The sequence below is a fragment of the Streptomyces sp. NPDC059002 genome, assembly GCF_042740435.1.
GTDB lineage: Bacteria > Actinomycetota > Actinomycetes > Streptomycetales > Streptomycetaceae > Streptomyces.
The window spans coordinates 1-56189 of the sequence record NZ_JBHYJI010000046.1; the positions used below are offsets into that span (position 1 = coordinate 1).

General features: G+C 71.1%; 51 protein-coding genes, 1 tRNA gene and 1 pseudogene (1 of these 53 running past the window's edge). 23 read left to right on the forward strand and 30 right to left on the reverse strand.

Translation table 11 applies throughout. The features are described 5' to 3' along the window. The first annotated feature begins 91 nt into the window (after window positions 1–91). The 4 genes from ACFWZ2_RS31400 to ACFWZ2_RS31415 all read left to right on the forward strand — a co-directional run bounded on the left by ACFWZ2_RS31400 (window position 92) and on the right by ACFWZ2_RS31415 (window position 3550). Window positions 92–430: a hypothetical protein gene (locus ACFWZ2_RS31400; RefSeq protein WP_384551399.1), complete on the forward strand. Its 339-nt coding sequence runs from the start codon at window positions 92–94 to the stop codon at window positions 428–430. Window position 431: 1 nt separating this feature from the next. After that, window positions 432–1292 carry a hypothetical protein gene (locus ACFWZ2_RS31405; protein WP_384551401.1) on the forward strand — a complete coding sequence of 287 codons (861 nt, stop codon included), beginning with the start codon at window positions 432–434 and terminating at the stop codon, window positions 1290–1292. A gap of 206 nt (window positions 1293–1498) precedes the next feature. Then, window positions 1499–2503 carry a hypothetical protein gene (locus tag ACFWZ2_RS31410; RefSeq protein ID WP_384551402.1) on the forward strand — a complete coding sequence of 335 codons (1005 nt, stop codon included), beginning with the start codon at window positions 1499–1501 and terminating at the stop codon, window positions 2501–2503. A gap of 108 nt (window positions 2504–2611) precedes the next feature. Further along, window positions 2612–3550: an FKBP-type peptidyl-prolyl cis-trans isomerase gene (locus ACFWZ2_RS31415; protein WP_384551404.1), complete on the forward strand. Its 939-nt coding sequence runs from the start codon at window positions 2612–2614 to the stop codon at window positions 3548–3550. Window positions 3551–3680: 130 nt separating this feature from the next. On the opposite strand, the gene ACFWZ2_RS31420 is transcribed toward ACFWZ2_RS31415, so the two are convergent. Next, entirely contained in the window at window positions 3681–5846 is a 2166-nt protein-coding gene (locus tag ACFWZ2_RS31420) for a hypothetical protein (RefSeq protein ID WP_384551406.1), read from the reverse strand. Window positions 5847–6022: 176 nt separating this feature from the next. Further along, window positions 6023–6826 (reverse strand): carbon-nitrogen family hydrolase, encoded by an 804-nt coding sequence (locus ACFWZ2_RS31425; protein ID WP_384551407.1) that lies wholly within the window; start codon window positions 6824–6826, stop codon window positions 6023–6025. 135 nt (window positions 6827–6961) lie between these two features. Here ACFWZ2_RS31425 and ACFWZ2_RS31430 point away from each other — a divergent pair, with 135 nt between their 5' ends. Next, window positions 6962–7786: a maleylpyruvate isomerase family mycothiol-dependent enzyme gene (locus ACFWZ2_RS31430; protein ID WP_384551409.1), complete on the forward strand. Its 825-nt coding sequence runs from the start codon at window positions 6962–6964 to the stop codon at window positions 7784–7786. 19 nt (window positions 7787–7805) lie between these two features. Here the strand turns inward: ACFWZ2_RS31430 and ACFWZ2_RS31435 are convergent, their stop codons facing one another. After that, entirely contained in the window at window positions 7806–9146 is a 1341-nt protein-coding gene (locus ACFWZ2_RS31435; RefSeq protein ID WP_384551410.1) for a nitrate/nitrite transporter, read from the reverse strand. Beyond that, on the reverse strand, window positions 9143–9817 hold the full coding sequence (locus ACFWZ2_RS31440; RefSeq protein WP_384551412.1) for a GntR family transcriptional regulator: 675 nt from the start codon (window positions 9815–9817) through the stop codon (window positions 9143–9145). The genes ACFWZ2_RS31435 and ACFWZ2_RS31440 overlap by 4 nt, the downstream gene beginning before the upstream one ends. A gap of 147 nt (window positions 9818–9964) precedes the next feature. On the opposite strand from ACFWZ2_RS31440, the gene ACFWZ2_RS31445 reads away from it, so the two are divergent. Beyond that, window positions 9965–10855: a D-alanyl-D-alanine carboxypeptidase family protein gene (locus tag ACFWZ2_RS31445; RefSeq protein ID WP_384551414.1), complete on the forward strand. Its 891-nt coding sequence runs from the start codon at window positions 9965–9967 to the stop codon at window positions 10853–10855. A 60-nt stretch (window positions 10856–10915) separates the two neighbouring features. Here the strand turns inward: ACFWZ2_RS31445 and ACFWZ2_RS31450 are convergent, their stop codons facing one another. Genes ACFWZ2_RS31450 through pdhA (ACFWZ2_RS31460) form a run of 3 tightly spaced genes read right to left on the reverse strand, consistent with a single transcriptional unit; the run spans window position 10916 to window position 14524 of the window. Then, window positions 10916–12352, reverse strand: a complete 1437-nt coding sequence (locus tag ACFWZ2_RS31450; protein ID WP_384551415.1) for a dihydrolipoamide acetyltransferase family protein — start codon at window positions 12350–12352, stop codon at window positions 10916–10918. 10 nt (window positions 12353–12362) lie between these two features. Further along, a complete protein-coding gene (locus ACFWZ2_RS31455) occupies window positions 12363–13343 on the reverse strand; it encodes an alpha-ketoacid dehydrogenase subunit beta (protein ID WP_384551416.1) in 981 nt (326 codons plus the stop codon). A 2-nt stretch (window positions 13344–13345) separates the two neighbouring features. Beyond that, entirely contained in the window at window positions 13346–14524 is a 1179-nt protein-coding gene (gene pdhA, locus ACFWZ2_RS31460; protein WP_384551418.1) for a pyruvate dehydrogenase (acetyl-transferring) E1 component subunit alpha, read from the reverse strand. Between the two features lie 381 nt (window positions 14525–14905). Here pdhA (ACFWZ2_RS31460) and ACFWZ2_RS31465 point away from each other — a divergent pair, with 381 nt between their 5' ends. After that, window positions 14906–15565 (forward strand): response regulator, encoded by a 660-nt coding sequence (locus ACFWZ2_RS31465; RefSeq protein ID WP_384551420.1) that lies wholly within the window; start codon window positions 14906–14908, stop codon window positions 15563–15565. A 106-nt stretch (window positions 15566–15671) separates the two neighbouring features. After that, a complete protein-coding gene (locus tag ACFWZ2_RS31470; protein WP_384551422.1) occupies window positions 15672–16097 on the forward strand; it encodes a pyridoxamine 5'-phosphate oxidase family protein in 426 nt (141 codons plus the stop codon). A gap of 33 nt (window positions 16098–16130) precedes the next feature. Here the strand turns inward: ACFWZ2_RS31470 and ACFWZ2_RS31475 are convergent, their stop codons facing one another. Next, the gene (locus ACFWZ2_RS31475) at window positions 16131–17690 is read right to left on the reverse strand and encodes a protein kinase (RefSeq protein WP_384551424.1); all 1560 of its coding nucleotides are present in this window, start codon (window positions 17688–17690) and stop codon (window positions 16131–16133) included. A gap of 307 nt (window positions 17691–17997) precedes the next feature. Here ACFWZ2_RS31475 and ACFWZ2_RS31480 point away from each other — a divergent pair, with 307 nt between their 5' ends. Then, a complete protein-coding gene (locus tag ACFWZ2_RS31480) occupies window positions 17998–19632 on the forward strand; it encodes a protein kinase (RefSeq protein WP_384551425.1) in 1635 nt (544 codons plus the stop codon). A gap of 130 nt (window positions 19633–19762) precedes the next feature. On the opposite strand, the gene ACFWZ2_RS31485 is transcribed toward ACFWZ2_RS31480, so the two are convergent. The 9 genes from ACFWZ2_RS31485 to pdhA (ACFWZ2_RS31525) all read right to left on the reverse strand — a co-directional run bounded on the left by ACFWZ2_RS31485 (window position 19763) and on the right by pdhA (ACFWZ2_RS31525) (window position 29386). After that, window positions 19763–20302 (reverse strand): bacterial proteasome activator family protein, encoded by a 540-nt coding sequence (locus ACFWZ2_RS31485; RefSeq protein ID WP_384551427.1) that lies wholly within the window; start codon window positions 20300–20302, stop codon window positions 19763–19765. Window positions 20303–20392: 90 nt separating this feature from the next. Next, on the reverse strand, window positions 20393–20824 hold the full coding sequence (locus ACFWZ2_RS31490) for a hypothetical protein (RefSeq protein WP_384551429.1): 432 nt from the start codon (window positions 20822–20824) through the stop codon (window positions 20393–20395). Between the two features lie 152 nt (window positions 20825–20976). After that, window positions 20977–21954: an NAD(P)H-quinone oxidoreductase gene (locus ACFWZ2_RS31495; RefSeq protein WP_384551431.1), complete on the reverse strand. Its 978-nt coding sequence runs from the start codon at window positions 21952–21954 to the stop codon at window positions 20977–20979. 98 nt (window positions 21955–22052) lie between these two features. Beyond that, window positions 22053–23159: a potassium channel family protein gene (locus ACFWZ2_RS31500; protein WP_384551433.1), complete on the reverse strand. Its 1107-nt coding sequence runs from the start codon at window positions 23157–23159 to the stop codon at window positions 22053–22055. Further along, window positions 23147–24538, reverse strand: coding sequence for a molybdopterin molybdotransferase MoeA (locus ACFWZ2_RS31505; protein ID WP_384551435.1), 1392 nt, complete (start codon window positions 24536–24538; stop codon window positions 23147–23149). Before ACFWZ2_RS31505 ends, ACFWZ2_RS31500 begins: the two co-directional genes overlap by 13 nt. Continuing rightward, the gene (locus ACFWZ2_RS31510; protein WP_384551437.1) at window positions 24535–25659 is read right to left on the reverse strand and encodes an NTP transferase domain-containing protein; all 1125 of its coding nucleotides are present in this window, start codon (window positions 25657–25659) and stop codon (window positions 24535–24537) included. Before ACFWZ2_RS31510 ends, ACFWZ2_RS31505 begins: the two co-directional genes overlap by 4 nt. Before the next feature lie 108 nt (window positions 25660–25767). Then, window positions 25768–27228: a dihydrolipoamide acetyltransferase family protein gene (locus tag ACFWZ2_RS31515; RefSeq protein ID WP_384551439.1), complete on the reverse strand. Its 1461-nt coding sequence runs from the start codon at window positions 27226–27228 to the stop codon at window positions 25768–25770. Next, on the reverse strand, window positions 27228–28244 hold the full coding sequence (locus ACFWZ2_RS31520; RefSeq protein WP_384551440.1) for an alpha-ketoacid dehydrogenase subunit beta: 1017 nt from the start codon (window positions 28242–28244) through the stop codon (window positions 27228–27230). Before ACFWZ2_RS31520 ends, ACFWZ2_RS31515 begins: the two co-directional genes overlap by 1 nt. Further along, window positions 28241–29386, reverse strand: coding sequence for a pyruvate dehydrogenase (acetyl-transferring) E1 component subunit alpha (pdhA, locus tag ACFWZ2_RS31525; RefSeq protein ID WP_384551442.1), 1146 nt, complete (start codon window positions 29384–29386; stop codon window positions 28241–28243). The genes ACFWZ2_RS31520 and pdhA (ACFWZ2_RS31525) overlap by 4 nt, the downstream gene beginning before the upstream one ends. A gap of 190 nt (window positions 29387–29576) precedes the next feature. Between pdhA (ACFWZ2_RS31525) and ACFWZ2_RS31530 the strand changes: the two genes are divergently transcribed. Further along, window positions 29577–30071 carry an Lrp/AsnC family transcriptional regulator gene (locus ACFWZ2_RS31530; RefSeq protein ID WP_384551444.1) on the forward strand — a complete coding sequence of 165 codons (495 nt, stop codon included), beginning with the start codon at window positions 29577–29579 and terminating at the stop codon, window positions 30069–30071. Between the two features lie 46 nt (window positions 30072–30117). Here the strand turns inward: ACFWZ2_RS31530 and ACFWZ2_RS31535 are convergent, their stop codons facing one another. Both ACFWZ2_RS31535 and ACFWZ2_RS31540 read right to left on the reverse strand, forming a co-directional pair. After that, complete coding sequence (locus tag ACFWZ2_RS31535) at window positions 30118–30711, reverse strand: TetR/AcrR family transcriptional regulator (protein WP_384551446.1); 594 nt, start codon at window positions 30709–30711, stop codon at window positions 30118–30120. Continuing rightward, window positions 30708–32219, reverse strand: coding sequence for a 3-hydroxyacyl-CoA dehydrogenase (locus ACFWZ2_RS31540; RefSeq protein WP_384551447.1), 1512 nt, complete (start codon window positions 32217–32219; stop codon window positions 30708–30710). Before ACFWZ2_RS31540 ends, ACFWZ2_RS31535 begins: the two co-directional genes overlap by 4 nt. Window positions 32220–32416: 197 nt before the next feature. Between ACFWZ2_RS31540 and paaN the strand changes: the two genes are divergently transcribed. After that, window positions 32417–34108: a phenylacetic acid degradation protein PaaN gene (gene paaN / locus ACFWZ2_RS31545; RefSeq protein WP_384551449.1), complete on the forward strand. Its 1692-nt coding sequence runs from the start codon at window positions 32417–32419 to the stop codon at window positions 34106–34108. Between the two features lie 12 nt (window positions 34109–34120). Here paaN and ACFWZ2_RS31550 read toward each other — a convergent pair whose 3' ends face one another. The 3 genes and pseudogenes from ACFWZ2_RS31550 to ACFWZ2_RS31560 form a co-directional block, all read right to left on the reverse strand. After that, complete coding sequence (locus ACFWZ2_RS31550) at window positions 34121–34900, reverse strand: TrmH family RNA methyltransferase (protein ID WP_384551451.1); 780 nt, start codon at window positions 34898–34900, stop codon at window positions 34121–34123. Further along, window positions 34897–36189: pseudogene (locus ACFWZ2_RS31555) on the reverse strand (HTTM domain-containing protein). The gene ACFWZ2_RS31550 and the pseudogene ACFWZ2_RS31555 overlap by 4 nt, the downstream one beginning before the upstream one ends. Next, on the reverse strand, window positions 36186–37139 hold the full coding sequence (locus ACFWZ2_RS31560) for a DUF5819 family protein (protein WP_384551453.1): 954 nt from the start codon (window positions 37137–37139) through the stop codon (window positions 36186–36188). Before ACFWZ2_RS31560 ends, ACFWZ2_RS31555 begins: the two are co-directional and overlap by 4 nt. Before the next feature lie 183 nt (window positions 37140–37322). On the opposite strand from ACFWZ2_RS31560, the gene paaA reads away from it, so the two are divergent. From paaA to ACFWZ2_RS31590, 6 genes are all read left to right on the forward strand, one after another. Beyond that, on the forward strand, window positions 37323–38336 hold the full coding sequence (gene paaA / locus ACFWZ2_RS31565) for a 1,2-phenylacetyl-CoA epoxidase subunit PaaA (protein WP_384551455.1): 1014 nt from the start codon (window positions 37323–37325) through the stop codon (window positions 38334–38336). Continuing rightward, entirely contained in the window at window positions 38333–38623 is a 291-nt protein-coding gene (gene paaB, locus ACFWZ2_RS31570) for a 1,2-phenylacetyl-CoA epoxidase subunit PaaB (protein ID WP_344530569.1), read from the forward strand. The genes paaA and paaB overlap by 4 nt, the downstream gene beginning before the upstream one ends. Beyond that, entirely contained in the window at window positions 38620–39366 is a 747-nt protein-coding gene (gene paaC / locus ACFWZ2_RS31575) for a 1,2-phenylacetyl-CoA epoxidase subunit PaaC (RefSeq protein ID WP_384551457.1), read from the forward strand. The genes paaB and paaC overlap by 4 nt, the downstream gene beginning before the upstream one ends. After that, window positions 39360–39860 carry a 1,2-phenylacetyl-CoA epoxidase subunit PaaD gene (gene paaD, locus ACFWZ2_RS31580; protein ID WP_384551459.1) on the forward strand — a complete coding sequence of 167 codons (501 nt, stop codon included), beginning with the start codon at window positions 39360–39362 and terminating at the stop codon, window positions 39858–39860. The genes paaC and paaD overlap by 7 nt, the downstream gene beginning before the upstream one ends. Beyond that, entirely contained in the window at window positions 39860–40927 is a 1068-nt protein-coding gene (locus ACFWZ2_RS31585; RefSeq protein WP_384551461.1) for a 2Fe-2S iron-sulfur cluster-binding protein, read from the forward strand. Before paaD ends, ACFWZ2_RS31585 begins: the two co-directional genes overlap by 1 nt. A gap of 222 nt (window positions 40928–41149) precedes the next feature. Then, window positions 41150–42283, forward strand: a complete 1134-nt coding sequence (locus ACFWZ2_RS31590; protein WP_384551463.1) for an acyl-CoA dehydrogenase family protein — start codon at window positions 41150–41152, stop codon at window positions 42281–42283. 31 nt (window positions 42284–42314) lie between these two features. Here the strand turns inward: ACFWZ2_RS31590 and ACFWZ2_RS31595 are convergent, their stop codons facing one another. The 3 genes from ACFWZ2_RS31595 to ACFWZ2_RS31605 form a co-directional block, all read right to left on the reverse strand. Beyond that, window positions 42315–42662, reverse strand: a complete 348-nt coding sequence (locus ACFWZ2_RS31595; protein ID WP_384551465.1) for a rhodanese-like domain-containing protein — start codon at window positions 42660–42662, stop codon at window positions 42315–42317. Between the two features lie 98 nt (window positions 42663–42760). Beyond that, window positions 42761–43621: a hypothetical protein gene (locus tag ACFWZ2_RS31600; RefSeq protein ID WP_384551467.1), complete on the reverse strand. Its 861-nt coding sequence runs from the start codon at window positions 43619–43621 to the stop codon at window positions 42761–42763. A gap of 177 nt (window positions 43622–43798) precedes the next feature. Further along, window positions 43799–45262, reverse strand: coding sequence for a DUF2252 domain-containing protein (locus ACFWZ2_RS31605; protein WP_384551469.1), 1464 nt, complete (start codon window positions 45260–45262; stop codon window positions 43799–43801). A 334-nt stretch (window positions 45263–45596) separates the two neighbouring features. On the opposite strand from ACFWZ2_RS31605, the gene ACFWZ2_RS31610 reads away from it, so the two are divergent. Continuing rightward, a complete protein-coding gene (locus ACFWZ2_RS31610) occupies window positions 45597–46091 on the forward strand; it encodes a transposase (protein WP_384551471.1) in 495 nt (164 codons plus the stop codon). A gap of 239 nt (window positions 46092–46330) precedes the next feature. Beyond that, window positions 46331–46462 (forward strand): hypothetical protein, encoded by a 132-nt coding sequence (locus tag ACFWZ2_RS31615; RefSeq protein ID WP_384551513.1) that lies wholly within the window; start codon window positions 46331–46333, stop codon window positions 46460–46462. 38 nt (window positions 46463–46500) lie between these two features. Here the strand turns inward: ACFWZ2_RS31615 and ACFWZ2_RS31620 are convergent, their stop codons facing one another. Continuing rightward, entirely contained in the window at window positions 46501–48099 is a 1599-nt protein-coding gene (locus ACFWZ2_RS31620) for a hypothetical protein (protein WP_384551473.1), read from the reverse strand. A 205-nt stretch (window positions 48100–48304) separates the two neighbouring features. Between ACFWZ2_RS31620 and ACFWZ2_RS31625 the strand changes: the two genes are divergently transcribed. Further along, window positions 48305–50143 (forward strand): hypothetical protein, encoded by a 1839-nt coding sequence (locus tag ACFWZ2_RS31625; RefSeq protein ID WP_384551475.1) that lies wholly within the window; start codon window positions 48305–48307, stop codon window positions 50141–50143. A 103-nt stretch (window positions 50144–50246) separates the two neighbouring features. Here the strand turns inward: ACFWZ2_RS31625 and ACFWZ2_RS31630 are convergent, their stop codons facing one another. The 4 genes from ACFWZ2_RS31630 to ACFWZ2_RS31645 form a co-directional block, all read right to left on the reverse strand. Next, window positions 50247–51266: an endonuclease/exonuclease/phosphatase family protein gene (locus tag ACFWZ2_RS31630; RefSeq protein ID WP_384551477.1), complete on the reverse strand. Its 1020-nt coding sequence runs from the start codon at window positions 51264–51266 to the stop codon at window positions 50247–50249. A gap of 8 nt (window positions 51267–51274) precedes the next feature. Beyond that, window positions 51275–52252: an endonuclease/exonuclease/phosphatase family protein gene (locus ACFWZ2_RS31635; protein ID WP_384551479.1), complete on the reverse strand. Its 978-nt coding sequence runs from the start codon at window positions 52250–52252 to the stop codon at window positions 51275–51277. 219 nt (window positions 52253–52471) lie between these two features. After that, the gene (locus ACFWZ2_RS31640) at window positions 52472–53035 is read right to left on the reverse strand and encodes a hypothetical protein (protein ID WP_384551481.1); all 564 of its coding nucleotides are present in this window, start codon (window positions 53033–53035) and stop codon (window positions 52472–52474) included. A 153-nt stretch (window positions 53036–53188) separates the two neighbouring features. Further along, window positions 53189–53275 (reverse strand) — tRNA-Leu (locus ACFWZ2_RS31645). Between the two features lie 461 nt (window positions 53276–53736). On the opposite strand from ACFWZ2_RS31645, the gene ACFWZ2_RS31650 reads away from it, so the two are divergent. The 3 genes from ACFWZ2_RS31650 to ACFWZ2_RS31660 all read left to right on the forward strand — a co-directional run. Continuing rightward, a complete protein-coding gene (locus ACFWZ2_RS31650; RefSeq protein WP_384551483.1) occupies window positions 53737–54633 on the forward strand; it encodes an FhaA domain-containing protein in 897 nt (298 codons plus the stop codon). Between the two features lie 10 nt (window positions 54634–54643). Continuing rightward, window positions 54644–55159, forward strand: coding sequence for an FHA domain-containing protein (locus ACFWZ2_RS31655; RefSeq protein WP_098243670.1), 516 nt, complete (start codon window positions 54644–54646; stop codon window positions 55157–55159). A gap of 123 nt (window positions 55160–55282) precedes the next feature. Then, window positions 55283–56189, forward strand: partial view of a Stp1/IreP family PP2C-type Ser/Thr phosphatase gene (locus ACFWZ2_RS31660; RefSeq protein WP_384551485.1) — the 5' portion only. The gene runs 626 nt beyond the window's last position; the window shows 907 of its 1533 coding nt (coding positions 1–907); it begins with the start codon at window positions 55283–55285; its stop codon lies off the right edge, out of view.

Below are 56189 nucleotides of genomic sequence, written 5' to 3' on the forward strand. Positions count from 1 at the left end.
GGCCGGCGGGCGCCGCGGGGCCCCCCCCCGGCCGGAGCCGCGCACCGACCCCACGACGTACCGCACGACCGCCCGAGAAGGGTCAACCACCATGCGGCACAACCGACTTGGGCGCCTCGCGCCCCTCGCGGCCGCCACGGGACTGAGCGCCGTTCTGCTGTTCGGCGGCGCGGCACAGGCCGCCGAGCCGCCGCCGTTCCCGCCGCCCGGCGGGATCGAGCTGAACGAGAGGGGGGAGCCCAAGGGCGAGCAGATCGACACCACGTGGGAGATCGTCAAACCGTTCAAGGCGGCCGCCGAGTGGATGGTGCACGGCGCCTTCGACATCGCGTCCGGCGTCTGGAACACCTTCTTCCCCGGCACGGCGGCCGACGCCGCCCCGACCTCCCCCTCCGGCTCCGCGCCGGCCACGCCGAAGGAGCAGCCCTGACATGCGACGTCCCCCGTCCCGCCCGCTGCGCCTCGCCCTCGCGCTGCCCGTCGCCCTGCTCTGCGCCGCGGCCCCCGCCACCGCCGGGACCGGCGCGGACCCCGATCCGCACCAGGCCGCGTCCCCGCACAACTGGGGCACCGTCATCGGCACTTCCGAGCCCGCGCAGGCGACCGCCTGGGCGATGCGGGCCCTCGGCCGGCACGGCACCGCCGACGCCCGCATCGGCGAGACCCACCACCCCACCTATCCCGGCGTGCCCGACGACTACCAGGCCGCGCTGCAGGGCCCCGTCGAACCGGGCGGCGACGTCCCGTGGTTCGACCACATCGAGGGCGTGCGCACCGCCGCCGAACCCGCCGACGGCGACCACCGCACCGTGACCGCGTCCGTCTCCGTCACGGAGATGGAGTTCGGCCTGCCGAAGTACAAGGCACCCGACAAGCCGGGCCCCGGCGCCACCCAGCGCTCCGCGTTCGGCGTGCTCCTGCACGACGTCGAGGCCCGCGCGACCAGCAAACCGGGCGCCCCGCCCGCCCTCTCCTCCTCCGTCGCCACCGGCCATCTCGCCATGGCGGGCAAGCGGATCCACTCCTTCGACGGATCGGCCGCCGCCAACACCGGCGTACGGGTGCCGAAGGACCCGAAGCTGCCGCCGCAGCTGCTCGCCACCGTCAACGAACAGATCGGCACCGACGGCCAGGGCCACCCCAACGTCACCGCGGCGGGCGGCGACATCACCGACAAGCACGCCCTCGGCGGCTATGTGAACGCCCTGCACCTCACGATTCTCGGCCCGGAACCAGTGGACCTGACGATCGGTCACGCCGCCGTGCTGCGCGCCGGTGACGGGCCCCGCTGAGCCGCACCCCGGGCCACGGCACCGCGGGCGAGCGCCCGCCGGTCACCCCCCGGATGGCCGACCCGGCATGCGGCCATAGCTCTGCGTGTCGACGCTGTAACTATCGGTGGCCGGACGCCCGTCGCCCGGCTCCCGCCGACTTCTCCCCGTACCAGACACGTCCCCCGTACCAGCTACGCGAGACACGAAGGAAAGAGAGGCTGGCCATGGCCTCATGGCGTACTTCAAAGCGGTACGCCCTGCTCACCGCAGGGCTCGCCGCGACCGCGGTGACGGCTACCGCATTCCCGGCCCAGGCGGCGCTCGCGCCGGTCGGCGTCGACGACTGGGGCACCGTCGTCGAGACCGACGACTGTCTGCAGGCGGACGCCTGGGTGGCCCGCGTCAAGGGACTCGCGAGCGTCGTCGACACGGCGCTCTTCGAGTCGCACTACCCGACCACGCCCAAGGCGCCGACCGAGCAGGCGGGCGGCAACAAGCTGATCGACCTCGCCCCCGGCGGCGTCGGCATCGGCAAGGCCTCCGCCCTGTACTCGCGGGCCATGGGCCACTCCCACCCGGCGACCACGTCGGGCGACCCCAAGGTCCCGGCGCGCGGCGAGGTGTACGCGGACGCGGGCGGCGCGGCCGTCGACGTCGGCGTCCCCTACATCCAGAACCCGGCGGGCGGCACCCAGCTCTCGCCGCTCGGCGTGCACGTCGAGGGCATCACCGTCTCCGCGTACTCGCAGCCCGGCAAGGCGGTGGAGTTCACCGGCGGCGCGGCCCGCGGCTACATCTCGGTGGCCGGTGCCCGCATCATCGACATCCCGCCGCTGTGGGCCGTGAACTTCGGCGTCCGCATCCCCGACGACTACTCCAAGCCGCCCATCGCCCTGGCCACCACCAACGAGCAGGTGACCACGGACCAGAAGGGCAACGCGACCCTGGGCCCGGACAAGCACTACAAGTTCGACCCGAAGGCGTCGAGCGGCTACGTCAACGGGATCCACGCCTCCGTCCTCGGCACCGAGGTCGCCGACGTGACGGTCGCCCACGCCGCGGTCATCAGGGACCCCGCGCGCACCGACAAGTTCGCGCCGAAGCTCCCCGCGGGCCCGGAGCGGCGGGGCGCGCGCTCGAAGTTCTGCGCGCCCTACGCGCCGCCCGCGAAGGTGCTCGGCCCGATGCGCGACTCCTACGACGCGACGGGCACCGGCTCCTGCTGGTGACCCGCTAGCGCGCTTGCCCCGAGTGGCTCCCGGCGCCGTACGCCCAGGTGGCGTACGGCGCCGCGCCGTGCCGCCCGGGCCCCGCCGACAGGCGTGACGCTGGAGCGCATGTACGTCACCGCGCTCGCCCGCACGGCCGCCATCGGCACCCTCGTCGCGCTCGCCGTCGGCTGCACCACACCGGAGCCCGAGAACATCCCCAAGGTCAGCGGGGAGTTCGGGCAGCGACCCACCGTGACCATCCCCGACCTGCCGCCGCCCGAAGAGGCGCGGATGAAGGTCCTCAAGGAGGGCGACGGGCCCGAGACCCGCAAGGGCCAGGTCGTCGTGACCGACGTCGACATGCGGCTGTGGGAGAAGAACAAGCCGCTGCTCGACACCTACCGCCTCGAACAGCCCACCACCGCCGTGCTCGACGGCGAACACGTCGCCCGCACCTGGGACCAGGCGCTGCTCGGCCGCAAGGCGGGCAGCCGGGTCCTCATGGTCGCCCCCGCCACCCACGGCTTCGGCCCGCACGGCATGGCGCCCGCACAGGTCCCGCCCGGCAACCACATGGTGCTCGTCTTCGACGTCATCGGCGGCTACGCCCCCAAGCAGCAGGTCCCCGAGGGCAGTTCGGGCCCCGCCGACGGCAAGAGCGGCGAGCCCGTGGTCCGCGTCGACCCCGGCAAGGACCCGCAGATCACCTCATGGGGAACCCCGCCCCGCAAGGCCACCGCCCGCACCCTCGTGGCCGGTGACGGCGCCGAGATCGGCGAGGGCGACACCGCCGTCGTGCAGTGGTCGGGACGCGAGTGGGGCAAGAAGAACCCGTTCGGCTCCACCTACCTGCGCAGCGGCCCCAACGGCTTCATCGTCAAGAAGGGCGCCGTGCCCCCCGGTTGGTACGAGGCCCTGAAGGGCCGCAAGGTCGGTACCAGACTCCTCCTCACGGTCCCGAAGACCCAGGACCCCTCCTTCACGATGACGAAGGGCGGCGTGGGAGTCCCCAAGGGCAAGGACGTGGCGTACGTGATCGACATCCTGGACAGCAGGGGCCGCTAGGCGCCCCTAAGGGGCGCGGGGAACTGCGCGACAAGCCACGAAGCACCCGCAGGCAAGGAGACAGCGCGAGGGCCCCGGGAGCACCGCTCCCAGGGCCCTCACCTGCTCAAGCGCTCAAGCGCTCAAGCGCCTAGCACCGCGTACGGATCCACCCACCACAACTGACGTCCTGGTTGGCGTCCGTCTTGACCACGAACGTGTCCGTGGTCGTGGACCCATTGGACCCATTCCCGTCGGAGGTCACCCCCGTGGTCCCCTCCAGCTGGCCCGACACGCCCTTGTCGACGTCCGTGACCACCTTGATCGGCGGGTACGAGTCACCGGGCTTCAGCACGTCCGCGCCGGTGCCCGGCCGCGTGCAGGTGACCTTCTGGCCGTTGACCGAGCACTTCCAGCCGTCGCCCGAAGCGGTCTTCGGGGTGACGCCCTTGGGGAAGGTGCGCTCGACGGTGACCTCACCACGCGTCGGACCGGCCGACTTGTCGTTGCTGGTCGTGATCGTGAACGTGGCCGGCTTGCCCTGGACCACGTCGCCCTGCGGCTTGGTGACCGTGCTCAGGTTCGGGTCCTTGACCGGGGCGGGCGTGACCGTCGTCGTGTCCGTGACGGGGCCGGGGTTCTTGCCGCCCGGCGTGCTCACCTCGGTCGTGCCGTCGAGGTCGCCCTTGGCACCCTCGTCGACCTTCGTGCCGATGTGGATGGTCGGGTAGCTGCGGCCGGGGTTGAGCACGTCGGTGCCGGTGCCCGGGCGCTTGCAGGTGACCGTCTGCCCGTCGATCTTGCAGTCCCAGCCGTCGCCGTTCGCGCTGACCGGGGTGATGCCCTTGGGGAAGGTACGGACGACCTTGACCTCGCCGTTGGTCGGCCCTGCGTCGGGCTTGTCCGCGACGTCGATCGTGTACCCGGCGTTCTGCCCGCCCACGACGGGACCCGTCGGCTTGGTGACGACGGTCAGGTCCGGGCCCTTGGCCGGGGTGACCGTGAACTTGCTGGTCTCCGGATCCTTCTTGGGGCCGCCCGGCGTGGTGGTCTCGGTGGTGATGGTCTTGTCGCCCTTGGCGCCGTCGTCGACCTTGGTCTTCACCGTGACCGGCGGGTACTTCTCGCCCGGCTTCAGCGCGTCGGGGCCGGAGCCCGGACGCTTGCAGGTGACCGTCTGACCCTCGACCGTGCAGTCCCAGCCGTCGCCGGACGCGGAGACCGGGGTGACGCCGTCGGGGAACGTCTGCTTGGTGACGACCTCGCCGGTGGTCGGGCCCGCCAGCTTGTCGTTGCCGGTGACCATCTCGAACTCGGCCGGTTCGCCCGCGTTGACCGGGCCCTTCGGGGTGACCGTCGTCGACAGGTTCGGGTCGAGGGACTCGACCTTTCCGTTCCACAGCTCGTGGATCTCGGTGCTGTAGCCGGTGGATCCGGCGAAGCCGATGCGGAAGGTCTCGGGGACCTTCGGCTGGCCCTTGATCTCGTCGAGGTCGACCGGCTCGATGACGTCCTTGTAGCCGCGGCCGTCGTGGAAGTCGATGGAGACGGCGAGCACGCCCGCGGTGGACAGCTCGACCTTGGCCGTGCGGACCGCGGCGCTGCGCGTCTTGGCCTCGTTCACGGCGAGCTTCCGGTTCGACTGGTACGTCGCGACCATCGGGTTGTCGACGCTGGTCGCGCCGCGCACGGTGATCGAGTTGGGCTTGCGCTCCTTGGCGCCGCCCGCTCCGTACCCCTGCTTGGTGAAGTTGCCGAAGACGTCGAGGCCGACACCGAGGTAGCCGCCCTGGATGCCGACGTAGCCGAGACCGCCGCCGTACTTGCCCGCGGCCTTCGGCAGCGGCGCCGCACCGTCGAGCAGCATCAGGGAGATGCCGTCGGCGGCGTTGCCCGTCGAGGGGTCGTACGCCGCGAAGTCGATGGTGAACTTCAGGCCGCCCTTCGAGGGCAGCGGCGTCTTGGCGACGGCGAAGCCGCTCTGGTCCTTCTTGTTCGAGGTCAGCCGCAGCGCGCCCTGCCCTGCCGCGTCACCGGTCGCGTCGGGGCATGCCTTGAGCGGGCCCTTCGCACCGGTGGCCGCGGTCAGACAGGCGTATCCCGTCGGGTCGTCCGCGGTGGCGGTGGAGCTGTGCCACTTGTTCGGGTCGACCGAAGCTCCGGTGAACGACTCACTGGCGATCTCGCCCGCAACGGCCGGCTGCGGCGCGACGAGGGACAGGCCCATGGCCACCGTGGTGGCCAGGCCGAGCGATGCCGTCAGCCGGGGCTTCAGCCGCCCCCGCCGCCGTCCGCGACTGTGTCCGATGTCTGTCATTGGGTGCCTCCTAGGGCGCACCACGCCCTGACCACAGGTCTCTGATTGATTACGTCACGTAGGCGCCTGAATGCGCACAGTGACCATCTTTTCGATCATCAGAACACCGGGGTCGGCTTGCCGCGATTGGCGAAGCCCAAGCGGGTGAGAGGCGTTGCGGCGCCGGGCCGCCCCCGTCAGCGGCGGGGCGCGGCCAGGCCCAGGAGGCGGTCCTTCAGGGCCGGGAACTGTTCCCTGGTGGCGGCCACCTTCGCCGGGTCGAGGTCCACGGTGAGCACCTCGTCGCCGTCGCCCGCCTCGGCGAGGACCTCGCCCCACGGGTCGACGACCATGCTGTGCCCGGCCTGCGGGACCCCCGCGTGCGTGCCGCCGGTGCCGCAGGCCAGCACGTACACCTGGTCCTCGACCGCCCGCGCCTTGGCGAAGAGCCGCCAGTGCTCGCGCCGCCGCGCGGGCCAGCCGGCGGGCACCACGAACATCTCGGCGCCCGCGTCGACGAGTCCGCGGAACAGCTCGGGGAAGCGCAGGTCGTAACAGGTCGCGAGGCCGAGCGTGGCGTCCGGCGTGCGCACCGTCGCCAGTTCGGAGCCCGCCGCCATCATGACGGCCTCGCCCTTGTCGAAGCCGAAGCGGTGGATCTTCCGGTAGGCGGCGGCGAGTTGGCCCTCGGGGGAGAAGACGAGCGAGGTGTTGTAGAGCGGTCCTTCCGGGTCCCGTTCGGGGATGGATCCGGCGTGCAGCCATACGCCCGCGTCGCTCGCGGCCTTCGCCATGGCTTCGTACGTCGGGCCTTCGAGCGGTTCCGCCTCGTTCGCGAACGCTTCGTACGCGAAGGCGCCCGTCGTCCACAGTTCGGGGAGCACGATGAGGCCGGAACTCTCTTGCTCCGCGACCTCGCGGACCAGCGAAGAGACGCGTGTCCGACGGGAATTGACCGATTCGCCCTCGTCTACGGCGATCTGGATGAGAGAGGCGCGCACACTACCACCGTCCTGGCATTCGAGCCGTCCACACGGCCTACGATCGTCACACGAAAGCACTGCCGGGGTGCCTGCGGGCAGCGTAACTTAACGTCTCAGACACCCACCGCCCGCGTACGACCGCCGAGGGGTCCCGTGAGTCTCCATCCCAGCCTGCAAACCTACGCCGATGCCTGGACCCACTCAGTGGAAGCGATATCCGAGCTGGTGTCACCACTCGCCGAGGGAGAGTGGAGTTGGGCCACCCCCTGCCCCGGCTGGTCGGTGCGGGACATCGTCTCCCATGTCATAGGCCTCGACTGCGAGATGCTGGGCGACCCGCGCCCGATCCACACCCTGCCCCGCGACCTGTACCACGTACAGACCGAGGGCCAGCGGTACATGGAGATGCAGGTCGACGTCCGCCGCCATCACACGGCGCCCGAGATGACCTCCGAGCTGGAGTACACGATCATCCGCCGCTCGCGGCAGCTGCGGAACGAGTCGCGCGACCCCTCGACGAAGATCCGCGGCCCCCTCGGCACCGAGCAGACCCTCGAACTGGCCACCCGCATGCGGGCGTTCGACGTCTGGGTGCATGAGCAGGACCTGCGTACGACCCTGCGCAAGCCCGGCAACCTCGACTCCCCCGGCGCCTTCGTGGCCCGCGACCTCCTGCTGCACGGGCTGCCCAAGGTCGTCGCCAAGAAGGCGGGCGCGCCCGCGAATTCGGCGGTCGTCTTCGACGTGAGCGGCCCCGTCGAGTTCCTGCGCACGGTCCGCGTGGACGCCGAGGGCCAGGCCACCGTCGACAACGCGCCCTCGCTCGGCCCGCTCGCCACCCTCGGCCTCGACTGGGAGACCTACTTCAAGCTGGCCTGCGGCCGCGTGACCTACGCGTCCGTCACCGACCGCATCAAGATCGAGGGCGACCACGACCTGGGCGAGGCGATACTGCGCAACTTCGCGGTGACGCCATAGCTCAGGACCCCGGGCCGGTTCAGGCAGGCACGTGCACGGCCTCCACGCGGCTGGCGACGAGCTGCTCCCGTTCCCTGCGCGCCACCCGCGACTTGAGCCGCAGGATCTGGCAGAGCCCCACCGCCTCCAGGACGAACACCGCGGAGAACGCCACGCGATAGTTCTCGCCGGTCGCGTCGAGCAGCACGCCGATCGCGAGCAGCGTGGTCATGGAGGCGACGAAGCCGCCCATGTTGGTGATGCCGGACGCCGTGCCCTGGCGCTCCGGCGGATTGGCGGGCCGCGCGAAGTCGAACCCGATCATGGAGGCGGGACCGCAGGCACCGAGCACCGTGCACAGGACGATGAGCAGCCACATCGGCGCGTGCTCCGCGGGATAGCCGAGCGTGGCCGCCCAGGCCGCCGCCGTCGCCCCGATGGTGCCGAGCGCCAGCGGGAGGCGCGCGGCGTGGTGGCGCGCGACGATCTGGCCGTAGAGGAGCCCGACGGCCATGTTGGAGAGCACGACGAGGGTGAGCAGTTCCCCGGCCGTCGCGCGGGAGAGCCCCTGCGCCTCGACGAGGAACGGCAGGCCCCACAGGAGCAGGAACACCATCGCGGGGAACTGCGTGGTGAAGTGCACCCACAGGCCGAGCCGGGTGCCGGGCTCCCGCCAGGACAGGGCGATCTGCTGCCGCACGAAGCCCGATCCGGTGTGCCGCACGGGCTCCGGCTCGTGCCCTTCGGGGTGGTCCTTGAGGAAGAGCGTCATCAGGATCAGTACGACGACGCCGCACAGCGAGCTGCCCGCGAACGCGGCGGTCCAGCCGACGGAGTGCAGGAGGCGGGCGAGCACGAGCGTCGAGACGAGGTTGCCCGCCATGCCCACCAGGCCCGCGAGCTGGGCGACGAGGGGGCCGCGCCGGGCCGGGAACCAGCGGGTGCCGAGCCGCAGGACGCTGATGAACGTCAGCGCGTCGCCGCAGCCGAGCAGGGCGCGGGACGCCAGCGCCATCGCATACGTGGGGGACAGCGCGAAGCCGAGCTGCCCGACCGTGAAGAGGACGACGCCCATGGTCAGCACCTTCTTGGTGCCGAGCCGGTCGACCATCAGGCCGACGGGTATCTGCATGCCCGCGTAGACGAGCAGCTGGAGGATCGAGAAGGTCGAGAGGGCGGACGCGTTGACGTGGAAGCGGTCGGCGGCGTCGAGCCCGGCGACCCCGAGGGACGTCCGGAAGATCACGGCGACGAAGTAGACGGCGACGCCGATGCCCCAGACGAGTACGGCCTTCTTGCCTCCAATGGGGTCTCCCCCAGCTCCTTTAGAGCTTGGGGAAGGATCGCCCGGCAGCGGCACGGGCGCGGCGGAGGAGCTCATCGGACCTCGCCCCGCGCGAGGTTCTGGAACCAGCCGACGTGCCGGGTGACCACGGCGACCGCCGCCTCCGCGTCGCCGGACTTCAGCGCGGTGAGGATCTCCTCGTGCTCGGCGAGCGTCTTGGCGATCCGGTCGGGGTGCGAGTGCAGCACGGCGACGCCCATCCGCAGCTGCCGGTCCCGCAGCTGGTCGTAGAGGCGCGAGAGGATCTCGTTCCCGCCGCCGCGGACGATCTCGGCGTGGAAGCGCCGGTCCGTGCCCGCCGCGGCCGCGAAGTCCCCCGCGGCGGCCTGCACCCGCTGCTGGTCGAGGAGTTCCTCCAGCCGTTCGAGCAGTCCGGCGGGCGCGGGCACCACCTTGCGCACAGAGTGCGTCTCGACGAGCAGCCGGGTCTCGACGACGTCCGCGATCTCCTGCGCGGAGACCGGCAGGACGAGGGCGCCCTTCTTCGGGTAGAGCCGGAGCAGCCCCTCCACCTCCAGCTTGAGCAGCGCCTCGCGCACGGGAGTGCGGGAGACCCCCACGGCCTCGGCGAGCTCGCCTTCCGTGAGCAGCGTGCCGCCCTCGTAACGGCGTTCAAGGACGGCTTTCTTGACGTGCGCGTAGACGCGCTCGGCGGCGGGCGGGCGCTTGGCTGCGGCGATCGCGGTGGCCGTGGCGGTGGCTGGCATGCGCACAGCATAGATACAACACGCATACACCGGAATCCCGGTCCACATTGCGGGCACTCCGGCACATCCATTCACCCCTCTCGCTCGTCTTATGGGTGAGCGGCACCTTCATGTGGCCGCATTCCAGGGGCATTTGGAGCATAGAACTTGAAAACCGGCATTAAGGACGTACGTCGCGTATCGGCCGTAGTCGTCACTGCGAGCGCGATACTGGCCGGCGGCGTCCTCACGACCCCGGCCCACGCGGCCGCACCGCCGAAGCCGTCGATCACCGCCAAGGGCGGGTTCGTGATGAACAACGGCACGGGCAAGACCCTGTACACCAAGGCCGCCGACACCCGCCGTTCCACCGGCTCCACGACGAAGATAATGACGGCGCGCGTGGTGCTCGGCCAGCGGAACCTCAACCTGGATTCCAAGGTCACGGTCCAGAAGGCCTACAGCGACTACATCGTCAGGAACACGGCGTCCTCGGCCCGCCTGATCGTCGGCGACAAGGTCACCGTCCGCCAGCTCCTCTACGGCCTGATGCTGCCGTCCGGCTGCGATGCCGCGTACGCGCTCGCGGACAAGTTCGGCAAGGGTTCCACCCGCGCGGCCCGCGTGAAGAACTTCATCGGCCAGATGAACACGACGGCCAAGAACCTGAACCTGAAGAACACCCACTTCGACTCGTTCGACGGCATCGGCAACGGCAAGAACTACTCGACGCCGCGCGACCTGACGAAGCTCGCGAGCAACTCGATGAAGTACTCCACGTTCCGTACGGTCGTGAAGACGAAGTCGACGAAGCAGAAGGTCACGACGAAGACCGGCGGCTACCGCTACATGTCGTGGACCAACACGAACGGCCTGCTCGGCTCCTACCGCGGCGCCATCGGCGTGAAGACCGGCTCGGGCCCCGAGGCGAAGTACTGCCTCGTCTTCGCGGCGACGCGCGGCGGCAAGACCGTCATCGGCACGGTCCTCACCTCCTCCTCCGCGGCCAACCGCACCACGGACGCGAAGAAGCTCATGGACTACGGCTTCAAGGTCTGAAGTCCGCACGCACACGAAGGGGGCCTGCCGCGGATCGCGGCAGGCCCCCTTCGTTACCTGCTAGGCCCAGGTGAGGAGCCTCTTCGGGCGCTCCAGGACGGCCGCCACATCGGCCAGCACCTTCGAGCCCAACTCCCCGTCGACCAGGCGGTGGTCGAAGGAGAGCGCGAGGGTGGTGACGTGGCGGGGCTTGACCTTGCCCTTGTGGACCCACGGCTGGAGCTTGATCGCACCGACCGCGAGGATCGCGGACTCGCCGGGGTTCAGGATCGGCGTGCCGGTGTCGATGCCGAAGACACCGACGTTCGTGATCGTGATCGTGCCGCCCTGCATGGCCGCGGGCGAGGTCTTGCCCGAGCGGGCGGTGGTCACCAACTCGCCGAGCGCCTCGGCGAGTTCGGGCAGCGTCTTGGCGTGCGCGTCCTTGATCTTCGGCACGATCAGACCGCGCGGAGTGGCCGCGGCGATGCCCAGGTTCACATAGTGCTTCTGGACGATCTCCTGGTTCTCCTCGTCCCAGGCCGCGTTGATGTCCGGGTTCCGCTTGATCGCCACGAGCAGGGCCTTGGAGATGAGCAGCAGCGGATTGACCCGCAGCCCCTCGAACGCCCGGTCCTGCTTCAACTCCTCGACCAGCTTCATCGTCCGCGTCACATCGATCGTCACGAACTCCGTGACATGCGGCGCCGTGAACGCGGAAGCCACCATCGCCTGCGCGGTGGCCTTGCGCACGCCCTTGACCGGGATACGGGTCTCACGGGCATCCGTACTCACCACGGCGGCGGGCGCGGGCGCCTCGGTCACCTGCGGCGCGGGCGCGGCAGCCGGAGCCGGAGCCACCGCCGCGTGCACGTCCTCCCGCGTAATGATCCCGTCCGGCCCGGACGGCGTGACCGTCGCGAGGTCGACGCCAAGATCCTTGGCCAGCTTGCGAACCGGCGGCTTGGCAAGCGGCCGCTCACCGTGACCGTTCAGGCTCTCCCGTTGTGGGCCATCGTTCCGCCTGGGGGTCCCCCCACGCCCTTCAGGCAGTGGGGGATGGATAAGGGGGGGCACAACCGCCGGTTCCGGCGACGAGACGGGAGCATCAGGAGACTCAGCCTTCCGAGCCCGACGCTTCGTCGAGGACTCAGCAACCCCGTACCCGACGAGCACAGGCTGCCGCCCCTCCGGAGCCGCAGGCTCAGCCTCCGCCTCCGCAGGAGCAGCCGGAGCCGGGGCCGGAGCCGACCCGCCCCCGGACACGTCGACAGTAATAATCACCTGCCCGACGTCAACCGTCGTCCCCTCCGGGAACCGGAGCTCACGCACAACACCATTGAACGGAATGGGCAGTTCGACAGCGGCCTTGGCCGTCTCGACCTCGCACACGACCTGCCCGTCGGTGACGGTGTCACCCACGGCGACGTACCACTTGAGGATCTCCGCCTCGGTGAGTCCCTCACCGACATCCGGCATCTTGAACTCGGCCGCAGCTGTGTCAGTCATCGTCGTCACGACCCTCTCCTCAGTACGCCAGGGCGCGGTCGACGGAGTCGAGCACCCGGTCGAGGCCCGGCAGGTACTCCTCTTCGAGGCGCGCCGGCGGATACGGCGCGTGATACCCGCCGACCCGCAGGACCGGGGCCTCCAGGTGGTAGAAGCACCGCTCGGTGATGCGCGCCGCGATCTCCGCGCCGGTGCCCAGGAAGACCGGGGCCTCGTGCACGACGACGAGGCGGCGGGTCTTCTCCACCGAGGCCTGCACCGTGTCGAAGTCGATCGGGGACATCGAGCGCAGGTCCACGACCTCCAGGGACTTGCCCTCTTCCTCGGCGGCCGCGGCGGCCTCCAGGCAGACCTTCACCATCGGGCCGTACGCGGCGAGGGTGAGGTCCGAACCGGCGCGCGCCACACGGGCCTTGTGCAGGGGGCCGGGGATGGCCTCCTTGTCGACCTCGCCCTTGTCCCAGTAACGCCGCTTCGGCTCGAAGAAGATCACCGGGTCGTCGCTCTGGATGGCCTGCTGCATCATCCAGTAGGCGTCCGCAGAGTTGGACGGCGAGACCACCTTCAGGCCCGCGACATGCGCGAACAGCGCCTCGGGCGACTCGCTGTGGTGCTCGACCGCGCCGATGCCACCGCCGTACGGAATGCGGATGACGACCGGCATCTTGATCTTGCCGAGCGCGCGGGCGTGCATCTTCGCGAGCTGCGTGACGATCTGGTCGTACGCAGGGAAGACGAAGCCGTCGAACTGGATCTCCACGACCGGTCGGTAGCCGCGCAGCGCGAGGCCGATCGCGGTGCCGACGATGCCGGACTCGGCGAGCGGGGTGTCGATGACCCGCTCCTCGCCGAAGTCCTTCTGCAGCCCGTCCGTCACACGGAAGACGCCGCCGAGCTTGCCGACGTCCTCACCCATGATCAGGACCTTGGGGTCGGTCTCCAGTGCCGTACGCAGCGATTCATTGATCGCCTTGGCGAGGGGCAGTTTCTGTACGGACATGGCTACTTGACCTCTCCGTCCGCGAACGACGCCTGGTAGGCGGCGAACTGGGCGCGCTCCTCGTCCACGAGGGCGTGCCCGTCGGCGTACACGTTCTCGAAGATCGCCATCCGATCCGGATCCGGCATCGCCCGCACCACCTCTCGCACTCGCTTGCCCAACGCTTCGCTCTCGTCCTCGAGTTCCGCGAAAAATCCCTCATCCGCGTGACCTTCGGACTCCAGGTACGTACGCAGCCGCAGGATCGGGTCCTTGGCCTCCCACGCCTCCCGCTCCTCGTCCCTGCGGTACTTGGTCGGGTCGTCGGAGGTGGTGTGCGCGCCCATGCGGTACGTGAACGCCTCGATCAGCGCCGGGCCCTCGCCCGAGCGCGCCCGCTCCAGGGCCCACCGCGTGACGGCGAGCACGGCGAGCACGTCATTGCCGTCGACCCGCACGCCGGGGAAGCCGTAACCCTGCGCACGCTGGTAGAGCGGCACCCGGGTCTGCCGCTCGGTCGGCTCGGAGATCGCCCACTGGTTGTTCTGGCAGAAGAACACGACGGGCGCGTTGTAGACCGCGGAGAAGGTGAACGATTCGGCGACGTCGCCCTGGCTGGAGGCACCGTCACCGAAGTACGCGATCACGGCGGAGTCCGCGCCGTCCTTGGCCACGCCCATCGCGTAACCGGTGGCGTGCAGCGTCTGCGAGCCGATGACGATCGTGTACAGGTGGAAGTTGTTGCTGTTCGGGTCCCAGCCGCCGTTGTTCACGCCGCGGAACATGCCGAGCAGGTTCGTCGGGTCGACCCCACGACACCAGGCGACACCGTGCTCACGGTAGGTGGGGAACACGTAGTCGTCGTCGCGGGTGGCCCGGCCCGAACCGATCTGGGCGGCCTCCTGGCCGAGCAGCGACGCCCACAGGCCCAGCTCGCCCTGGCGCTGCAGCGAGGTGGCCTCGGAGTCGAAGCGGCGGGTGAGGACCATGTCGCGGTAGAGCCCGCGCAGTTCCTCTGCGGTGATCGAGGCGACGTACCCGTCGTACGCGGCGTTCTTGACCCGCTTGCCCTCGGGGGTCAGCAGCTGTACGAGTTCGGGTTCCGTGCTCTTCTGCGGGGCGGCCTTCTTGGCGCTTGCGCGCTTGCCGCCGCTGGTACTGCTGCGGCGCGGTGTGCGCGCGGCGGTGCTCTCCACGGTCACGTGTGCTCCTCCGTCGGTCCGGCCCCCGGGGTTACCGGGTAAGCCAGTGCGGCTCGCCTGGTCCGTGCCCGCGCACGGGGTGGGTGCGACTCGGCCGGGAACAGGCGTGACAGGTGCCCCGGCGAGCGCCCTGCCCAATGCACGTTACCCAGTGCTTCCCATTTCTGTGAAACCCCATCTGACCTGCGAATTTGCTTGGATTTCCAAGTACCTGATTGCTTGGATTACCGAGTAAATCCAGAATGGGGCGAACACTTCCTGGTCAAAGCACTGATCACAGCCTGGCAGGGGGCCGGAACACCGGCACGTTATCCCGGCCACCCCGCGCACGGGAAGGGTTCCGCCCGGGCACGGAAAGAGATCGTGTGTGAGACTGGCTCCGTGCGCGAAGACGGAAAAATTACGGTATTTCTCCTCGACGACCATGAAGTGGTCCGCCGTGGAGTCCATGAGCTGCTGTCCGTGGAGTCCGACATCGAGGTCGTCGGCGAGGCGGGCACGGCGGCAGACGCCCTGGTCAGGATCCCTGCGACCCGGCCCGACGTGGCCGTGCTCGACGTGCGCCTGCCGGACGGCAGCGGTGTCGAGGTGTGCCGCGAGATCCGTTCGCAGAACGAGGACATCAAGTGCCTGATGCTCACCTCGTTCGCCGACGACGAGGCCCTCTTCGACGCGATCATGGCCGGTGCATCGGGCTATGTCCTCAAGGCCATCCGCGGCAATGAACTCCTCACCGCCGTACGGGACGTGGCCGCCGGCAAGTCCCTGCTCGACCCCGTGGCCACCGCCCGGGTCCTTGAGCGGCTGCGCGACGGCAACAACGCCAAGGGCGACGACCGCCTCGCCAACCTCACCGACCAGGAGCGGAAGATCCTCGACCTGATCGGCGAGGGCCTGACCAACCGCGTGATCGGCGAGCGCCTCCACCTGGCCGAGAAGACGATCAAGAACTACGTCTCCAGCCTGCTGTCCAAGCTGGGCATGGAGCGGCGTTCGCAGGCCGCCGCGTATGTGGCGCGCATGCAGGCGGAGAAGCACTGACGGCGGCGCCGCACCGCGGTACGACGGGGTCGAAGGACTTACGTCCCCGTCTTCTCGGGGCAGGGTCCTCTTTTCCGACACCCTGTCCATGAACCAAGGTGGTCTCATGCCCACCGACGAACAGCTCGCCTTCGAACTGCTCCGCCGCAGCGACTACGGACGGGTGGCGACCAGCATGCGCGCGCTGCCGTTCCTCGCCGCGGCCCGGCACATCGTCGTCGACGGGAAGATCCTGCTCCGCATGCACAAGGGGTACGGCTACCACCAGGCCTGCATCGGCAGTGTCGTGGCGTACGGCGCGGACAACCTCAACGCGGCGACCGCGCGCGACGGCGGCCAGTGGACCGTCCAGCTCGTGGGCGTCTGCGAGGCCGTCGAGCCGACCAATGCCGAGCTCGAACTCTTCGGCCCCAGCCCGCACTTCGCGGACGGCGAGCTCTTCGACCCGGTGTACCTGCGCATAGAGCCGCAGTTCGCCACGGTCCACACGCTGCGCGCGGGCCACGACCGGCTGCTTCAGTACACCCTCTGACCCGCGCCGCGGCGCGGGTCGGCGCGGCCGGGCTCAGGCCCCGTCGCCGCCGCCTCCGGCGCCCGGGTCCTCGCCGCCGTCCGTCGGCTCGGTCGGGTCCGTCGGATCCTCGGTGGGGTCCTCGGTCGGGTCCGTCGTCGGGTCCGTCGTCGTCGGGTCACCGGTCGGCGTCGTCGGGTCCTGGGTCGGCTCGGTGGGGCCCGTGGTCGGGTTGGTGGGCCTGGTCGGCTGCTGGGTCGGCGGGTCGTAGTCCGTCTGCCCGCCGGATCCCGCGCCGGGGTCCGTCGTCTCGCCCTCGGTTTCCTCGTCCGCGCTCTCGCTGGGCTCCTTCTCCTGCGACTGCTTCGTCGAAGGAGTGACCGGCGGATCCTTCTTGTCCTTCTTGTCGGCCGCGGTCAGCGCGAACGTCACGCCCACCGCGATCGCGATGATCGCGAGCACCGCGAAGATCCACATCTTGCCGCGGCCGCCCTTGCCGCTGCGGTGACCGCCCTCGAAGCCGCCGTCGTCGCCGCCCCGCGAGGGCAGCATCGGGCTCGGGATCTGCGCGGTCCCCGAGTCGGGGTGCGCGAGCGCGGCCGTGCCCGCGACGCCCATGGCCGGGGTGTTGCCGCCCTCGTGCATCGCGACGGGGCCGGTGTTCCAGGTGCCGGTGTGGCTGCCCTGCTCGTGCAGCATCTGCAGCCCGTACTGGACGAGTCCGCGCATCTCCTCGGCCGTCTGGAACCGGTCGTCCGGGTCCTTGGCGAGGGAGCGCATGACGAGCCCGTCCAGCTCCGGCGGCGCCGCGTCGGAGACCTCGGACGGCGGCACGGCCTGGTCCTGGACGTGCTGGTAGACCACGGAGAGCGGCGTCTCGCCGGTGAACGGCGGCCGCAGCGCGAGCAGTTCGTAGAGGAGACAGCCCGTCGCGTACAGGTCGGAGCGGTGGTCGACGGCCTTGCCGAGCGCCTGCTCGGGCGACAGGTACTGGGGCGTGCCCATGACCATGCCGGTCTGCGTCATCGTCGACTGCGCGCCGTGCAGGGCGCGCGCGATGCCGAAGTCCATCACCTTCACCGCACCGGTGTTGGTGATGATCACGTTCGCGGGCTTGATGTCACGGTGCACGATGCCGTGCTGGTGGGAGTAGGCGAGCGCTTCGAGCACCCCGGAGACGATGATCAGCGCCTGCTCGGGGCCCGGCGCCTCCGCGTTGATCAGCAGATCGCGGATCGTCCGGCCCTCGACGATCTCCATGACGATGTACGGGACGACATTCGGCCCGACGACGTCTTCACCGGAGTCGTACACGGCGACCACGGCGTGATGGTTGAGCCCCGCGACGGACTGTGCCTCACGCGTGAAGCGGGCCTTGGAGACCGGGTCCTCGGCGAGGTCGGAGCGGAGCAGCTTGACGGCGACCGTACGACCGAGACGTACGTCTTCGGCCGCGAACACCTCGGCCATGCCGCCCCTGCCGAGTCTGCGGGTCAGCCGGTAACGGCCGTCTCCGACAAGCCCGCCATTGCCCCACATCTCAGGCGCGTCTGACATACCGCCGCCAGTCGCCTCGGGGTCGGACGGGCCCTGAGCGCGCTGCGTCTGTGCCATCAGTCCTCGCCGTCGTTTCTGGTCGTGGTACTTGGTGCTGGAGTACGTCGCGGTACGGGGTACTCCGTCGGGCCACGCTACAGCCTTCAAGCCACCCCCCGATTCGAGGTGGACCGGACATCAAAGCCTTTGCCGGTGCCCATGCGCAAACTTGTAACGCTTCCGAGACGCTTCTTGCGCGTACGGTCACGGAACGGGCACCGAGCTTGACGCGTCATCGTCCTGGGGCAGACTTGGCCTGGAATAGCGGTTATCGATCACCAGCCGCGGAGCCGTCCGGCAGCCGCGCCGATGGGGGACGCACAAGATGAGCAGCCAGGACGGCGCACAGGGGCGGTACGCGGGGCGTTCGCTGGCCGGCGGCCGCTACCAACTGCGTGATCTGCTCGGCGAAGGCGGCATGGCCTCCGTGCACCTCGCGTACGACTCCGTGCTCGACCGTCAGGTCGCCATCAAGACACTGCACACCGAACTCGGCCGCGAACAGTCCTTCCGCGAGCGCTTCCGCCGCGAGGCCCAGTCGGTGGCGAAGCTCACTCACACGAACATCGTGTCGGTCTTCGACACCGGCGAGGACGATCTCGACGGCACGACGATGCCGTACATCGTCATGGAGTACGTGGAGGGCAAGCCGCTCGGCTCGGTGCTCGACGCCTCCGTCGCGCAGTACGGCGCGATGCCGACCGACCAGGCCCTCAAGATCACCGCGGACGTCCTCGCGGCCCTCGAGATCAGCCACGAGATGGGCCTGGTCCACCGCGACATCAAGCCCGGCAACGTCATGATGACCAAGCGCAACGTCGTGAAGGTCATGGACTTCGGCATCGCCCGCGCCATGCAGTCCGGGGTCACCTCGATGACCCAGACCGGCATGGTCGTCGGCACCCCGCAGTACCTCTCGCCCGAGCAGGCCCTGGGCCGCGGCGTCGACGCCCGCTCCGACCTCTACTCGGTCGGCATCATGCTCTTCCAGCTGGTCACCGGGCGGCTGCCGTTCGAGGCGGACTCGCCGCTGGCCATCGCGTACGCGCACGTCCAGGAGGAGCCCGTCGCGCCCTCCTCGATCAACCGTTCCCTGCCGCCCGCGGTCGACGCGATCGTCGCCCGCGCGCTCAAGAAGAACCCGAACGAGCGCTTCCCGACCGCCGAGTCCATGCGCGACGAGTGCCTGCGCGTGGCCCAGTCCTTCCAGGCCTCTCTTTCTCAGGCTCCCAGCATCGTCCCCGGCGCCCAGACGGCGAGCGGCGCGGGCGTCGGCTCCGCGGTCTTCCCGCCCGTCGACACCTCGCTCCCGCAGGGCGGCCAGGTCCAGACGCCGTACCAGCCGGGCTCCTACGGCCCGCCGACCCCGGCCCCGACGCCCACCCCGGGCTACGGCTACCCGCAGCAGGGCTACCAGACCCCGCCGCCCACCAACGCGTACGCACCGCAGCAGGCCGCGCAGACCCCGCCGCCGTACAACCTCGCCCCGCAGCCCGCCCCGGCGGCCGCCGCCTCGGGCCCGGGACGCTCCGGCAAGCGGAACATGCCGGTGATCGTCGGCTCGATCGTCGTCGCGCTGCTCGCCATCGGCGGCCTGGTCGTCGCCCTCCAGCTCGGCGGCGACGGCGACAAGGAAGGCTCCGACGACAAGTCGAAGCAGCCGGTCGCCGGGCACAAGGGACCCGACCGCACGAAGACGATGGAAACGACCGAGTGCACGGACCCGGAGACGGGCTACAACGACGAGAACAAGATCAAGGCCCCTGACTTCACGTTCAAGGACTGGAAGTCGGTCCTGTCCTGCCTCCAGGCGGCCGGCTGGAGCTACGACAAGCGGAAGATCGACGAGAACGCCTACGGCGAGGACACCGTGATGCGGCAGACCCCGAAGGAAGGCTCGGAGATCGACCCGAAGAACGTGGAGATCCAGTTCGACGTCTCCTCGGGCGACCCGGCATAAACCGGCATAAGGCCGAGGGGCTCGATACGCGATTCTATTCGCGTATCCAGCCCCTCGGTTTTTGCGTACTGCTCTTTATGCTTACTTCTCTTGCTGCGTACGTCCCGGCTCTTGCCGCGTACGTCCCGGCCTAGAGGTAGGGGCCTCCCGAGCGGCCCGCGATGCCGCCCTGCTCCTCCTCGTCGCCGCCCACACCGGGCGGCAGTGCCCGCCGCATCTGCTCCAGCTGCGCCCGCGCCGCCATCTGCTGCGCGAACAGCGTCGTCTGGATCCCGTGGAAGAGGCCCTCGAGCCAGCCGACCAACTGGGCCTGTGCGATGCGCAGTTCCGCATCGCTCGGCGTCGTGTCGTCCGTGAAGGGCAGGGAGAGCCGCTCCAGCTCCTCGACGAGCTCGGGGGCGAGACCGTCCTCGAGCTCCTTGACCGAGCTGGCGTGAATCTCCTTGAGGCGCACCCGGCTCGCCTCGTCGAGAGGAGCCGCCCGCACCTCCTCCAGCAGCTGCTTGATCATGCTGCCGATCCGCATGACCTTGGCCGGCTGTTCGACCATCTCCGTCACCGGGACCTCGCGGGAGTCGTCGTCTCCGCCGCCACCGAGAGCCATTCCGTCCTGGCCCACGACCAGGACCTGGGGGCTCTCCGGCGACCGTTCGTTCCTCGGCATCTCCATGCCGCCATTCTCTCGCACCCGTACATCACACATCGGTAGTGCCCCCATCCAGGGCTGATCCACCCTCTTCAGCGCCGTCCCGGCGCCTTCTCAACCGCGCCGGAGCCGCAGGCCGAGGAAGCCGATGCCCAGGCCGATGAGGACCAGACCGCCACCGAGCGGCAGCACGCGCAGCCCCGGCAGCGCGGGACCCGCGGGAGCCGGCTCGGCGGCGTCGGTCGCGGCGTCCCGCCGCGCAACGGACTGCGGCTCGGGCTCCGGATCAGGCGCCTGCTTCGCGGGCGGCGGCGTCCCCGGTTCCCGCACCCTGACGGGCGGCGCCGGATCGGGGAGCACGGACTCCGCCCGCCCCGGGCGCTCCCGCCCTTCCCCGGGCCCGCTCCCGGCGCGGGAGGTCTCGTCGACGGTGACGACGGGGCGGTGGGGGGCGGATTCGGCGGCGTACGAGGGGGTGGCGGGAACGACGACGGCGAGAGCCACCAGAAGCGCGGGCCACCACCCGGACCGAGAAACAGTCACCACGCCGCCCCCTCCCGCTGCCGGGCCGCCGAGCCCAAAGGACCACTACACCGGTGACAAGCGTCACATAACGCAACAAATCCGGCATCTTGGTTCGGCGGAACCGGCCGCACCCGGCGGCACCCGCACCGCTCGCCCCGGCGGCACCCGAACCGCTAGCGGGTCAGCAGCACCTTCCCGATGTGCCCGCTGGCCTCAAGCACCCGGTGTCCCTCCGCCGCCTCGCTCATCGGCACCCTCCGGTCCACGACCGGCCGCACATGCCCGGCCCCGATCAACGGCCAGACATGCTCGCGCACCGCCGCGACGATCGACGCCTTCTCGGCGGCCGGGCGGCCGCGCAGCGACGTCGCGGTGATGGCGGCGCGCTTGCCGAGGAGCGCCGCGATGTTCAGCTCGCCCTTGATGCCGCCCTGCATGCCGATGATCGCGAGACGCCCGTTCGTGGCGAGGGCCCGCACGTTCCGATCCAGGTACTTGGCGCCCATGTTGTCGAGGATGACGTCCGCGCCCGCGCCGTCCGTGGCCCGCGCGACCTCCTCGACGAAGTCCTGCTCGCGGTAGTTGATCAGCACGTCCGCACCGAGCTCGGCGCAGAAGTCGAGCTTCTCCTTCGTGCCCGCCGTGACGGCGACCTTGGCGCCGACCGCCTTGGCCAGCTGGATCGCCATGGTGCCGATGCCGCTCGAACCGCCGTGCACGAGCAGCGTCTCGCCCGGCCGCAGGTGGGAAATCAGGAAGACGTTGGACCACACCGTCGAGGTCACCTCGGGCAGCCCGGCCGCCGTGACGAGGTCGACGCCCTCGGGAACGGGCAGCAGCTGTCCCACCGGCACCGCGACCTTCTCGGCGTAGCCGCCGCCGGAGAGCAGCGCGCACACCTCGTCGCCGACCGCCCAGCCTGAGACCCCGTCGCCGAGTGCGACGATCCGGCCCGAGCACTCCAGACCGGGGTACGGGGACGCGCCGGGCGGCGGGCTGTAGGAACCCTGGCGCTGCAGCAGATCGGCGCGGTTCACGGCGCTGGCCGCCACCTCGACCAGTACCTCGCCCTCACCGGGCACGGGATCGGGCACTTCGGCCCATACGAGCGCTTCGGGACCACCGGGTTCAGGAATCGTGATCGCATACATGCGGCCGAGGCTACTCGGCCCCGTATGGGGCGCGAGGAACTGCGCGCCAAGCCACGACGGGCCCGCAGGATCCGCACCCCGGCGGGGCCGGACCCCACTCAGTCCGTGGGCAACGGCTTCGTATCCGGAGCGACGACACTCGCCGCCGAAGCCCGCACGATCGTGATCAACCGGTCCGTCAACTGCAGCTTCCCGACGGCCGGATCGTCGTATCCAAGGACCCGGTGTCCCCGTACGACGCTGACGACCAGGTCGTCGGTCTCCCGAACTCCCAGCCCCACCTCGGCCTTTATCACCGGCCGTTCGACGAGATCGAGCCCGCTGCCCTGCTGGATCAGGTCCTCCATGACCATGCCCGCGCTGGGGCTGAGCACGGAGAGGCCGAGCAGTCGGCCCGCCGCGCTGGCGCTGGTGATCACGGCGTCGGCGCCGGACTGCCGCAGCAGCGGCGCGTTCTCCTCCTCGCGCACCGCGGCCACGATCTTCGCCCCGCGGTTCAACTGCCGTGCGGTGAGGGCGACAAGGACCGCCGTGTCGTCGCGCTGGGTCGCGATGATGATCTGGCGGGCCCGCTGCACCTCGGCGCGGAGCAGCACGTCGCTGCGCGTGGCGTCGCCGATGACGCCCGCGAAGCCCTCCGCCGTGGCCGCGTCGACGACCTTCGCGCTGGGGTCGACCACCACGATCTGATCCGGCTTCAGGCCGGTCGCGCAGACGGTCTGGATCGCGGAGCGGCCCTTCGTGCCGAAGCCGACGACGACAGTGTGTTCACGCAAGTTGGACCTCCAGCGGGACAGACGCCATTCCTCGCGCGTGCGTTCCGTGAGTACTTCGAGGGTGGTGCCGACCAGGATGATCAGGAAGAGCACGCGCAGCGGCGTGATCAGGAGGATGTTCGTGAGCCGGGCGCTGTCGCTGTACGGGACGATGTCGCCGTAGCCGGTGGTGGAGAGCGTCACCGTGGCGTAGTACGCGGCGTCGAGGAAGTCGACCTTCTCGTTCGCGTTGTCGTGGTAGCCGCCGCGGTCGATCCAGACGATGCACGTCGTCACGGCGAGCACGAAGAGTGCCATCGCGAGCCGCCGCGTGACCTGCCGCAACGGCTTGACGACCTCCCGCTGGGGGAGCTTGATCCGGTGGGTCGTGTGGTGTTCGTCGGGGTGCCGGGCGATCGCGTCGTGGCCGGGAAGTTTCACGTGAAACACACCCCGGCGTCGGCGGGCATCAGGGCCCACGGCAGATCGAGAATCTCCAACTCCTGTTCCTGGCTCGCCCCGCCGGGCGGGACGACCGCGAGTCCGTCGGCCGCCGCGATGCCGCGCAGCATCGCGGGCCCGTTGAAGTGCAGCGGCACCGCGTACTCGGAGCGCAGCGTGACGGGCACGAGGCGGGTGTCGTGCGGATGACCGTGCACATCGTCGCGTACGGGGGCGGTGTACGCCGCTGGGTTTCCGCGCCCGGAAAGCGTACGCAACAGGGGTTCCGCCAGGGTCAGCAGCCCGGAGACGGCCGCCAGCGGATTGCCGGGCAGCCCGACGAGGTGCTGGTCGGGCCGGATGCGGGCCAGCAGCATGGGGTGCCCGGGGCGCACGGCGACGCCGTCCACCAGCAGCTCGGCGCCGATGCGGCGCAGGGTGGGGTGGACGTGGTCGACCGGCCCCGACGCGGTACCGCCGGTCGTGACGATCAGATCGGCGCCGGACCCCGTGATCGCCTCGTGCAGCGCCTCGGCGTCGTCGCCCAGGCGCCTGACCCCGGTGACCTCGGCGCCGAGCGCGCGCAGCCACGGCGGCAGCATCGGGCCGAGCGCGTCCCGGATGAGGCCCTCGCGGGGGAGTCCCTCGGTCAGCAACTCGTCGCCCAGGATGAGCACTTCGGCCCGGGGGCGGCGGACCGCGGGCAGCATGTCGTACCCGGCGGCCGCGGCCAGGCCAAGCACGGCGGGCGTCACCAGGGCGCCCGGCGGCAGGAGTTGATCGCCGGAGCGGCACTCCTGGCCGCGCGGCCGGATGTCCTGACCGGGCACGACCTCGCGCCCCGCGTGCAGCCTGCCCTTGTCGTCGATGCGGCCGTGCTCGCTGCGCAGCACCGCCGTGGCGTCCTGCGGAATGCGGGCACCGGTCGCGATGCGCACCGCCTCCCCGTCGGTGAGCGGCTCCGGCCGCCCGTGCCCGGCGAGAATCCCCTCGGCCCGTACGTCCCAGGGGCCGGGCCCCGCGACGACCCAGCCGTCCATCGCGGAGGTGTCGAAGGAGGGCAGGTCGGTCAGCGCGGTGAGCGAAGCGGCCAGAGTCAGCCCGAGCGCCTCGCCGAGGGCGACCGGGGTGGGGTCGGTCCCGGGACGGGGGGCTCGCGCGGCACGGCCGCGGGCGACGGGCCAGGGGGTGGTGTCGCGGTGCTCGCGCTTGTCCTGATCGGTACCGGTGCCGGTCGGCTGTTCGCTCCGGGGGGTGGGGGCGGGCTGCGCGGCGGCGCCGAGCGGGGGTGTCGCGCGATGGGGTGACGCGTCGGGGCCCTCCCGATGGTCGTTCACCAGAGCGAGGGCCTCGTCGAGCTCGGCGTCGGGCACGGGCCGCCCGGTCATCCGGCGTCCGGTTCGGGGGCGGGCGCAGCCCCGGTGGTAGCGCCGGAACCAGCCTCGGTCGAGGCCTCGGGAGCAGCCTCGACCGGAGCACCGGAACCACTGGAGCCACCGGCACCGGCCTCCGTGGAGGCGCCGGTATCAGCCTGCGCGGAAGCGCCCCGCTTCGCGTCCTGCTGGTCCTCGTCCGCCCAGCGGAGCGCGAGCGCCGTCGCCTTGCGGGCCGCCTCTGCCACGGCTTCGGCGCCACCGGCCGCCCGCCCCTGCGCGGCGGCCTGCGCCGCCGCGTATCCCACGAGGAAGGTGGTCAGCGGCGCCGCCGGCCTGGCCACGCCGTGCGCGGCGTCGCGGGCGAGGTCGAGCAGGGTGCCGGTATCGACGTCGAGTTCGATGCCCAGCTCGTCCTTGACTGCGGAAATCCATTCATCCAACACGTGCCCATGCTCCCTGATGCGCGCCCGAGCGGCGGCGATGTCGTCCCAGGTGTCGCAGTCGAAGGCCGCGACGGGGTCGGCGACCCGGGTGAGCGTGAGCCGCGCGGTGAGCAGCCGCAGCGGAAGCCCGGTGAGCCCGCCGCCGTTCCCCTGCGCGAGTACCGCGCCCTCGCGCCGCAGCGACGCGCTCCGGTAGGCCGCGACGAGCGGCTGGTCCCGGCCGTCGGGGTCGGTGAGGACCGCCCCGTCCGCGCCGCTCCCACGCAGGGCGGCGAGGAGGCGGCGTACGGTCCGCTCCGCCAGGAACGGCAGGTCGGCGGAGACCACCACCACCCGCTCCGCCGTGGTCAGGCGCAGCCCGGCGTCGAGCGCGGCGAGCGGCCCGCCGCCCGGCGGCTCCTCGCGCGCCCACACCACGGGGCGCGCGGTGGGCCGGGGCGCGGCCACGACGACGGTGGTCCCCGCGCCGGAACAGGCCGCAAGGACCCGGTCGATCAACGCACGGCCGCCGACGCGCACCCCGGGCTTGTCCGCACCGCCGAGCCGCGCGGCACCGCCCCCGGCGAGCACGACGGCGTCGAACGGCGGCACTGCGGCGTCGTACGACGGCACGGCGGTGTCGTCCGGATGCGCCGTGTCGTCGTACGGAGGCGCGGTGGTGTCGTCCGAGCCGCCCTTGTTCGCGGTCATCCCCCGAGTATGGGCATACGGAGGATCATTGCCACCCCCGCGAAGGGCCCTTCGGGCAAGGGACTTCTGTCACTCCGGTGTCGCCCCGGGGAGGGCGGCGCGGGCCCGTCACACGGAGCGCAGCAGCACCGCAGGCTGTTCGACGCAGTCCGCCACGTACCGCAGGAAGCCGCCCGCCGTGCCGCCGTCGCACACCCGGTGGTCGAACGTCAGCGACAGCTGGACCACGTGCCGCACCGCCAACTCCCCTTGGTGCACCCAGGGCTTGGGCACGATGCGGCCCACGCCGAGCATGGCCGCCTCGGGGTGGTTGATGATCGGCGTGGATCCGTCGACCCCGAACACGCCGTAGTTGTTCAGCGTGAAGGTCCCTCCGGTGAGGTCACCGGGGGTGAGCGTGCCGGCCCGCGCCTCCTCCGTCAGCCGTATCAGCTCTCCGTTGATGGACTCGGTGGTCCGCGTCTGGGAGTGGCGTACGACGGGGACGACCAGGCCTCGGTCGGTCTGCGCGGCGAAGCCGAGGTGGATGTCGGCGAGCTGGCGCACCTCGCGCGCTTCCATGTCCACGGTGGAGTTGAGCATCGGATACCGGGACAGCGCGGCCACGGCGATGCGCGCGAACAGCGCGAGCAGGGACACCTTCTGGCCCTCGCGCGGCCCCGTCGCCCCGTTCATCGCGGCGCGGGCGGCGAGCAGTTCGGTCGCGTCGGCGTCGACCCAGCAGGTGGCCTCCGGTATCTCGCGCCTGCTGCGGGACATCTTGTCCGCGACGAGGCCCCTGATGCCGGTCAGCGGGTGCCGGGACGCGAGTCCCGCGCGCGTGGGCTCCTGGCCCGCCTCCACCTGACGGCGCGCCTGGGCCAGGCCCTCGCGGATCAGCTCGTCGTCCTCACGGACCGCCGCCTTGAGCACACGCCTGCGCGCCTCGGTCTCGGGGGCTTCGGCGTACGTGCCGATCGGGGCGGGGCCCGCACCGTGCCCGGCCAGTGTGCCCGCGGCGATGGCGCCTTCCACGTCGGTGCGCGTGATCAGACCGTCCGGTCCTGACCCCGCGAGGACGCGCAGATCCACGCCGTTCTCCCGCGCCAACTTCCGTACGAGGGGGGAGATCACCGCAATCGGGCCCTCGCCGCGCGCGGGGGGCTCCGGCGGCGCGGGCTGTACGGGCTGTGCGGGCTGTACGGGCTCCGCCGGTTGTCCGGGCAGCGTGGGCCGTACCCGCCTGCGGCGGGCCGGTGCCGCCGCCGTGCCGTACCCGACGAGGACGTTCCCCGAGGACTCCTCGGCGGCCGACTGGAGGGCACGCTCGGCGGGCTCCTCAGGGGCTCCGACGGCGACCGTCAACAGCGGGGCCCCGACGGGCAGTTCCGTGCCCTCGTCTCCGAAGCGGGCCGTCACCACGCCCCCGTAGGGACACGGCACCTCGACCATCGCCTTGGCCGTCTCGACCTCGACGACCGGCTGGTCCACCGCGACGACGTCACCGACCTCGACGAGCCAGCGGACGATCTCGGCCTCGGTCAGGCCCTCCCCGAGGTCGGGCAGTTTGAATTCGAGCACCTGGGCCATCAGCTGTCCGCCTCCCACTGAAGCCGCGCGACCGCGTCCAGGATCCGGTCGACGCCCGGCAGATGGTGCTTCTCCAGCATCGGCGGCGGATACGGGATGTCGAAGCCCGCGACCCGCAGCACCGGTGCCTCCAGGTGGTGGAAGCACCGCTCGGTGACCCGCGCGACGATCTCTCCGCCGGGACCGCCGAAGCCGCCCGACTCGTGCACGACGACGGCCCGTCCCGTCCGGCGCACGGAGGCGGCGACCGTCGCGTCGTCGAAGGGCACCAGCGAGCGCAGATCGACCACTTCGAGGTCCCAGCCCTCGGCGCGCGCCGCCTCGGCGGCTTCCAGGCAGACGGGCAGGGAAGGCCCGTACGTGATGAGCGTGGCGCTGCGTCCGGTGCGGCGCACCACCGCGCGGCCTATCGGTTCAACGGTCTCCGGAGCGTCCGGGTTCCAGCCCGCCTTGGACCAGTAGAGGCGCTTCGGTTCGAGGAAGACGACGGGGTCGTCGGAGGCGATGGAGGCGCGCAGCAGGCCGTACGCGTCGGCGACCGTCGCGGGCGTGACGACATGGAGGCCCGGGGTCGCCATGTAGTACGCCTCGGAGGAGTCGCTGTGGTGCTCGACGCCGCCGATCCCGCCGCCGTAGGGCACGCGCACGGTGATGGGCAGGGGCATCGCGCCCCGCGTGCGGTTGCGCATCCGCGCCACGTGCGAGATCAGCTGCTCGAAGGCGGGGTAGGCGAAGGCGTCGAACTGCATCTCGACGACGGGCCGCAGGCCGTACATCGCCATGCCGACCGCCGTCCCCAGGATGCCCGCCTCGGCCAGCGGGGTGTCCGTACAGCGGTCCTCGCCGAACTCCTTGGTGAGCCCGTCGGTGACCCGGAAGACCCCGCCGAGCGCGCCGACGTCCTCCCCGAGCACGTGCACGGAGGGGTCGTCGGCCATGGAGTCGCGCAGCGCGCGCCCGAGCGCCTGCGCCATGGTGGCCGGTTTGGTGGCCGGCTTTGCCGCGACCGTGGTCATCGTGCGTCCTCCTCCGCCTCTTCCGAGGCCACTTCGAGCTCGGCCCGCAACTGCGCCGCCTGCTCACGCAGTTGGGAGGTCTGCTCGGCGTACACGTGCGTGAAGAGGTCCATGGGGTCGAGCAGCGGGTCCTGGTTCATGCGCTCGCGCAGATCGGCCGCCATGGCCTCCGCGGCGTCGTCCGCCTGCCGTTTCACGTCGTCGTCCAGGAGTCCGCGCTCCGTCAACTCCCGCTCCAGGAGCAGGATCGGGTCGTGGTCGCGCCACGCCTCCACCTCGGTGTCGTGGCGGTAGCGGGTGGCGTCGTCGGCGTTCGTGTGGGCTTCCATGCGGTACGTGACCGCCTCGACGAGGGTCGGGCCGCCGCCCGCGCGTGCGCGGGACACCGCCTCGCTCAGCACCTCGTGCATCGCGACCGCGTCGTTGCCGTCGACCAGTCGGCCCGGCATGCCGTACCCCACGGCCTTGTGGGCCAGCGAAGGGGCGGCGGTCTGCTTGGCGAGCGGCACGGAGATCGCGAAGCCGTTGTTCTGCACGAGGAAGACCACGGGCGCCTGCCACACGGCCGCGAAGTTCAGCGCCTCGTGGAAGTCGCCCTCGCTGGTGCCGCCGTCGCCGACCATGGCGAGCGCGACCACGTCGTCGCCCTTGAGCCGGGCGGCGTGCGCGAGGCCCACGGCGTGCGGGAGTTGGGTCGCGAGCGGGGTGCACAGGGGGGCCGTGCGGTACTCGCGCGGGTCGTACCCGGTGTGCCAGTCGCCGCGCAGCAGCGTCAGCGCGCTGACCGGGTCGAGGCCGCGGGCGACGGCAGCGAGCGTGTCCCGGTAGCTGGGAAAGAGCCAGTCCCGCTCCTGGAGGGCGAACGCGGCGGCGATCTCGCAGGCTTCCTGCCCGGTGCTCGACGGATAGACCGCGAGCCTGCCCTGCTTCGTCAGGGCCGTCGCCTGCGTGTTGTAGCGGCGGCCGCGCACCAGCTCCGCGTACAGACGGCGCAGCAGCTCCGGATCGGCCTTCTCCGCGGCCTCGGTGCCAAGGACGCGATACGGCTCCGCGTCCGGCAGCAGCGGCGCGGGATCCGTCCTCGGCTGCCAAGCGGGGGGCGGGGTGGGCCGGTAGGCGCCCCGCTGCTCCATGACCGTCATGACGGCACCTCCTGGGGGAAGCGGTCTCCTCGTGGGAGCGGCAAACGAGGCACGGCGATGTGATGCGCCTCACCTACCGATTGTTCGGTCGTCGGCACATTTTGGCTACAGGCACCTCCAGGCTGTGGACAAACGGTTCTGCACAGCCTGGTATGGATGCAGTACGTCCATGGTAAGGAGGCGGGGGGACATGGCACCTGAACGAATGGCCGACCAGCAGGACGGCGGCCGCCCGGAGCCCCGGCCACTGGACGCCATCGACCGCGACATCCTCCAGATCCTGCACACGGACGGTCGCGCGTCGATACGCTCCGTTTCCGAACGCGTCCATGTGTCACGGGCCAACGCGTACGCGCGCATCAACCGCCTCATCGACGACGGCGTCATCCGGGGTTTCGGGGCGCGGATCAACCACGAGCGCGCAGGCCAAGGCGCGTCCGCGTACATCACGCTCAAGATCGTTCAGAACACCTGGCGTACGGTGCGCGAGCATCTGCGCGCACTTCCCGGTGCGTCCCACATCGCGCTGGTCAGCGGCGACTTCGACGTACTGCTCCTGGTGCACACGCCGGACAACCGCGCGCTGCGCGAACTGGTGCTGACCCGGCTGCAGTCCATCCCCGAAGTACTCAGCACGCGTACGTTGCTGGTCTTCGAGGAGGACGACCTGGATCCGGATCCCTGATCCCGCCCGGGCCGCGCGGGCGGCGCGGGCGGCGCGGGCGGCGCGCTCAGCGCTCGGTGCGCAGCCCCGCGAAGGCCAACTGCACGACCGCGTCGGCGATCTGCTCGCCGTTGGCGGCGCCGCGGCTCTCCGGGCGGTACCACTCCACGATGGAGTTGATCATCCCGAAGAGCAGCCGGGTGGCCAGGCGCAGATCGGCGTCGGAGCGCAGATCGCCGTCCGCGACCGCCTCCTTGAGCAGATCGGCCACCTGCTGGTCGAACTCCCTGCGCCGCTCCATGGCCCACCGCTCGGTGTCCGTGTTGCCGCGCACACGCAGCAGCAGCGTCACATAGGGCAGTTCGGCGACCAGGACTTCCACGGTGCGGCGCGTGACGTACTCCAGGCGCTCGACCGCGGTGCCCACGCGCGCGTGCTCCTCGGCGAGGATCCCGAAGAGGCCGTCGAGGGCCCGGCTCACCGCGCGGCGCAGCAGCTCCTCCTTGCCCGCCACGTGGTGGTAGATCGAGGACTTGGAGATGCCGGCCGCCTTGGAGAGGTGCTCCATGGACGTGCCGTCGTAGCCACGCTCGTTGAAGACCCGGACGGCCACGCTCAGGAGCGTCTCCGGGGTGTAGGTGTCCCGGCGGGCGGTGGTCATGAGTATTCCTCTCGCACGGCCTGGCGCCGCAGTGCCTGGGACGGCCCGTAGCGCCCGGTGGGGTACTCCTCGCTCAGCTGGTCGAGCGCCTCTGCCACCCGGTACGCGGTGAGCGCGCGGCCCCATGCGACGGGTCCCTGCGGGTAGTTGACGCCGAGCCGCATCGCGGTGTCGATGTCGTCCGCCGCCGCGACCCCGCGGCCCACGGCGTCGAGGGCGAAGTCGACGAGCATCCACACCGTGCGGGCCACGATCATCCCCGGGGCGTGGCCGATGACGCTGACCTTCTTGCCGAGCGCCTGGAAGAGGCCGACCGCCTCCTGGAGCGCCTGCTCGCTCACCCTGCCCGAGGGGGAGAGGGCGATCCGGGTCGCCGCCCGGTAGTCGAGGGCGAGGTCGAAGTGGATCGTGGGCTCCGCGGCCGCGTCGGGGGCCGAACCGTCCGCAAGGGCGAGCCGTACTCCGCTGGGCAGCTCGATGAAGCCCGGGTAGCTGGGGACGCCCTTGCCGCGTCCGACCCGGATGCCCGCCCCTTCCATGAGGCCGGTCAGGGCGTCCGCGGGGAAGAGGTCACCGTGCACGGCGACGGCCTCCGGGGCCTTCGCGGGCGCCGCGGTGTGCGGTTCCGCGCGCGGGGCGTCCTCCCCGTACGCGAACCAGCCCTGCCCCGACTTGCGCCCGAGACGGCGCGACTCGACGAGGCGGCGCTGGGCGAGCGACGGCGTGAACTTGGGGTCCTGGAAGAACGACTCCCACACGGAGCGCGTGACGGCCTCGTTGACGTCCTGGCCGATGAGGTCGGTCAGTTCGAAGGGGCCCATCTTGAAGCCGCCGCACTCGCGCAGGACGGCGTCGATGGTGGCGGGGTCCGCGACCCGCTCCTCGTACGCGCGCAGTGCCTCGGCGTAGAAGGGCCTGGCGATGCGGTTGACGATGAAGCCGGGGGTGTCCGCGCAGCGCACCGGCGTCTTGCCCCAGCCCTTCGCCGTCTCGTACGCGCGCGTGGCCGCCGTCTCGTCCGTCGCGAAGCCGCTGACGACCTCGACGAGGGGGAGCAGCGGCGCCGGGTTGAAGAAGTGCAGGCCGACGAAGCGGCCGGGGTTCCTGAGCGCGCCCGCGATGGCGGTCACGGAGAGGGAGGAGGTGTTGGTCGCCAGCAGACAGTCCTCGGCGACGATGTCCTCGAGGTCCTGGAACAGCCGCTGTTTGACGTCCAGTTGCTCCAGGACGGCCTCGACGACGAGTCCGCAGTCGGCGAGCTCCTCAAGGCTCTCGGCGGGGGCGAGCCTGGCGCCCGCCGCCGCGCGGTCGTCGGCGGTGAGCCTGCCCTTCTCGACCAGCCGGTCCAGGCGGGCCCCGATCGCGTCGGCCGCCGCCCTCGCACGGTCGGGCGCCGCGTCGTAGAGCCGCACGGGGTGGCCCGCAACCAGGGCGACCTGGGCGATGCCCTGTCCCATGGTGCCGGTTCCGACCACGGCAACGGCGCTGCTGAGCTCGAGTGCTGTCATGCTCGCGATCCTCCCGTACGGCCCGTCGGCCGCAGGGTTCGGGGGTGTCCGTGGAGAAGTTGTCCACAGGTTCCGCAGACCCTCTTGTCCCGACCGATCGTTCGGTTACTCTAGCTCTGTCAGCCAGTCCCTGCCCACTGTTCCTGCCCAGCTCATCAGCTCGACGATGAGCTGACCGACGAGGAGTTGGTCCTGTCATGGCCGCCGAACTCACCGCGCACCAGCTGATCGCCAAGCACCGGCCCACCCTCGACCAGGCGCTGGAGACCATCCGCACGCGCGCGTACTGGTCGCCCCACCCCGAACACCCCAAGGCGTACGGCGAGGACGGCAGCCTGAGCCTGCCCGAGGGCAAGGCCGCCTTCGACGCCCTCCTGGGTACCCGCCTCGACCTCGACCAGCCCGGCACGGACGACTGGGTGGGCGGCGAAGTGTCGCCGTTCGGCCCGGAGTTGGGGATCACCTACCCCCACCCGGACATCGACACCCTGCTCCCCGCGATGCGGGCCGGCATGCGCGCCTGGCGCGACGCGGGCGCGGAAGTGCGCGCGATGGTCAGCCTGGAGATCCTGTCGCGGATCAGCGCCCGCACGCACGAGTTCGCGCACGCGGTCATGCACACCAGCGGCCAGGCCTTCATGATGGCGTTCCAGGCGGGCGGCCCGCACGCCCAGGACCGCGGCCTCGAAGCCATCGCGTACGCGTACGTCGAGCAGGCCCGCACCCCCGACGCCGCCGAGTGGACCAAACCCCAGGGCAAGCGTGACCCCCTCGCGCTCAACAAGCGGTTCACGCCCGTGGCGCGCGGCATCTCGCTCCTGATCGGCTGCAACACCTTCCCGACGTGGAACGGCTACCCGGGCCTTTTCGCCTCGCTCGCCACCGGCAACCCCGTCCTGGTCAAGCCCCACCCGCGCGCGGTGCTGCCCCTGGCACTCACCGTGCAGGTCGCCCGCCAGGCCCTCGCCGACGCGGGCTTCGACCCGAACCTCGTCTGCCTGGCCGCCGAGCGGCCCGGTGAGGGCATCGCCAAGACCCTCGCCGTGCGCCCCGAGATCAAGCTGATCGACTACACCGGCTCCACGGCCTTCGGCGACTGGCTGGAGACCAACGCCCGCCAGGCGCAGGTCTACACGGAAAAGGCCGGGGTCAACACGGTCGTCGTCGAGTCGACGGACAACTACAAGGGGATGCTGTCGAACCTGGCCTTCTCCCTGTCGCTGTACAGCGGCCAGATGTGCACCACCCCGCAGAACCTCCTGATCCCCCGCGACGGCATCACCACGGACGCGGGCCCCAAGTCGTACGACGACGTGGTCTCCGACCTCGCGGCCTCGGTGAGCGGTCTGCTCGGCGACGACGCCCGGGCGAACGGCATCCTCGGCGCGCTGGTCAACCCGGACGTGAAGACCCGCCTGGAAGCGGCCGCCGGACTCGGTGAAGTCGCCCTCGCCTCACGGGAGATCGCCAACCCCGAGTTCCCGGACGCGGTGGTCCGCACCCCGGTGATCGTCAAGCTGGACGGCGCGAAGCCGGACGCCGAGGCGGCCTATCTGAGCGAGTGCTTCGGACCGGTCTCCTTCGCGGTCGCCGTCGACTCGGCGGCGGACGCCGTGGAGCTGCTGCGCCGCACGGTGCGGGACAAGGGCGCAATGACCGTAGGGGCGTACACGACATCGCAGGAAGTCTCCGCTGCCGTGGAGGAGACCTGCCTCGAGGAGTGCGCCCAGCTGTCCCTGAACCTCACGGGCGGCGTCTATGTGAACCAGACCGCGGCGTTCTCGGACTTCCACGGCTCGGGCGGCAACCCCGCGGCGAACGCGGCGCTCTGCGACGGCGCGTTCGTGGCCAACCGCTTCCGTGTGGTGGAGATCCGCAAGGACGCCTGACGCGCGGCGGGTTCAGGCCTCCGGACCCGGGGGCCTGCCCGCCGACCAGTGGAAGAGCGTCATGCCGACGCTCGTCGCCAGGTTGTAGCTGGAGACCTGCGGACGCATCGGCAGGGACACCAAGTGATCGGCGCGGTCCCGCAGTTCGGCCGAGAGGCCGCTGCGCTCGGAGCCGAAGGCGAGGACGGCGTCGTCCGGGAGCTTCAGCCCCCGGATGTCCTCGCCCTCCGCGTCGAGCGCGAACACGGGGCCTTGGGGCAGCTCGGCCAGGTCCACACGCTCCACGGCCGTCGCGAAGTGCAGACCGGCCCCACCGCGTACGACGGTGGGGTGCCAGGGGTCGAGCGTGCCGGTCGTGACGACCCCGGTCGCCCCGAACCCCGCGGCGAGCCGGATCACCGCACCGGCGTTCCCCAGATTGCGGGGATCGTCGAGCACGACGACCGGCGCGGTCCTCGGCGTACGCGCGAGCGCCGCGAGGTTGGCGGCGCGCGAGGGACGTACGGCGAGAGCGGCGACCGCCGTCGGGTGCAGACGCGGCACGAGGGCGCGCAACCGCTCGTCGGGGACCTGCACGAGCAGTGCGTCGAGCGCGTCCCGCACGTCCGGGGCGAGGTCGTCGGCGAGGGCGAGCACGGCGGACCGGTCGCTGGTCAGCGCCACGGGCACCCGCGCCGCGAAGCGCAGCGCGTGCTTGATCGCATGAAAGCCGTCGAGCAGCACGGAGGCCTCGGCGAGCCCGCGCCAGACGCGCACGGCGTCGTCGGGATCCGCCGCTTCCGTCCTGTTCATGGAGTGAAGCCTACGCGCGCGTGCTCGGTGGGCTCCTTGTCCCGCTCCTCGTCCAGGGCACGCTGCTCCGGCACGGCGCCCCCGCGGGCAAGCCGGTCGAGCGGCACCCGCGCCAGCAGCCCGGCACGCGCGCGTGCCGCCCATCAGCCCATGCGGCGCAGGAACGACGTCGGCAGGAACACCGCGTCGGCCGTGATCATCGCGAGCGAGAAGAACGGCAGACCGAGGACGACCGCGATCACGGCGTGCTCGAACATCATGGCCGCGAGCAGCACGTTTTTGACGCGGCGGTTGACGAGCGTGAAGGGGAAGGCCACCTGCACGGCGACCGTCCCATAGGTCACCAGCATCAGCATGGTGCCGTTGGAGGACAGCACTTCGGAGAGCGCGGGCCACGGGGAGAAGTAGTCGAGGTTCAGCGGGTAGTAGACGGCCGTGCCGTCCTGCCAGCGACTCCCCTGGATCTTGTACCAGCCGGCGGTCGCGTAGATCAGGCACGCCTCGACCATGATCACGAGCAGGGCCGCGTTGTGGGCGAGATGGGCGACGACGTCGAAGAGCTTGCGCAGCTGCCCCTGGGGCGAGCGCCGTCCGACGGCCCACCACAGGCCGTGCACCAGCAACAGTGCCCAGAAGAACAGCAGCCAGCCGCCGGCCTCCCCGATGAACGTCACGGCGGACAGGCCGAGCGCGAGGACCCACCACAGGACGGGCCCCACCCGGTCGACCGGCACAAGGGGGCCACGGCCGTCGACGCCTGCCGCCCCGTCGGCACCCGCCATCCCGTCGGCATGCTCCCCACCCGCCACGCGCGCGCGTGCCGCACGCCGCGCGTCCAGGGACCAGACCTGACCGCATCGGGTGAACACCAAGTAGGTCGCCATCAGATGGATGACGTTGTCGCCGCCGTCGCCGATGAAGATGCTGCGGTTCTGCAGCGAAAGGACGCCGATCATGAAGAGCACGGACATCGCGCGCGTGCGCCAGCCGAGCAGCAGCAGGGCACTGCTCACCATGGCCAGCAGATAGACGGCCTCGAACCAGAGCCGCCCGTCCGACCACATCAGCGCCGTGAAGGCGCCGTTGCTCGCGATGAGCTGCTGGGCCATGTCCCAGTTCCAGGGACCGTCCGGGCCGTACAGCTCATGACGATGGGGGAGTTCACGCAGCAGGAAGAGAAGCCAGGTCGCGGAGAAGCCGATGCGGATCACCGCGGTCTGGTACGGACCGAGGGCGAATCCGGTGACCTTGGTGAGCCCGCGCGCCAGCGGGCGTTCGAAGCGGCTCATCGGTCACTCCCCTTCGCGACCGGGTCCGAGCCGGTGTCGTTCCCGACTCCGGCGCCGTCCCCGAGAGGCATGTCCTCGGACGTCACCGTCCACCAGGGAAGCACCCGGTACACCGGCTTGGTGGCCACCGTCTCCTCGCTCCACTTCGGCGGCCGTACGTTCGTGGTCTTGGAACGCACCTGCACGCGCGCGATGCGGTCGCCCTTCCCGCCGGGATCCTCCCGGTCGAGCCGCATCAGCGCGAGGCGGCGGACGTAGCGGTCGGAGAGCTGGCCCCGCAGCCCGACGGGACGATTCTGCGCGTCGTGCGATCCCACATAGAAGTCCCAGGCGCGGCGCAGCTCGTTCTGCTGCGTGTGGCTGGGGAGCAGGCTGCCGTCGATGGCGGCGCCGTCACGCGCCGACAGGTCGTACCACTCGGTGGTCCGCACCCCCCCGCCCGCCGTACGCAGCTCGGCACGGGCCTGCACCGCGACGTTCTGCTGCAGCGGATTGGGTGCGAAGAGCTTCCAGTTCTGCTCGAACTCGGGGTAGATCCAGTCGTCGACCACGTCGCCGTGCTGCTTGGTCACGGTGTTCGACGGGGCGACGTGGAGGAAGAGCATCCCTATGTGGACGCAGGCGGCCACGGCGATCAGGGCCAGCGCGATCGCGGCGGCGATCTGATGGCCGAGCGAGAGACCGGCGATGCCTGCGCGGGGTTCGGGGGTGGGGGTGGGGGTGGTGGAGGGCTGCGGGGGGATGTCGGCGGGGCCCGCCGTCTCAGGCACCTCACCCGCCTCGGCACCCTCATCCGCCCCACCCGGCGGCCCGGCGCGCTCGTCCGGTTCTGAGGACCCGGCGGGCTCGTCGGGGCCGGGGGGCTTGCCGGGGCCGACAGGCCTGCGGGGGCCGGCGGACTTGCCAGGGCCGGCGGGCTTGCCGCCGGAACCCTTGTCGTACCCGTCCATTCCGCCCCGATCCCCGTTGCCGCACCGAACCCTGCCGCCGGAACGGTACTCAGGCCTGCCCGCCGCGCACAGCGTCCGCGAAGTTATCCACAGGGTTGACACCTTAAGGCGGCGAGCCCCACCATTGAATTCAACGAACCGAACGATCGGTCGGGCGGTTCGCTCAGGTCGAGGGGGACCGAGATGGCGACAGCAGCCGCACACCAGGCGGCGGGGACGGAGCCGGACGAGGCCCGTTCCCCGGCCGCGCGCACGGCGGAGCAGGAAGCCGCCGGGCACCAGGCCGCCTTCGACGCGGCGGTCGCCGCCGACGAGCGCATCGAACCGCGCGACTGGATGCCGGACGCCTATCGCGCGTCGCTGGTCAGGCAGATCGCGCAGCATGCCCACTCCGAGATCATCGGCATGCAGCCGGAGGCCAACTGGATCACCCGCGCCCCTTCCCTGCGGCGCAAGGCGATCCTCATGGCCAAGGTGCAGGACGAAGCGGGACACGGCCTGTATCTGTACAGCGCCGCCGAGACGCTCGGCACCAGCCGCGACGAGCTGCTCGACAAGCTGCACTCGGGCCGCCAGAAGTACTCGTCGATCTTCAACTACCCCACGCTGACCTGGGCGGACGTGGGCGCGATCGGCTGGCTCGTGGACGGCGCTGCGATCACCAACCAGGTCCCCCTGTGCCGCTGCTCCTACGGTCCGTACGCCCGCGCGATGGTCCGCGTCTGCAAGGAGGAGTCCTTCCACCAGCGCCAGGGGTACGAATCGCTGCTCGCCCTCAGCCGCGGCACCCAGGCCCAGCACGACATGGCGCAGGACGCCGTGGACCGCTGGTGGTGGCCCTCCCTGATGATGTTCGGCCCGCCCGACGGCGAGTCCTCGCACTCCGAGCAGTCGATGACGTGGAAGATCAAGCGCCACTCGAACGATGAACTGCGCCAGCGCTTCGTGGACATCTGCGTCCCCCAGGCCGAATCGCTCGGACTCACCCTCCCCGACCCGGACCTGGTGTGGAACGAGTCCCGCGGGCACTACGACTTCGGTGCGATCGACTGGACGGAATTCTGGGACGTCCTCAAGGGGAACGGCCCCTGCAACGAACAGCGCATCACCCAGCGCAAGCGCGCCCACGACGAGGGCGCCTGGGTCAGGGACGCCGCGGCCGCCCATGCCGCGAAGCACGGAGAGGCGACGGCATGAGCAGCTCGACCGACTGGCCCCTGTGGGAGGTGTTCGTGCGATCCCGCCGCGGACTCTCGCACACCCACGCGGGCAGCCTGCACGCCCCGGACGCGGAGATGGCCCTGCGCAACGCCCGCGATCTGTACACCCGCAGGAGCGAAGGCGTCTCCATCTGGGTCGTGCCGTCCACCCAGATCACCGCCTCGTCGCCGGACGAGAAGGACTCCTTCTTCGAACCCGCGGGCGACAAGCCGTACCGCCACCCGACGTTCTACGACATCCCGGAGGGGGTGAAGCACCTGTGACCGCCGCCCCCGACGCCGCCGCGCCCGCCACCACGGCCTCGGCCCTCCCCGCCCTGGCCCTCGGCGACGACGCACTGGTGCTCTCGCACCGCCTGGGGGAGTGGGCGGGACACGCCCCCGTCCTCGAAGAGGAAGTCGCCCTGGCGAACATCGCGCTCGATCTGCTCGGCCAGGCCCGCGTCCTGCTCTCCCTGGTGGGCGACGAGGACGAGCTGGCCTATCTCCGCGAGGAGCGCGCCTTCCGCAACCTCCAGCTGGTCGAGCAGCCGAACGGCGACTTCGCGCACACCATCGCCCGCCAGCTCTACTTCTCCACCTACCAAGCCCTGTTGTACGCCCAGTTGGCGACCGGTGACGGCGAGCTCGCCCCCCTGGCCGCGAAGGCCGTCAAGGAGGTCGCCTACCACCAGGACCACGCCGAGCAGTGGACCCTGCGGCTCGGCGACGGCACACCCGAGAGCCACCAGCGGATGCAGCGCGGACTCGACGCGCTGTGGCGCTTCACCGGAGAGCTGTTCCAGCCGGTGGCGGGTCTCGACCTCGACTGGCAGGACATGCGGGCGAGTTGGACGTCCTCGGTGACGGCCGTCATCGAGCGGGCAACGCTGACCGTGCCCTCGGGACCGCAGTCCGGCGCATGGACGGCGGGCGCCGGACGCCAGGGCCTGCACACGGAACCGTTCGGGCGGATGCTCGCCGAGATGCAGCATCTGCACCGCAGCCACCCGGGGGCGTCATGGTGACGACCGCGCTCACCGCGCTCGAAGCGGAGCTTCTGACCCTCGCGGGTTCGGTGCCGGACCCGGAGCTGCCCGTACTGACCCTGGCCGAGCTCGGCGTGGTGCGCGGCGTGCACGTCCGCTCCTCCGGCGAGGTCGACGTCGAGCTGACCCCCACGTACACCGGCTGCCCGGCCATCGAGACCATGTCCGCCGACATAGAGCAGGTCCTGCACGACCGCGGCATGGCCGAGGTCTCGGTGCGCACGGTGCTCTCCCCCGCGTGGTCGACGGACGACATCAGCGCCGAAGGCCGCCGCAAGCTGGCCGAGTTCGGCATCGCGCCACCGCGCTCCCACCCGGTGGACGGGCCGATACCGCTGAGCCTCGCCATCCGCTGCCCGCACTGCGGATCGACCGACACGGAACTGCTCAGCCGGTTCTCCTCCACGGCCTGCAAGGCGCTGCGCCGCTGCGCGTCCTGCCGTGAACCCTTCGACCACTTCAAGGAGTTGTGATGGCCCGTTTTCATCCGCTCCGGGTGGCGGAGATCGACCGGCTCACCGACGACTCCGTGACGCTGACCTTCGACGTGCCGCCCGCGCTGCGCGAGGAGTACGTCTTCACACCGGGCCAGCACCTCGCCGTCCGCCGCTTCGTCGACGGCACCGAGATCCGGCGTACGTACTCGATCTGCTCCCCCGCGCCCCATCCCGGGGCCCCGGGAGAGCCGCGGACCCTGCGCGTCGGCGTGCGTCTCGTCGAGGGCGGCGCCTTCTCCACGTACGCCTTCAAGGAAGTCGCCGTCGGCGATGAGCTGGAGGTGATGACCCCGGCGGGGCGCTTCACCCTGGACCCCGCGCCGGGACGTTATGCGGCGGTGGTCGGCGGCAGCGGCATCACACCCGTGCTCTCCATCGTCACGACGCTCCTGGAACGCGAGCCGCAGGCGCACTTCGTCCTCATACGCAGCGACCGCACCGCCGCATCGACGATGTTCCTGGAGGAGGTCGCCGACCTCAAGGACCGTTGGCCCGACCGGTTCCAGCTGGTGACCGTGCTCTCCCGCGAGGAGCAGCAGGCGGGCCTCGACTCCGGGCGGCTCGACGAGGAGCGGCTCGCCCGGCTGCTGCCCGCGTTGTTGCCGGTGGCGGAGATCGAGGCGTGGTTCCTGTGCGGTCCTTTCGGTCTGGTGCAGGGCGCGGAGCGGACGTTGCGCGGTCTCGACGTACCGCGTCGGCGCATCCACCAGGAGATCTTCCACGTGGACGACGGCGTCCCCGCCGCCCCCGCCGTACCGGCGCCCGCGCACAGCACGGTGACCGCGACCCTCGACGGCCGCTCCGGCACCTGGCCCGTCCTCGACGGCGAGACCCTCCTGGAGACGGTCCTGCGCAACCGCGCGGACGCGCCCTACGCCTGCAAGGGCGGGGTGTGCGGGACCTGCCGTGCCTTCCGTGTCTCAGGAGAGGTGCGGATGGACCGCAATTTCGCCCTGGAGCCGGAGGAGACGGACGCCGGGTACGTCCTGGCGTGCCAGTCCCATCCGGCCACGGACACGGTGGAGTTGGACTTCGACCGGTGAGTTGAGGGCCGGGTCTGCCCGGGTGGGGCCGCCTGCCCCCGGACGGCCCGCCTGCCCGGATGCGTCCGCCCGGTCCAGATGGGCACCCCGCTCGCCCCTGACTGTTCCCTTCCTCTAGAACCTGTTCTATCTTGACGGATCGTCAGATATGAAGTGGCGGGAGATGGCGACGGATACGTGACGGCGGATACGTCGGTCGGCCGGGGCGTGGGAGGACAGGCAGTGGACTTCACCTTCACCGAGGAACAGCAGGCCGTGGTCGAGGCGGCGAAGGCGCTCTTTGCCGATGTCGTGCCGGACGGGGTGCCGAGCCCGGCCCTCACACCCGGTGCGGTCGCCGAGGACTTCGACCGCGCCCTGTGGTCACGGCTTGCCGACGCCGACCTGTTGGGGGTGCTCGTCGACTCCGGGTACGGGGGCGTGGGCCTCGACGTCATCGCCCTGTGCCTGGTGCTCCGTGAGTCCGCGAAGGTGCTCGCGCGGGTCCCGCTCCTGGAGAGCAGCGCCGCTGCGGCCGCCGTACAGGCCCATGGCGGGGACGAGTTGAGGCGCCGGATCCTCCCCGCGGCCGCCCGCGGGGAGCTCGTCCTGACGGTCGCGGCGAACGGCCGCACCGGCCACGACCCGGCCGAACTCGCCGTCACCGCACAGCGCGACGGCGACAGCTGGGTCCTCGACGGGCTCCAGACGGGCGTGCCCTGGGCGCACCACGCCGACCTGGTGGTCGTGCCCGCCCATACCCCCGAGGGGCGGACCGTCCTCGCGCTCGTCCCCCGCGACCGGCCGGGCATCGCGCTCGCCGAGCAGATCTCCACCAGCGGCGAACGCCTCGGTGAGCTGGGACTTGAGGCCGTACGCGTCGCCGCGTCGGACGTCATCGAGGCCGACGGGGCCTGGGACCGGCTGCGCGACCTGCTCGCCACCGGCACCTGCGCGCTCGCCCTGGGACTCGGCGCGGGCGTCCTCCGTATGACCAGCGAATACGCCAGCAAGCGCGAGCAGTTCGGGCACCCCGTGGCCACGTTCCAGGCCGTGGCCGTGCAGGCCGCCGACCGCTACATCGACCTGCGCGCGATGGAGGTCACCCTCTGGCAGGCCGCCTGGCGCATCAGCACCGGCGCGGGCGGCGCCCTGCCCGCCACGGGTGACGTGGCCGTCGCCAAGATCTGGGCGTCCGACGGCGTACGAAGGGTCGTGCAGACCGCCCAGCACCTGCACGGCGGCTTCGGCGCGGACACGGACTATCCCCTGCACCGCTACCACGCCTGGGCCAAGCAGCTGGAACTCTCCCTCGGCCCCGCGGCGGCGCACGAGGAGACCCTGGGCAACCTGCTGGCCGCCCACGCGCTCGGCTAGGTCAGGGGGCCAAGGGCTGTCCAACCAGCCCTTAGACGACGACGCCCGGCTGGCCCTTGTCGTCGATGACGGGGCGGCCGGCGGCCGCCCATGCCTCCATGCCGCCGGCGACGTTCGCCGCTTCGACGCCCTGCTGACCGAGGTACATGGTGACCTGGGCAGAGCGCCCGCCGGACCGGCAGATGACGTTGACGCGGCCGTCCTGCGGCGCGGCCTCGGTCAACTCGCCGTACCGGGGCACGAATTCACTCATCGGAATGTGCAGCGCGCCCTCGGCGTGGCCCGCCTGCCATTCGTCGTCCTCGCGGACGTCCAGCAGAAAGTCGTCGCTTGCGAGGTCGTCGACGCCGACCGTGGGCACATGAGATCCGAAAGCCATGCCCCCGACGCTACCCGACCGACGCAAGGCAGCCCTCCAAGGCCCTACGCCCTTCCAAGGTCCTACGCGCTTCCAAGGTCCTACCCGCTTCCAAGGCCCTACGCGGTCAACCGCTCCAGCTCGGCCTCGCGCTCGGCCACCTGGGCGAGCAGCTGCTCGGCGATCTCGTCGAGGAGCGCGTCCGGGTCGTCGGGGGCCAGCCGCAGCATCCCGCCGATCGCGCCCTCCTCCAGTTCCTTGGCGAGGACGGAGAGGAGTTCCTTGCGCTGGGCGAGCCATTCGAGCCGTGCGTACAGCTCCTCGCTGCGGGTGAGCCGCTGTGCCTCGGGGACGGGGCCCGCCGCCCACTCGGCGGAGAGCTCGCGCAGCAGCGTCTCGTCGCCACGGGCGTACGCGGCGTTCACGCGCGTGATGAACTCCTCGCGCCGCGCCCGCTCGCCCTCCTCCTGCGCGAGGTCCGGGTGGGCCTTGCGGACCAGCTCGCGGTAGAGCTTGCGGGCCTCCTCGCCGGGGCGGACCCGCTGCGGCGGCCGCACCGACTGATCGGTGAGCATCGCCTCGGCCTCGGGGTAGAGGCCATCGCCGTCCATCCAGCCGTGGAACAGCTCGTCGACGCCCGGCATCGGCATGACCCGGGCCCGCGCCTCCGCCGCCTTGCGCCGGTCCTCGGGGTCGCCCGTGCGGGCCGCGGTGGCCTCGGCGATCTGGGCGTCGAGCTCGTCGAGCCGTGCGTACATCGGGCCGAGCTTCTGGTGGTGCAGGCGGGAGAAGTTCTCCACCTCCACGCGGAAGGTCTCGAGGGCAATCTCGTACTCGATCAGCGCCTGCTCGGCGGCGCGCACCGCCCGCTCGAGCCGCTCCTCGGGCCGCTCCTCGGGCCGGGACGTTTCCTCACCACCCGTAGAGGCCTGGGCCTCAGGCGTCTCGGGCTGCGTCGGCTCGGCTTCCGGGGTCGTCACCCGCCCAGCCTATGCGCTTCGTCGGATGTGCCGCGCCATGCCGTCGAAGGTGCCGGGCCATGCCGTAGGAGGTGCCACGCCATGCCGTGCACAGCCGCGGGCGCGTCGGGACCGGGCGCGCCCGCGTGGCGGAGCCGCACACGTCACCGCCCCACCCCCCTTCAGGCGCACCCCCTCTCACACCCCCGCCTCAGCGGCGATGCGCCCCTCCTTCACCGCCCGCACCAGCAGCGCGTGGTCCGCCTCCGTCCGGTCCGCGTATGCCGTCGCGAAGCGCGCCATCGCCTCGTCCAGCTCGTCGTTCTTGCCGCAGTACCCCGCTATGAGGCGCGGGTCGGCGCTGTGGGCGTGGGCGCGGGCGAGCAGGGCGCCGGTCATCCGGCCGTAGTCGTCGATCTGGTCGGCGGCCAGTGCGGCGGGGTCGACGCTGCCCTTGCGGTTCCTGAACTGCCGTACCTGGAAAGGCAGTCCTTCGACGGTCGCCCACCCCAGCAGGAAGTCGCTGACCACCTGCATCCGCTTCTGCCCGAGCACCACCCTGCGTCCCTCGTGGGTGGCCTCCGGTGCCTCGAAGCCCGCCGTCGGCAGGTGCGGGAGCAGCGCGGAGGGCCGGGCCTCCTTGACCTGGAGCACCAGGGGCTCGCCCCGGTGGTCGAGCAGCAGCACCACGTAGGAGCGCAGCCCCACGCTGCCCGTGCCCACGACGCGGAACGCCACGTCCTGGATCGCGTACCGCGCGAGCAGCGGCAGCCGGTCCTCGGCCAGCGTGCCCAGATATCCGCCGAGCGAGGCGGCCACCGCGGCCGCCTCCTCGTCGGGGACGCGCCGCAGCACGGGCGGTGCGTCGACGAAGCGCCGCCCTATGGAGCCGTCGGCGTGCTCGAACCGCTCCGTGGCCTTCGCGGCGAACCGGGCGCTCGTGTTGTGCCGGGCCTTCTCGGAGACCCGCTCCAGGGTGCCGAGCAGGTCGCGGGCGTCGGTGTGCGAGACGAGCTGCTCGTCCGCGATGGCGTTCCACGCGTCGAGCGCGGGGAGCTTCGCGAGCAGCCGCATGGTGCGGCGGTACGCCCCCACCGCGTCGAGCGCCGCCTCCTCGCAGGCGTCCTCGCTCGCTCCGGCCTCGCGCCCCGCGAGCACCAGGGATGCGGCGAGGCGCTTGAGGTCCCACTCCCACGGGCCGTGCGCCGTCTCGTCGAAGTCGTTCAGGTCGATGACGAGTCCGCCCCGCGCGTCCGCGTACAGACCGAAGTTCGCCGCGTGGGCGTCGCCGCAGATCTGTGCGCCGACGCCGGTCATCGGGGTGCGCGCGAGGTCGTACGCCATGAGTCCCGCGGAGCCGCGCAGGAACGCGAAGGGGGAGGCCGCCATCCTGCCCACCCGGATCGGTGTGAGCTCGGGGATCCTGCTGCGGTTGGAGTCCTCCACGGCGGCCACGGGGTCGGGCCGCGCCCCGTCCGCCGCGAACCGCGCGTGCGAGGACCGGGGCACTCGTGCCCGCAGTGCCTTGCCCTCGTCCTTGGGCGACCCCTGAGAGGGCCACTCGGCGAATCCCGGAACACCCGGAATCCGCTCCCCTGCCTGCTGCCCCGACCGCTGCCCCGACCCCTGCCCCCGCTGAGCAGGAATGTCCCCACGCGCCATGTCCATCGCCCCCGCCGATCAAATCCGCTGCCACTCGGCACGACGGTACCGCCGCCCGCCGGACGCCGTCAGAGCCTGTGGATAACTTCGATAGTCCCGAGGTCACCGCTCGCGCGCGCAATGGTGTGCCGGGCGCATCTCGTCCCGCGGCGGCCGCGCGACGACGGTGGAGGGGCAGCTGGAGGGGGCTGCCCGACCGTGAGGCAGGAGGGCCGTGAACAAAGCCGTGCTCGGCGCTGTTCGGGTCGTTCCGCCGGAGCGACCACCACCGCAAGGGGGAGCAGTATGTGCGCGGCCTCCTCGCGGCCTCCTCGCGGCCCAGGGGCGCAAGTCGATGCGGAACATCGCCACCGCGTGCTTCGGCGGCGACGCGACCGATCAGAGCCTGCACCACTTCATCGGCAGCTCCCACTGGGACTGGCGGCCCGTCCGGGCGGCCCTCGCCCGCTCTGTGGAGCGCACCGCGCCGCCCGAGGCGTGGGTGGTCAGGTCGATGGTGATCCCGAAGGCGGGCGAGCACTCGGTGGGCGTGGAGCGCCGGCCGGTTCGTCCCCGAGCCGCGCCAGATCGTCAACGGGCAGCAGGCGTACGGGGTGTGGGCGGCGTCCCAGGAGCTGAGCACGCCCGCCCGTCAACTGGCGGCTCTTCCTGCCCGACACCTGGGTCGCGGACCGGGCCCGGCGGCGCCGTGCGGAGATTCCCGACGAGTTCGTCGAGGAGAGCACGGAGGAGTGCGCGGCGGCCGCCGTTCTCGAAGCCGTCGGCGACCGGCCCGGCGGACGCCGCCCGGTGCTCGGCTACGCGCGCGTGGTCGGCGCGCGGCTGCTGATGCGCGACCTCGCGTGGGCCCGGGTGCCGGTGATCGCGCGGGTCTCCGGAGCGGCCCGGTTCGCCGTCGCCGACCCGCCATCGGCCTCGGCCTCGGCCTCGGACCGGTCTTCTGGATCCTGATCGCGGAGATCTTCCCGCCCGAGGCCCGGGCGCGCGGGGCTTCCCTGTGCGTGCTCGTGCGTGCTCGTGCGCTCGTGCGTGCTCGTGAGCTGGGCCGCCAACTTCCTCGTCGGCCAGATGTTCCTGCCGGTGGCCGACGCCATCGGCCAGGGAACGACCTTCTGGATCTTCGCGGTGGTCTGCGCCGACGCCCTGTTCTTCGTCTCTTCGTCACCCGCAAGGTCCCCGAGACCAAGAACCACTCCCTGAGACCAAGAACCGCTCCCTGGACGCCATCCAGCGGGACCTCAGGCGCCGAACCGCGACCCGATGAGGTCCCAGTAGATGTGGTGCCCGCTCCACCGGTACACGGCCTGCCCGCCGGGGCTGATCCCGTACAGGTTCCCGTCCGCGGCCGTGAACGTTCTGCCAGGGCCGCCCACCCGCGTCCATGAGTCGGCGTGGCCGCTGTAGCGGTGGATGTTCCCGGTCCTGGGGTTGGTCGCGAAGAGACCCGCCGTACCGGCGTAGAGCCTGCGCGCCGGTCCGCCGACCCGCACCCACTTCGTGCCCCGCCCGCTCCACTGGTGGATCGCGCGAGAGTCGGACGACAGGCGGTACACGTGCGCGCCGGAGACGGCGAAGGCCCTGCCAGGGCCGCCGACCCGCTGCCACGCGTCGGGCCTGCCGAGGTAGCGGTAGAGGTCACCGGTGTCCGGGTTGGTGGCGAACAGACCGGCACCACCCGCGTGGATCCGCGCGGCAGGCCCGCCGATCTTCGTCCAGGTGTGCCCCCGGCCCGTCCACTGGTAGACGCCGCTGCCGTCGGGGGACAGGCCGTACAGCCGCCCGCCGTCAAGGGCGAAGCCCTTCCCGGGCCCGCCGACACGACTCCACGCCCCGGCCCGGCCCCCGTACCGCCGGATGTCACCGGTCCTGGGGTCGGTGGCGAAAAGACCCGCCGCACCGGCGTACAGCCTGCGGGCCGGTCCGCCGATGCGCACCCACTCCTTGCCGCGGCCCTTCCACTGGTAGACGGCGCGGCGGTCGGCGGCCAGCGCGTAGACGTGCCCACCGCCCGCCGCCAGGGACCCGAGCCGCACGGACTTGCCGTGCGGAGTGCGGGCCGACGGCTTCGGGGGCGGGGTCGGCCCGGCCGTGCGGCTCGGCGGGACCTGCGGCGGCTCCGGGACGGGGGCGGGCGGCGGTGAGGCGGCGGGCGCGGGCTTCTTCGGCGCGGGCGGTGCGGGCGGGGTGGCGAGCGCGGTGGGCTTGGTGGGCTTGGCCGATTCGGCGGGGGCCTGCCCGACGACGTTGTCGTACCGCAGCGCCGTGTACCCGGAGAGCCGCAGCCCGGCGAGGCTCCCCGCGTTCAGATTCCCTACGGCCTTGTTGGTGGGCCGGGACCGATTGCTCTGCTGGTAGTAGCTGAAGGTCCCCTTGGCGCGGTCCTGCCACCCGCCGAACAGCACCACGTGCGAAGCCGAGTTGAGGACGTCGCCCGCTTCCAGCTCCTTGAACTCGATCCTCTTCGCGACACCGGCCAGGCTGCCAGTCGACAGGCTCGCGGGCAGCTGCCAGGCCATCGATACGAAACCCGAGCAGTCCTGCCGGTACGCCCCGCCGGTGGCCTCGTCCGACCACCAGCTGAACGGCGCCCGCAGCCCGTTGGAACTGAACGGCACCTTCTTGTCCACCCACACCTGGGCCCGCGCGATGATCTGCTGCCGTGTGACCTTCCCGCCGGGCTTGGCGTGACCGCCCAGCGTCCCGGTGGACACGACGGGACGCGACCCCGCCTGCACGCTGTCGGCCTGGGCGGGCATCGAGGAAACGGCACCCGCGGCGAGCGCGCCGACGATCAGCACGGAGGTGCCGCACCTGATGGACGTACGTATTCGAGACAACTCGACTCCCTGCAGTGGACGAAAACCGATCAGGCGTGTTCTGTGGCCTGAACTTGCCGTGAAACTGGGCGAGTTGACGCCACTCGCCGCACCGCCGACGTTGCTCGACGACACGGTTGGCCGGGGTGGACCATCCGCGAAAGCGCAGGTCAGTGGCGTGCGAGGGGATGGACAACGCGAGTTGTCCGCGGACAACGGGAGGGACATGGCCAGGGCAGGGCGCCCCCAAGGGGCCCCGAAGGGCACCAGCGAGGCCGCGAACGAACTCGCTCGATTTCTCAGGGAGTTGACCGACGGCCTGGGCGTACGCGAACTCGCCGAGCGCTACAAGGACAACGACGGCAAGGGCGGCCGCACGGTGTGGAGCGAATACCGCTCCGGCGCCCGCCTCATCCCGCTCGGCCGCCTCAACGTCGTCGTCAAGGACCGCGTACGCGACGCCCGCGGCCGGCAGGAGATGCTCGCCAAGGCACGCCGCCTCCACGACGCCGCACTGGCGGCGGAGGCCGAGAGCGCCCCCGCCCCCGGCATCGAGGAATCCCTCCAGCAGGCGCAGCACGACCTGGAGTCGTCACGGCGCCTGGTGCAGCGCCTCCTCGACGTCATCGACAACCTCCAGCAGCAGGCCCCCGCGGAACCCCGACTCGACCTGGCACGCCACCAGCTCACCCAGGCCCGCGAAGTCCACGAGACCGCGTCCCGCACCGTCGCCGACATCCAGGCGGCCCACCCACCCCAGGGCGACACCCCACCCGGCATCGGCACGGAACTGGCCGAGACGATGGCCCGCCTGCGCGACGACCTCGAACAACAACAGGAAGACGCCCGCCGCCTGATCGACGAGACGGGCACGGCCGCGCAGCCGGAACCCAAGAAGGAGACGGAGAAGGCAGAAAAGGTAGAAAGGGTAGAAAGGGTAGAAGGAGCAGAAGGGGCGGCAAAGACACAGCCCGCGAAGAAGCCCGCACGCCGCCCCCGCCGCCCCCGCCGCATCCTCCTGGCCGCCGCCGTCGCCCTCATCGGCACCGCCGCCACCGCGACCGGCTTCCTCGTCCACGAGCACCGGGACACGACCGGCGCACCGCCCAACCCCCAGCCAGGAACGTCCCGTTCGCCGTCCCACGGCACGGACCCCGGCGCGACCGCCCCCACCGGAAAGAAGTCACCGGGAGCGGCGGACACCCCCGCCCCCAAGCCACGCGTCTCCGCGGCGGGCCCCGCGGTCACCGAGAGCCCCGAAGAGGACCTCAAGGGCCCCGCGGACGCCTCAGGGCCGCTCTACGCCGTGAGCCTCGACCAGAGCAAGGTGCTGCGCTGGACCGGCAAGGGCACCACGTGGGCGGAGATCGGCGGCGTGGCAGGGAAGGTCTACGCGGGCGGCGCGGGCATCTTCGCCACCGACCCCGTCGACGGCCGCATCTTCCGTTACGACGGCACTCCGGGAGCGTGGACCTTCGCGGGCTCCGAGGGCGCCGAATTCGCCCTCACGGACGAGAAGTTGTATGCGCTGACCCCGGGCCGCGACGCCGTCATGCGCTACGAAAGACCGGAGAAGTGGACCCGCGTGGGCGGCCCGGTCGGTCACATCTACGCGGGCGGCGCGGGCCTGTTCGCCACGCGCCCCGAGGACGGCCACCTCATGCGCCACAAGAGCAACGGCGACTGGACCCGCGTCGGCAACCCCGGTGCGAGCTTCGCGGTGGGCACCAAGAATGTCTACGGCCTGTCCCCCGACCGGAAGAGCGTCTTCCAATGGACGGGCGAGGGCGACGTATGGACCCAGATCGGCGGCCCCGCGGACACCCTCCAGGCGGGCGGCGCGGGCCTGTTCGCCACCGACCCCGCCACCGGCCACATCATGAAGTACACCGGGACCCAGGGGCTCTGGAAGGACATCGGCCCCAAGGGCGCCGCGCTCACCGTCGGCGACCGCCATGTCTACCGCCTCTCCGCCGACCGCCGCACCCTGTGGCGCTGGACCGGCAAGGGCACCGACTGGACCCGCGTAGGAGGCACGGCGAGCGCCATCGCCAGCACGGACTGACACGGACTGACACGGAGAACGACAGCAGAGTACGACAGCGGAGTACGACAAAGGTGTGCGGCCGAACCCCGGCCGCACACCTCAATGGATTCTCACCACCCCGTCACAGAACCACCCCCGCCCACAGGGGCACATGATCGGAGTGCAGCGCCTTCGTGGCGTCCGCCCACTTCACGTCGACCCAGGGCGGCACATACAGCGCGTCCATCTTCATCCCGCTGTTGTGGGTCGCCTCGCCGGATCGGCAGTACGTCCACACAGGCCAGCCCGCAGGTCCCCGCGCGAAGCCGAACTCCTTGATGTCGTTGCCACAGGGACTGCCGACCTCCTTGAACTCCCCTTCCGCGTCCCGCTGATAGCCGGGGGCGTAGAAGTGGTCGGCCACCGCCGAGAGCGGATCGTCGTTGAAGTCGCCGCCGAGCAGCTTCGTGTATCCGGGGTAGACGTCCCGGAGGATCTCCCGGGCCCTGGACGCCTCCGCGATGCGCAACTCCCGGTCGTCATGCGTGAGATGCACCGAACAGGCGACCATCCGCCTGGCGTCGGAGCGTACGCACAGCATCTCGCGCCGCTCCTTCCCCCCATACGCGGCCGACTTCCCTTCGGCCTCGGTCCGGGGGTCGTCGATCACGGTCTGCGTCAAGGAGTGGGCCTCGGGCTTCAGGTCCGTGGCCGCCCCGAAGACGTCCTTGCGGAGGATCAAGCCGTTGCCGAAGGCCCCGTTCGCCGGGTCCTCACAGGTGGCGACGCTGAGATCGCCCCGCAGTACGGAATCGAAGAAGACGGCGTACTCGCCCTCCTGGCCGTTCGCACCGCCGAGGCGGCCGCGGAGCGTGTCGATCCAGCCCTGGCAGGTCTCCTGAAGGGCGACAAAGGCCGGCCGACGCTCCTGGACGCTGCGCACCAGAGCCTCCGGCGCCTCCACACCCTTGACCCCGTGCTCGTCGTTGCCGCCCGCCATGTTGAACGTGCCGATCTGGTACTCGGCAGGGGCCGCCGCCACCGTGGGCGGAAACGCCTCGTCCGCTCCGGCGGCCGCCGGAAAGGCCATGACAGAGCCCAGCAGCAGGACGACCAGAGCCAGCAGCACCCCGCGCCTACGGGTACCTGTACGTGTCCGCATGGGTGCCCTCACCAGCCACTGACCGGCTCGACGGTGCCCTTGAGCATCCAGTGGTCGCTCAGCGGCACCCCGAACCGCTGGATCGTGAACAGGCCGGGCAGACCCTCGACGATCCCGGGGTACTCGACACTCGCGCCGACCAGGTCCCACCCGTAGTCACTGAAGAAGATGTGATCGAGCTTGCCCTCCGGGTGCGTCGACCGCTGCAGGTTGACGTCGGCCTCGAAGTTCCCGTCGTACAACGGCTGCAGGGGCTTGCTGTCCGGCCTGGCGTTCAAGTCGCCGCCGATGATGGTCCGGTAGCCCTGGGCCTGGAGGTGGACGGTCTGGTCCCGGAAGTTGCGTGCGCTCGCGGTCCTGCTCGCCTCGCTCTTGTCGGCCCCCTTGTTGAGGAAGTGGCTGCTGCACGCGAACAGCAGATTGCCCGTGTCCTTGATGCAGGCCGCGCCCTGCCGCATGTCCCCGACGAACGACATGTTCACCGGGTGCAGTTCACTGCCGGGCAGCTTCTTCATGGCGACCAGGACCCCGGCCACATCACGCTTGCCGCCGACCTGCGCGCGCTGGTCGTTGCCCTGCTCGTCGTCACCGAGGAGCGGGCTCGGCGTGGCTTCCGGAGCGAGGCCGCGCTTGTCGGAGAGGCAGGCATGTACGTTTTCGAGCCCCTTCTTGTCGGTGGTGGGGCCCTCCACCTGCCCGTCATGGACGGGGACGACCGGGGCGGCACGGAACTGCACCTGCCATCCGTCACCGAGCGCTTCCTGCAGCGGTTCGGCGTGCAGCCCCAGGCAGACCTCCTGGAGCATGACGACCGCCACACTCGGGTCGTCCTTGACGGCCTTGACGACCTGGTCGACCTTCCATTGCGGCTTGTTCCATTCGACGCACCCTTCGTAGCCGCCGCACACGTTCCAGCTCAGCGCCGTGACGTGTTTCGGCAGCCCCGGAGCGTCCGCGGCACTGGCCGCCCCACTGGACGTCAGCAAGAGGGCGGCGAACAGAGCGACTGCCCAGACACGGCAGACGCCCGAGAAACGAAAGAGGATCCTGCGCACCACACAACCTCCGTGGGTCGATGACGACTGGTGCGCCCACCGTGCGAAATCCCTCCTTTGTCCACTGTCCGCAGCCGCAAAACCGCAGGTCGACAACAGGACAACCCGCTTTGACCGCGGACAATGAACCCCACCCGTGCCGCCGTTCCCCTACACGGGGCCGAGGGTGAGCGACCACGCGGTGAGGCAGTCCACCTCGATCAACCCGGGCCCAGGAATCCCGACCGTGCCCCGGTACGGCCCCAGGGACACATACGTCAGCTGCTGCCGGTTCCCGCCGTCCGGGGAGCGGTGGTGCAGGTACGCATAGCCCTCCTTGCGCACCTCGAACCTCACCCTGGCCGCCGGCCCCCGGTACTGCAGTACGTCAGGGTGTTTGCCGCGCGCGGCATCGCCGAGCTCCGCGCAGCTGGTGGACGACCGGAACCCGAGCTCCCAGCGGAGCAGGCCACCGCCCCCGCCCGACGGGGCACTGAGCTTCACATGGGTGTAGGCCTTGGGAACGATCGCGCGCACGCGCTGCCCGCAGTTGTTGAGGGTGCAGAGCAGGTCCCCCTGCCGCAGCCGGTCAGGGGTGTCCACGAGCCCATGGACGAAGTACGAGGACAGGATGTTGCCCTGCAGCTCCACGACGGTCGCCTCACCGTCGGGTGCATGACTGACCGGCACACTGCCCCGACGCCAGCCCCGGTGAGGCAAGTTGATCTTGTTCACGGTGGGCAGTGTCGCAGGGGGCACAAGGGCCCCGCGTGAGAGACCTCACACCCCGCACGGCACCTGCGCCGACACAAAGCAAAACGGTCGTCATCGTGATCACGATGACGACCGTTTCGTCGTTGCTCAGAAGCACCATTCATCGGTGCTCCATGGTGCGCGAGGGGGGAGTTGAACCCCCACGCCCTTGCGGGCACTGGAACCTGAATCCAGCGCGTCTGCCTATTCCGCCACCCGCGCATGGGTGTTGTCTTTGGGTCTCTCACTGTGTGGTGCGAGCGCCTGCCGACATCCAGAAGATTAGCACGCTGGAGGGGGTGGATTCACATCCGTATGCGCGGGCACCTGCCCAGGGGTTCGGGCCCGGAGCCGCCCCGGACCACCCGGTACCCACCCCCGCTCCCGACCGGCCTCGCAGAGGTCCACAGCCAGGTGCGGGACACTGGCTTGAGGCCCCCTCTACGATCCCTGGTTAAGAGGAGGCTCGAGCAGGCGTCCCGAGCAGCTGCCCGGAAGGGTTCCGGAGCCGTGGATCAGGGTCCCGTCAGGGGTCCTGGACGGATCCCCGGGCCCCGGTGCGGGCATGCCTTGTGAGAGGCGACACTCGTCGACTGGGCGGACAGGGGGAACCAGCCGATTTCCCGGCGCGTGGATACGATCAGTAAGCAGTACCAGGATGACTACGACGGAGGAGGTGCCCCATGGGAGTCCTGAAGAAGTTCGAGCAGCGACTCGAAGGTCTGGTCAACGGCACCTTCGCCAAGGTGTTCAAGTCCGAGGTCCAGCCCGTCGAGATCGCCGGCGCCCTCCAGCGCGAGTGCGACAACAACGCGACGATCTGGAACCGCGAGCGGACCGTCGTCCCCAATGACTTCATCGTCGAGCTCAGCGCACCGGACTTCGAGCGCCTGAGCCCGTATTCGGGACAGCTCGGCGACGAGCTCTCCGGCATGGTGCGTGACTACGCCAAGCAGCAGCGCTACAGCTTCATGGGCCCCATCAAGGTCCACCTGGAGAAGGCCGAGGATCTCGACACCGGCCTGTACCGGGTGCGCAGCCGCACGCTCGCGTCCAGCACCTCCCAGGCTCCCGACCACGCTCCCGCGGCCCCCGGCGGCCCGGCGGCGCCCGGTCGCGGCCCGGCGGGCGGCGCGGGCGGGGGCTATGGCTATCCGCAGCCCCCCTCCGGAGCTCACGGCGGCGCGGGCGCACCTCCCATGCCGGCCGCGCCCCCGCCGGGCGGCGCACGCCCCGGCGGCCAGTCCCCGGCTCCGAGCAGGCCCCAGGGCCCCGGCGCCGGACCACTTCCGGGCGCCCAGGTGCGGCGCTGGATCGAGATCAACGGCAATCGCCATCAGATCTCCCGCCCGACGCTGGTGCTGGGTCGCAGCACCGACGCCGATGTGCGGATCGACGACCCCGGCGTATCCCGCCGGCACTGTGAGATCCGGACCGGAACGCCCTCGACGATCCAGGATCTCGGGTCTACCAACGGCATCGTGGTAGACGGGCAGCACACCACCCGCGCTACGCTCCGCGACGGTTCGCGGATCGTCGTGGGCCAAACCACCATCGTTTACCGGCAAGCCGAAGGGTGAAGCGGGGGCAATGTCAGAGCTGACCCTGACGGTCATGCGGCTAGGTTTTCTGGCCGTCTTGTGGCTGTTCGTGATCGTGGCCGTCCAGGTCATCCGCAGCGACCTGTTCGGAACGCGCGTCACACAGCGCGGTTCGCGCCGCGAGCGGCCGCAGCAGGCCGCCCGGCAGCAGCAGGCCGCCGCGCCCCCGCAGCAGCGGCAGCAGGGCGGTGGCGGCCGCCAGCGCCGTGGTGCCCCCAGCAAGCTGGTCGTCTCCGAGGGCATCCTCGCCGGGACGACGGTCGCGCTGCAGGGCCAGACCATCACGCTGGGCCGTGCGCACGACTCCACGATCGTGCTGGACGACGACTACGCCTCCAGCAGGCATGCCAGGATCTACCCGGACCGTGACGGCCAGTGGATCGTCGAGGATCTCGGGTCCACCAACGGCACGTATCTCGACCGGACCCGACTCACCACCCCGACGCCCGTTCCGCTGGGCGCGCCGATCCGCATCGGCAAGACCGTCATCGAGCTGCGGAAGTAGTACGACAATGAGCGAGCGGAGCGAGCGAGCCGAAGCGGCTGTCCAGGCACTGGACGCCGGCGCGCTCCCGACCGGAGGGTGGGCACCGTGCGGATGTACCCGGAGCCGACGGGCGAGGTGCGCATGAGTCTGTCTTTGCGCTTCGCCGCCGGATCGCACAAAGGCATGATCCGGGAGGGGAACGAGGACTCCGGTTACGCCGGACCGCGTCTCCTCGCGATCGCCGACGGCATGGGGGGCCAGGCCGCGGGTGAGGTGGCGAGTTCCGAGGTGATCTCGACGCTCGTCACGCTCGATGACGACGTCCCCGGCTCGGACATCCTCACCTCGCTGGGCACGGCCGTGCAGCGTGCCAACGACCAGCTGCGGATGATGGTCGAGGAGGACCCCCAGCTCGAGGGCATGGGCACGACCCTGACCGCCCTGCTGTGGACGGGTCAGCGCCTCGGTCTCGTGCACGTCGGCGACTCGCGCGCGTACCTCCTGCGGGACGGCGTGCTCACACAGATCACCCAGGACCACACGTGGGTGCAGCGCCTCGTCGACGAGGGCCGCATCACCGAAGAGGAAGCCACCACCCACCCGCAGAGGTCCCTCCTCATGCGCGCCCTGGGCAGCGGCGACCACGTCGAGCCGGACCTCTCCATCCGCGAGGTCCGGGCCGGCGACCGCTATCTGATCTGCTCGGACGGTCTGTCCGGAGTCGTCTCGCACCAGACGATGGAGGACACCCTCGCCAGCTATCAGGGCCCGCAGGAGACCGTGCAGGAGCTGATCCAGCTCGCGCTGCGCGGCGGCGGCCCCGACAACATCACCGTGATCGTCGCCGACGTCCTGGACATCGACAGCGGCGACACCCTCGCGGGCCAGCTGTCCGACACCCCCGTGGTGGTCGGCGCGGTCGCCGAGAACCAGCTCCAGGCGCAGGACGACGGCGCCATGCAGACGCCCGCGGGCCGCGCGTCCGGGCTCGGCCGCCCGGTGCCGCCGCAGCCCTCCGGAGGCGGCTTCGGGCCCCCCGGAAGCGGTG

Excerpts from the sequence above, each read along its gene's own strand:
- ACFWZ2_RS31615 (WP_384551513.1), top strand. The coding sequence starts at position 46,331 with ATGTTCCTGCCGGTGGCCGACGCCATCGGCCAGGGAACGACCTTCTGG.
- ACFWZ2_RS31410 (WP_384551402.1), top strand. The coding sequence starts at position 1,499 with ATGGCCTCATGGCGTACTTCAAAGCGGTACGCCCTGCTCACCGCAGGG.
- ACFWZ2_RS31455 (WP_384551416.1), bottom strand. The coding sequence starts at position 13,343 with ATGTCCGTACAGAAACTGCCCCTCGCCAAGGCGATCAATGAATCGCTG.
- ACFWZ2_RS31610 (WP_384551471.1), top strand. The coding sequence starts at position 45,597 with ATGCGGAACATCGCCACCGCGTGCTTCGGCGGCGACGCGACCGATCAG.
- paaN (WP_384551449.1), top strand. The coding sequence starts at position 32,417 with ATGGCCGCCGAACTCACCGCGCACCAGCTGATCGCCAAGCACCGGCCC.
- ACFWZ2_RS31585 (WP_384551461.1), top strand. The coding sequence starts at position 39,860 with ATGGCCCGTTTTCATCCGCTCCGGGTGGCGGAGATCGACCGGCTCACC.
- ACFWZ2_RS31560 (WP_384551453.1), bottom strand. The coding sequence starts at position 37,139 with ATGGACGGGTACGACAAGGGTTCCGGCGGCAAGCCCGCCGGCCCTGGC.
- ACFWZ2_RS31435 (WP_384551410.1), bottom strand. The coding sequence starts at position 9,146 with ATGAGCTCCTCCGCCGCGCCCGTGCCGCTGCCGGGCGATCCTTCCCCA.
- ACFWZ2_RS31495 (WP_384551431.1), bottom strand. The coding sequence starts at position 21,954 with ATGTATGCGATCACGATTCCTGAACCCGGTGGTCCCGAAGCGCTCGTA.
- ACFWZ2_RS31520 (WP_384551440.1), bottom strand. The coding sequence starts at position 28,244 with ATGACCACGGTCGCGGCAAAGCCGGCCACCAAACCGGCCACCATGGCG.
- ACFWZ2_RS31605 (WP_384551469.1), bottom strand. The coding sequence starts at position 45,262 with ATGGCGCGTGGGGACATTCCTGCTCAGCGGGGGCAGGGGTCGGGGCAG.
- ACFWZ2_RS31650 (WP_384551483.1), top strand. The coding sequence starts at position 53,737 with ATGGGAGTCCTGAAGAAGTTCGAGCAGCGACTCGAAGGTCTGGTCAAC.
- ACFWZ2_RS31625 (WP_384551475.1), top strand. The coding sequence starts at position 48,305 with ATGGCCAGGGCAGGGCGCCCCCAAGGGGCCCCGAAGGGCACCAGCGAG.
- ACFWZ2_RS31535 (WP_384551446.1), bottom strand. The coding sequence starts at position 30,711 with ATGACCACCGCCCGCCGGGACACCTACACCCCGGAGACGCTCCTGAGC.
- ACFWZ2_RS31595 (WP_384551465.1), bottom strand. The coding sequence starts at position 42,662 with ATGGCTTTCGGATCTCATGTGCCCACGGTCGGCGTCGACGACCTCGCA.
- ACFWZ2_RS31530 (WP_384551444.1), top strand. The coding sequence starts at position 29,577 with ATGGCACCTGAACGAATGGCCGACCAGCAGGACGGCGGCCGCCCGGAG.
- paaD (WP_384551459.1), top strand. The coding sequence starts at position 39,360 with ATGGTGACGACCGCGCTCACCGCGCTCGAAGCGGAGCTTCTGACCCTC.
- ACFWZ2_RS31505 (WP_384551435.1), bottom strand. The coding sequence starts at position 24,538 with ATGACCGGGCGGCCCGTGCCCGACGCCGAGCTCGACGAGGCCCTCGCT.
- paaB (WP_344530569.1), top strand. The coding sequence starts at position 38,333 with ATGAGCAGCTCGACCGACTGGCCCCTGTGGGAGGTGTTCGTGCGATCC.
- ACFWZ2_RS31515 (WP_384551439.1), bottom strand. The coding sequence starts at position 27,228 with ATGGCCCAGGTGCTCGAATTCAAACTGCCCGACCTCGGGGAGGGCCTG.
- ACFWZ2_RS31475 (WP_384551424.1), bottom strand. The coding sequence starts at position 17,690 with ATGGCACAGACGCAGCGCGCTCAGGGCCCGTCCGACCCCGAGGCGACT.
- ACFWZ2_RS31420 (WP_384551406.1), bottom strand. The coding sequence starts at position 5,846 with ATGACAGACATCGGACACAGTCGCGGACGGCGGCGGGGGCGGCTGAAG.
- pdhA (WP_384551442.1), bottom strand. The coding sequence starts at position 29,386 with ATGACGGTCATGGAGCAGCGGGGCGCCTACCGGCCCACCCCGCCCCCC.
- ACFWZ2_RS31485 (WP_384551427.1), bottom strand. The coding sequence starts at position 20,302 with ATGGAGATGCCGAGGAACGAACGGTCGCCGGAGAGCCCCCAGGTCCTG.
- ACFWZ2_RS31550 (WP_384551451.1), bottom strand. The coding sequence starts at position 34,900 with ATGAACAGGACGGAAGCGGCGGATCCCGACGACGCCGTGCGCGTCTGG.
- ACFWZ2_RS31400 (WP_384551399.1), top strand. The coding sequence starts at position 92 with ATGCGGCACAACCGACTTGGGCGCCTCGCGCCCCTCGCGGCCGCCACG.
- ACFWZ2_RS31540 (WP_384551447.1), bottom strand. The coding sequence starts at position 32,219 with ATGACAGCACTCGAGCTCAGCAGCGCCGTTGCCGTGGTCGGAACCGGC.
- ACFWZ2_RS31470 (WP_384551422.1), top strand. The coding sequence starts at position 15,672 with ATGCCCACCGACGAACAGCTCGCCTTCGAACTGCTCCGCCGCAGCGAC.
- ACFWZ2_RS31480 (WP_384551425.1), top strand. The coding sequence starts at position 17,998 with ATGAGCAGCCAGGACGGCGCACAGGGGCGGTACGCGGGGCGTTCGCTG.
- ACFWZ2_RS31655 (WP_098243670.1), top strand. The coding sequence starts at position 54,644 with ATGTCAGAGCTGACCCTGACGGTCATGCGGCTAGGTTTTCTGGCCGTC.
- ACFWZ2_RS31630 (WP_384551477.1), bottom strand. The coding sequence starts at position 51,266 with ATGCGGACACGTACAGGTACCCGTAGGCGCGGGGTGCTGCTGGCTCTG.
- ACFWZ2_RS31510 (WP_384551437.1), bottom strand. The coding sequence starts at position 25,659 with ATGACCGCGAACAAGGGCGGCTCGGACGACACCACCGCGCCTCCGTAC.
- ACFWZ2_RS31440 (WP_384551412.1), bottom strand. The coding sequence starts at position 9,817 with ATGCCAGCCACCGCCACGGCCACCGCGATCGCCGCAGCCAAGCGCCCG.
- ACFWZ2_RS31415 (WP_384551404.1), top strand. The coding sequence starts at position 2,612 with ATGTACGTCACCGCGCTCGCCCGCACGGCCGCCATCGGCACCCTCGTC.
- paaA (WP_384551455.1), top strand. The coding sequence starts at position 37,323 with ATGGCGACAGCAGCCGCACACCAGGCGGCGGGGACGGAGCCGGACGAG.
- ACFWZ2_RS31405 (WP_384551401.1), top strand. The coding sequence starts at position 432 with ATGCGACGTCCCCCGTCCCGCCCGCTGCGCCTCGCCCTCGCGCTGCCC.